The 56,953-nt window shown below is 68.9% G+C and carries 51 protein-coding genes, 1 tRNA gene and 2 pseudogenes (2 of these 54 running past the window's edge); 29 read left to right on the forward strand and 25 right to left on the reverse strand.

The genetic code is table 11. From position 1 onward, the window contains the following. The 4 genes in view from ACQHIV_RS24785 to ACQHIV_RS24800 are tightly spaced (at most 6 nt apart) and all read right to left on the reverse strand, a layout consistent with a single transcriptional unit that may run on beyond the window. Positions 1-417, reverse strand: the beginning of a protein-coding gene (locus tag ACQHIV_RS24785) for an ABC transporter permease (protein WP_427885568.1). The gene continues 456 nt to the left of window position 1, outside the view; the window shows 417 of its 873 coding nt (coding positions 1-417); the start codon lies at positions 415-417; the stop codon falls past the left edge of the window. After that, positions 414-1,385: an ABC transporter permease gene (locus ACQHIV_RS24790; protein ID WP_427885570.1), complete on the reverse strand. Its 972-nt coding sequence runs from the start codon at positions 1,383-1,385 to the stop codon at positions 414-416. The genes ACQHIV_RS24785 and ACQHIV_RS24790 overlap by 4 nt, the downstream gene beginning before the upstream one ends. 6 nt (positions 1,386-1,391) lie before the next feature. Further along, entirely contained in the window at positions 1,392-3,017 is a 1,626-nt protein-coding gene (locus ACQHIV_RS24795) for an ABC transporter substrate-binding protein (protein WP_427885572.1), read from the reverse strand. Then, positions 3,014-4,222: a dipeptidase gene (locus ACQHIV_RS24800; RefSeq protein WP_427885574.1), complete on the reverse strand. Its 1,209-nt coding sequence runs from the start codon at positions 4,220-4,222 to the stop codon at positions 3,014-3,016. The genes ACQHIV_RS24795 and ACQHIV_RS24800 overlap by 4 nt, the downstream gene beginning before the upstream one ends. Positions 4,223-4,361: 139 nt before the next feature. Between ACQHIV_RS24800 and ACQHIV_RS24805 the strand changes: the two genes are divergently transcribed. After that, positions 4,362-5,351 carry an ABC transporter ATP-binding protein gene (locus ACQHIV_RS24805; RefSeq protein WP_427885575.1) on the forward strand — a complete coding sequence of 330 codons (990 nt, stop codon included), beginning with the start codon at positions 4,362-4,364 and terminating at the stop codon, positions 5,349-5,351. Then, a complete protein-coding gene (locus ACQHIV_RS24810) occupies positions 5,338-6,315 on the forward strand; it encodes an ABC transporter ATP-binding protein (protein ID WP_427885576.1) in 978 nt (325 codons plus the stop codon). The genes ACQHIV_RS24805 and ACQHIV_RS24810 overlap by 14 nt, the downstream gene beginning before the upstream one ends. Here ACQHIV_RS24810 and ACQHIV_RS24815 read toward each other — a convergent pair. Beyond that, entirely contained in the window at positions 6,312-6,965 is a 654-nt protein-coding gene (locus ACQHIV_RS24815; RefSeq protein WP_427885577.1) for a response regulator, read from the reverse strand. The genes ACQHIV_RS24810 and ACQHIV_RS24815 overlap by 4 nt on opposite strands. Next, positions 6,962-8,029: a sensor histidine kinase gene (locus tag ACQHIV_RS24820; RefSeq protein WP_427885579.1), complete on the reverse strand. Its 1,068-nt coding sequence runs from the start codon at positions 8,027-8,029 to the stop codon at positions 6,962-6,964. Before ACQHIV_RS24820 ends, ACQHIV_RS24815 begins: the two co-directional genes overlap by 4 nt. A gap of 132 nt (positions 8,030-8,161) precedes the next feature. Between ACQHIV_RS24820 and ACQHIV_RS24825 the strand changes: the two genes are divergently transcribed. The 4 genes from ACQHIV_RS24825 (at position 8,162) to ACQHIV_RS24840 (ending at position 11,568) form a co-directional block, all read left to right on the forward strand. Continuing rightward, complete coding sequence (locus ACQHIV_RS24825; RefSeq protein WP_427885580.1) at positions 8,162-8,872, forward strand: ABC transporter ATP-binding protein; 711 nt, start codon at positions 8,162-8,164, stop codon at positions 8,870-8,872. Next, positions 8,872-9,639, forward strand: coding sequence for an ABC transporter permease (locus ACQHIV_RS24830; RefSeq protein WP_427885581.1), 768 nt, complete (start codon positions 8,872-8,874; stop codon positions 9,637-9,639). The genes ACQHIV_RS24825 and ACQHIV_RS24830 overlap by 1 nt, the downstream gene beginning before the upstream one ends. Before the next feature lie 83 nt (positions 9,640-9,722). Further along, positions 9,723-10,001 (forward strand): hypothetical protein, encoded by a 279-nt coding sequence (locus tag ACQHIV_RS24835; RefSeq protein ID WP_427885582.1) that lies wholly within the window; start codon positions 9,723-9,725, stop codon positions 9,999-10,001. Positions 10,002-10,416: 415 nt separating this feature from the next. Then, positions 10,417-11,568 carry an MFS transporter gene (locus ACQHIV_RS24840; RefSeq protein ID WP_427885584.1) on the forward strand — a complete coding sequence of 384 codons (1,152 nt, stop codon included), beginning with the start codon at positions 10,417-10,419 and terminating at the stop codon, positions 11,566-11,568. A 133-nt stretch (positions 11,569-11,701) separates the two neighbouring features. On the opposite strand, the gene ACQHIV_RS24845 is transcribed toward ACQHIV_RS24840, so the two are convergent. The 5 genes from ACQHIV_RS24845 to ACQHIV_RS24865 form a co-directional block, all read right to left on the reverse strand. Then, positions 11,702-12,151 (reverse strand): DUF305 domain-containing protein, encoded by a 450-nt coding sequence (locus tag ACQHIV_RS24845; RefSeq protein WP_427885585.1) that lies wholly within the window; start codon positions 12,149-12,151, stop codon positions 11,702-11,704. 441 nt (positions 12,152-12,592) lie between these two features. After that, a complete protein-coding gene (locus tag ACQHIV_RS24850) occupies positions 12,593-13,633 on the reverse strand; it encodes a Wadjet anti-phage system protein JetD domain-containing protein (RefSeq protein WP_427896544.1) in 1,041 nt (346 codons plus the stop codon). A gap of 2 nt (positions 13,634-13,635) precedes the next feature. Beyond that, positions 13,636-18,003, reverse strand: a complete 4,368-nt coding sequence (locus ACQHIV_RS24855; protein ID WP_427885587.1) for a hypothetical protein — start codon at positions 18,001-18,003, stop codon at positions 13,636-13,638. Beyond that, the gene (locus ACQHIV_RS24860) at positions 18,000-18,722 is read right to left on the reverse strand and encodes a hypothetical protein (protein WP_427885588.1); all 723 of its coding nucleotides are present in this window, start codon (positions 18,720-18,722) and stop codon (positions 18,000-18,002) included. The genes ACQHIV_RS24855 and ACQHIV_RS24860 overlap by 4 nt, the downstream gene beginning before the upstream one ends. After that, positions 18,719-20,224 (reverse strand): hypothetical protein, encoded by a 1,506-nt coding sequence (locus ACQHIV_RS24865; protein ID WP_427885590.1) that lies wholly within the window; start codon positions 20,222-20,224, stop codon positions 18,719-18,721. The genes ACQHIV_RS24860 and ACQHIV_RS24865 overlap by 4 nt, the downstream gene beginning before the upstream one ends. Before the next feature lie 326 nt (positions 20,225-20,550). Here ACQHIV_RS24865 and ACQHIV_RS24870 point away from each other — a divergent pair, with 326 nt between their 5' ends. After that, complete coding sequence (locus ACQHIV_RS24870; RefSeq protein WP_427885592.1) at positions 20,551-21,246, forward strand: DDE-type integrase/transposase/recombinase; 696 nt, start codon at positions 20,551-20,553, stop codon at positions 21,244-21,246. Between the two features lie 15 nt (positions 21,247-21,261). Continuing rightward, positions 21,262-21,786 (forward strand): annotated as a pseudogene (locus tag ACQHIV_RS24875) (integrase core domain-containing protein); the annotation flags it as partial. A 12-nt stretch (positions 21,787-21,798) separates the two neighbouring features. Here ACQHIV_RS24875 and ACQHIV_RS24880 read toward each other — a convergent pair. Further along, positions 21,799-21,871, reverse strand: a tRNA-Thr gene (locus ACQHIV_RS24880). A gap of 32 nt (positions 21,872-21,903) precedes the next feature. Next, the gene (locus tag ACQHIV_RS24885; RefSeq protein ID WP_427885594.1) at positions 21,904-23,223 is read right to left on the reverse strand and encodes an MFS transporter; all 1,320 of its coding nucleotides are present in this window, start codon (positions 23,221-23,223) and stop codon (positions 21,904-21,906) included. A 48-nt stretch (positions 23,224-23,271) separates the two neighbouring features. On the opposite strand from ACQHIV_RS24885, the pseudogene ACQHIV_RS24890 reads away from it, so the two are divergent. From ACQHIV_RS24890 to ACQHIV_RS24900, 3 genes and pseudogenes are all read left to right on the forward strand, one after another. Beyond that, positions 23,272-24,662, forward strand: a pseudogene (locus tag ACQHIV_RS24890) (pyridoxal phosphate-dependent decarboxylase family protein). 68 nt (positions 24,663-24,730) lie between these two features. Then, the gene (locus tag ACQHIV_RS24895) at positions 24,731-25,027 is read left to right on the forward strand and encodes a DUF4287 domain-containing protein (RefSeq protein ID WP_427885595.1); all 297 of its coding nucleotides are present in this window, start codon (positions 24,731-24,733) and stop codon (positions 25,025-25,027) included. A 4-nt stretch (positions 25,028-25,031) separates the two neighbouring features. Then, positions 25,032-25,769: a TrmH family RNA methyltransferase gene (locus tag ACQHIV_RS24900; RefSeq protein WP_427885596.1), complete on the forward strand. Its 738-nt coding sequence runs from the start codon at positions 25,032-25,034 to the stop codon at positions 25,767-25,769. Here the strand turns inward: ACQHIV_RS24900 and ACQHIV_RS24905 are convergent. After that, the gene (locus tag ACQHIV_RS24905; protein ID WP_427885597.1) at positions 25,759-26,394 is read right to left on the reverse strand and encodes a SecDF P1 head subdomain-containing protein; all 636 of its coding nucleotides are present in this window, start codon (positions 26,392-26,394) and stop codon (positions 25,759-25,761) included. The two genes, ACQHIV_RS24900 and ACQHIV_RS24905, sit on opposite strands and share 11 nt — an antisense overlap. Positions 26,395-26,419: 25 nt before the next feature. Beyond that, on the reverse strand, positions 26,420-27,310 hold the full coding sequence (locus ACQHIV_RS24910) for a GIY-YIG nuclease family protein (protein ID WP_427885599.1): 891 nt from the start codon (positions 27,308-27,310) through the stop codon (positions 26,420-26,422). Between the two features lie 24 nt (positions 27,311-27,334). Here ACQHIV_RS24910 and ACQHIV_RS24915 point away from each other — a divergent pair, with 24 nt between their 5' ends. From ACQHIV_RS24915 to ACQHIV_RS24945, 7 genes are all read left to right on the forward strand, one after another. After that, positions 27,335-30,160: a BTAD domain-containing putative transcriptional regulator gene (locus tag ACQHIV_RS24915; protein ID WP_427885601.1), complete on the forward strand. Its 2,826-nt coding sequence runs from the start codon at positions 27,335-27,337 to the stop codon at positions 30,158-30,160. Between the two features lie 51 nt (positions 30,161-30,211). Beyond that, the gene (locus tag ACQHIV_RS24920) at positions 30,212-31,042 is read left to right on the forward strand and encodes a class I SAM-dependent methyltransferase (RefSeq protein WP_427885603.1); all 831 of its coding nucleotides are present in this window, start codon (positions 30,212-30,214) and stop codon (positions 31,040-31,042) included. Positions 31,043-31,179: 137 nt separating this feature from the next. Continuing rightward, entirely contained in the window at positions 31,180-34,200 is a 3,021-nt protein-coding gene (locus tag ACQHIV_RS24925; protein ID WP_427885604.1) for a PQQ-dependent sugar dehydrogenase, read from the forward strand. Between the two features lie 42 nt (positions 34,201-34,242). Further along, positions 34,243-35,373, forward strand: a complete 1,131-nt coding sequence (locus ACQHIV_RS24930; protein ID WP_427885605.1) for a serine hydrolase domain-containing protein — start codon at positions 34,243-34,245, stop codon at positions 35,371-35,373. A gap of 94 nt (positions 35,374-35,467) precedes the next feature. Further along, positions 35,468-36,787, forward strand: coding sequence for an FAD-binding oxidoreductase (locus ACQHIV_RS24935; protein ID WP_427885606.1), 1,320 nt, complete (start codon positions 35,468-35,470; stop codon positions 36,785-36,787). Continuing rightward, positions 36,784-37,587 (forward strand): SDR family NAD(P)-dependent oxidoreductase, encoded by an 804-nt coding sequence (locus tag ACQHIV_RS24940; RefSeq protein WP_427885607.1) that lies wholly within the window; start codon positions 36,784-36,786, stop codon positions 37,585-37,587. Before ACQHIV_RS24935 ends, ACQHIV_RS24940 begins: the two co-directional genes overlap by 4 nt. A gap of 12 nt (positions 37,588-37,599) precedes the next feature. Next, positions 37,600-38,319, forward strand: coding sequence for an endonuclease/exonuclease/phosphatase family protein (locus tag ACQHIV_RS24945; protein WP_427885608.1), 720 nt, complete (start codon positions 37,600-37,602; stop codon positions 38,317-38,319). Here the strand turns inward: ACQHIV_RS24945 and ACQHIV_RS24950 are convergent. Both ACQHIV_RS24950 and ACQHIV_RS24955 read right to left on the reverse strand, forming a co-directional pair. Next, positions 38,304-38,771, reverse strand: a complete 468-nt coding sequence (locus tag ACQHIV_RS24950; RefSeq protein WP_427885610.1) for an N-acetyltransferase family protein — start codon at positions 38,769-38,771, stop codon at positions 38,304-38,306. The genes ACQHIV_RS24945 and ACQHIV_RS24950 overlap by 16 nt on opposite strands. Next, the gene (locus tag ACQHIV_RS24955) at positions 38,761-40,146 is read right to left on the reverse strand and encodes an MFS transporter (RefSeq protein ID WP_427885612.1); all 1,386 of its coding nucleotides are present in this window, start codon (positions 40,144-40,146) and stop codon (positions 38,761-38,763) included. Before ACQHIV_RS24955 ends, ACQHIV_RS24950 begins: the two co-directional genes overlap by 11 nt. 108 nt (positions 40,147-40,254) lie before the next feature. Here ACQHIV_RS24955 and ACQHIV_RS24960 point away from each other — a divergent pair, with 108 nt between their 5' ends. Continuing rightward, complete coding sequence (locus ACQHIV_RS24960; RefSeq protein WP_427885614.1) at positions 40,255-40,842, forward strand: TetR/AcrR family transcriptional regulator; 588 nt, start codon at positions 40,255-40,257, stop codon at positions 40,840-40,842. Here the strand turns inward: ACQHIV_RS24960 and ACQHIV_RS24965 are convergent, their stop codons facing one another. Continuing rightward, positions 40,843-41,205, reverse strand: a complete 363-nt coding sequence (locus ACQHIV_RS24965; RefSeq protein ID WP_427885616.1) for a cupin domain-containing protein — start codon at positions 41,203-41,205, stop codon at positions 40,843-40,845. A 95-nt stretch (positions 41,206-41,300) separates the two neighbouring features. On the opposite strand from ACQHIV_RS24965, the gene ACQHIV_RS24970 reads away from it, so the two are divergent. Beyond that, complete coding sequence (locus ACQHIV_RS24970) at positions 41,301-41,825, forward strand: gamma carbonic anhydrase family protein (RefSeq protein WP_427885618.1); 525 nt, start codon at positions 41,301-41,303, stop codon at positions 41,823-41,825. A 153-nt stretch (positions 41,826-41,978) separates the two neighbouring features. Then, positions 41,979-42,377 carry a DUF664 domain-containing protein gene (locus ACQHIV_RS24975; RefSeq protein WP_427896546.1) on the forward strand — a complete coding sequence of 133 codons (399 nt, stop codon included), beginning with the start codon at positions 41,979-41,981 and terminating at the stop codon, positions 42,375-42,377. A gap of 768 nt (positions 42,378-43,145) precedes the next feature. Here the strand turns inward: ACQHIV_RS24975 and ACQHIV_RS24980 are convergent. Beyond that, positions 43,146-43,811: a response regulator gene (locus ACQHIV_RS24980; RefSeq protein WP_427885620.1), complete on the reverse strand. Its 666-nt coding sequence runs from the start codon at positions 43,809-43,811 to the stop codon at positions 43,146-43,148. Next, entirely contained in the window at positions 43,808-45,460 is a 1,653-nt protein-coding gene (locus ACQHIV_RS24985) for an ATP-binding protein (RefSeq protein WP_427885621.1), read from the reverse strand. The genes ACQHIV_RS24980 and ACQHIV_RS24985 overlap by 4 nt, the downstream gene beginning before the upstream one ends. A gap of 182 nt (positions 45,461-45,642) precedes the next feature. Between ACQHIV_RS24985 and ACQHIV_RS24990 the strand changes: the two genes are divergently transcribed. Genes ACQHIV_RS24990 through ACQHIV_RS25025 form a run of 8 tightly spaced genes read left to right on the forward strand, consistent with a single transcriptional unit; the run spans position 45,643 to position 51,921 of the window. Further along, a complete protein-coding gene (locus ACQHIV_RS24990) occupies positions 45,643-46,641 on the forward strand; it encodes a Bug family tripartite tricarboxylate transporter substrate binding protein (protein ID WP_427885622.1) in 999 nt (332 codons plus the stop codon). Continuing rightward, the gene (locus ACQHIV_RS24995; protein WP_427885624.1) at positions 46,638-47,141 is read left to right on the forward strand and encodes a tripartite tricarboxylate transporter TctB family protein; all 504 of its coding nucleotides are present in this window, start codon (positions 46,638-46,640) and stop codon (positions 47,139-47,141) included. The genes ACQHIV_RS24990 and ACQHIV_RS24995 overlap by 4 nt, the downstream gene beginning before the upstream one ends. Further along, positions 47,141-48,649 carry a tripartite tricarboxylate transporter permease gene (locus ACQHIV_RS25000; protein ID WP_427885626.1) on the forward strand — a complete coding sequence of 503 codons (1,509 nt, stop codon included), beginning with the start codon at positions 47,141-47,143 and terminating at the stop codon, positions 48,647-48,649. Before ACQHIV_RS24995 ends, ACQHIV_RS25000 begins: the two co-directional genes overlap by 1 nt. Before the next feature lie 10 nt (positions 48,650-48,659). Further along, the gene (locus tag ACQHIV_RS25005; RefSeq protein ID WP_427885628.1) at positions 48,660-49,088 is read left to right on the forward strand and encodes an EVE domain-containing protein; all 429 of its coding nucleotides are present in this window, start codon (positions 48,660-48,662) and stop codon (positions 49,086-49,088) included. A gap of 30 nt (positions 49,089-49,118) precedes the next feature. Further along, entirely contained in the window at positions 49,119-49,472 is a 354-nt protein-coding gene (locus ACQHIV_RS25010) for an ArsR/SmtB family transcription factor (protein ID WP_427885629.1), read from the forward strand. Continuing rightward, positions 49,465-49,941, forward strand: coding sequence for an SRPBCC family protein (locus ACQHIV_RS25015; RefSeq protein WP_427885630.1), 477 nt, complete (start codon positions 49,465-49,467; stop codon positions 49,939-49,941). The genes ACQHIV_RS25010 and ACQHIV_RS25015 overlap by 8 nt, the downstream gene beginning before the upstream one ends. After that, positions 49,942-50,610 carry a dihydrofolate reductase family protein gene (locus tag ACQHIV_RS25020; protein WP_427885632.1) on the forward strand — a complete coding sequence of 223 codons (669 nt, stop codon included), beginning with the start codon at positions 49,942-49,944 and terminating at the stop codon, positions 50,608-50,610. Positions 50,611-50,637: 27 nt separating this feature from the next. Continuing rightward, positions 50,638-51,921, forward strand: a complete 1,284-nt coding sequence (locus ACQHIV_RS25025) for a winged helix-turn-helix domain-containing protein (RefSeq protein ID WP_427885634.1) — start codon at positions 50,638-50,640, stop codon at positions 51,919-51,921. On the opposite strand, the gene ACQHIV_RS25030 is transcribed toward ACQHIV_RS25025, so the two are convergent. The 5 genes in view from ACQHIV_RS25030 to ACQHIV_RS25050 are tightly spaced (at most 33 nt apart) and all read right to left on the reverse strand, a layout consistent with a single transcriptional unit that may run on beyond the window. Beyond that, the gene (locus ACQHIV_RS25030; protein WP_427885635.1) at positions 51,896-53,179 is read right to left on the reverse strand and encodes an MFS transporter; all 1,284 of its coding nucleotides are present in this window, start codon (positions 53,177-53,179) and stop codon (positions 51,896-51,898) included. The genes ACQHIV_RS25025 and ACQHIV_RS25030 overlap by 26 nt on opposite strands. Continuing rightward, complete coding sequence (locus ACQHIV_RS25035) at positions 53,176-54,525, reverse strand: GH1 family beta-glucosidase (RefSeq protein ID WP_427885637.1); 1,350 nt, start codon at positions 54,523-54,525, stop codon at positions 53,176-53,178. The genes ACQHIV_RS25030 and ACQHIV_RS25035 overlap by 4 nt, the downstream gene beginning before the upstream one ends. Beyond that, positions 54,515-55,084 carry a YbjQ family protein gene (locus ACQHIV_RS25040; RefSeq protein ID WP_427885639.1) on the reverse strand — a complete coding sequence of 190 codons (570 nt, stop codon included), beginning with the start codon at positions 55,082-55,084 and terminating at the stop codon, positions 54,515-54,517. The genes ACQHIV_RS25035 and ACQHIV_RS25040 overlap by 11 nt, the downstream gene beginning before the upstream one ends. 15 nt (positions 55,085-55,099) lie before the next feature. Then, entirely contained in the window at positions 55,100-55,798 is a 699-nt protein-coding gene (locus ACQHIV_RS25045) for a discoidin domain-containing protein (protein WP_427885640.1), read from the reverse strand. Positions 55,799-55,831: 33 nt separating this feature from the next. Beyond that, on the reverse strand, positions 55,832-56,953 hold the 3' portion of the coding sequence (locus ACQHIV_RS25050) for a penicillin acylase family protein (protein WP_427885641.1). The gene runs 1,299 nt beyond the window's last position; the window shows 1,122 of its 2,421 coding nt (coding positions 1,300-2,421); its start codon lies beyond the right edge, outside the window; it ends in the stop codon at positions 55,832-55,834.

The raw sequence follows: 56,953 nt of genomic DNA on the forward strand, positions 1-56,953 counted from the left end.
CATCAGGGGCAGCACCGGCAGCGACAGGGTCAGGTCGACGACCACGCTGATCACGGTGTCGAGGGTGCGGAAGTAGGCGCCGAGTACGGCGAGCAACGTGCCGAAGACGATCGCGATCAGCGAGGCCGAGGCGGCGACCAGCAGGCTTTGCCGAGCGCCCCAGACGACCTCCGCGAGCACGTCGAGCCCGAGGCTGTCGGTGCCGAACCAGTGCGCGCCGGAGGGTGGTGCGAGCACCGCGTCACCGTACCCGGACGGACGACCGGCCAGCAGGGGCGCGGCGACTGCCGTCAGGACGAGCAGTACAAGGACGACCAGCGCCGCCAGGCCGAGTGGCTCGCGACGGAACCGCCGCCAGGTCTGCCGGCCCGCCCGCGGTGCAGGTTCCACAGTCGCCACCTCAGCGGTTGCTGTCATGAGCTGCCTGCTTTCACGCGTGGGTCGAGGACGCCGTACACGATGTCGGTGATCATGTTGACCACCACGACCACGGCAGCCAGCAGCAGGAACGCCCCCTGGAGCAGCGGGAAGTCCAGGCGGACGACCGCGTCGTAGATACCGCGCCCGATTCCGGGGTAGGCGTAGACGGTCTCGATCAGGATCACCCCACCGACCAGATAGAGGCAGATCTGCAGGCCGATCAACGTTGTGGTCGGCAACAATGCGTTGCGGAGCGCGTGCTTCCACAGCACCCGCCGGTACGGCAGCCCGTTCGCGCGGGCGAGGACCACGTAGTCCTCACCGAGTGCTTCGATCAACGTGGAGCGCACGGTCAGCACATATGCTCCGAGCTGTACGAGCACCAGCGATACCGCGGGCAGGGCCAGGTGGGTGAGCACCGACAAGTACCACCCACCGCCGTACGTTCCGTCGGTGTAGGCGCCACCGATCGGGAACCAGCCGAGCCGCAGGCCGAAGACGTAGAGCAACAGGATGCCGACACTGGGGACGAACAAGGACTGGCCGGTCACCGCGACGACCTGCACGATGCGGTCCACGGCGCCGCCGGCCCGCGATGCGGCCACGACGCCCAGCGGAATGCCGAGCATGATTGTCAGCAGCAACGAAACCCCGACCAGCAGTACGGTCCAGGGCAGCATCTCCAGCAGCGAGTCCGTCACGCTGATGTTCTGGCTGAAGGAGATCCCGAGGTTGCCTTCCAGCAGCCGGCCAAGGTACTTCACGTACTGCACCGGCAGCGACTGGTCGAGCCCGTACTGGCTGAGCAGTCGCGCGCGGATCTCGGGCGTCATGTTCGTGCTCGCGATCGCCAGCGCGGGGTCGCCCGGGAGCAGCCGGAGCATCAGGAACGTGACCGTCACCGCGAACCACAGGGTGAGCACACCGCGGCCCACCCTGCGGAGCACGAACGAGAACAGAGACATCCGGACCTACTTCGACCCGGACTTGGTGGCCGACGCGAGCGAGATCGGGTTGACGATGGACAGCAGCTCGCTCGGCTTGACCGCGAAACCGCTCCACTCGCTGCGGTGTGCGACGTAGAGGTTCTGGGTGTACATGACGTTGTCGTACACGTTGTCGTGAACCAGCTTCGCCGCCTGCTGCAGGATCGGCACCTGTTCCTTCTGGTCGAACGTGACCCGGGCCTTATCGATCAGCGCGTTCAGCTGCGGGTCGTCGACGTACGAGTAGTTGATCGCGCCCTTCGGCAGGTAGGTCAGCGCCATGTTCGTGGCCGGGTCGTCCATGATCGCGAAGTTGCCGGCGTAGATGTCGAAGTCGCCCGCGTTCGTCTTGGCCAGGTAGGTGTTGCGCTCCAGGCCCTGCAGCTGGATCGTCACGCCTGCTTTCGCGGCACCGTCCTTGACAAGGTTCGCCCATTGGGTGGTGACCGGGTCCTGCAGTGAGTAGATCAGCCGGAACGTGAGCGGGAACTTCCCGCTGCCGTCCGCGGCGTATCCGGCCTGTTCCAGCAGCTTCCGCGCCGCGTCTGGGTTGTAGACGTATTCCGTCAGCGAATCGTCGTAGAACGTCTTCAGTACCGGCATGATCGGGCTCGACCCGGTCGACACGGCCTGGTCCTGCAGCACGACCTTCCGGATCGCGTTGTAGTCGACCGTCTGCGCGAGCGCCTGCCGGACTTCCTTCTTCGCCAGCGCCGGCTTGGTCATGTTGTAGGTCAGGTGGGCGTACCCGAGGCCGGCCACTTCCTCGACCGTGATCCCCGCCGTACTCTTCAGGTTCTTCACCTGCGCCGGTGGCAGCGTGTTCGCGATCGCGTCCACATCGCCGTTCTTGAGGCTCAGGATCTCGGCGTTCACGTCCGGGTAGACGCGGTAGATCACCTTGGCCGCCTTCGGCTTGCCGCCCGCGACCAGCGGATAGTTGTCGACCCGCTCCATCGTGTAGCTCTGTCCGCGCTGGACGGTCTTCAGCACGTACGGTCCCGCGCTCACCCAGCCGCCGTTCTTGCCGTCGTTGGCGAACTTGGCGACCGAACCGGCCGGCTCGAAGACGTGCTGCGGTACGACGTTCCCCCAGAACCCGATCTCCGGGATCAGCGACGCGTCCGGCTTGGACAGCTTGATCTCGACCCGGGTGTCGGACACCGCCTTCGCTGAGGCGAAGTTCGTCAGCTGGCCGTACAGCGTTCCGGCGGGCGCGTCCTTCTTCACCGCGTTCAACGTGTACGCCACGTCCTTCGCGGTCAACGGCTTCCCGTCGGACCACGTCATTCCGGGCTTGAGCTCGAAGAAGCCGGTCGTGTCGTCGACGTACCCCCACTTCTCCGCCAGCTCCGGCGCCTTCTGACCGTCCGGGCCGATCGACAGCAGATGCGGGTACATCAGGTTGGTGATCCAGTAGTCGCTGCGGCTGTTGCCGACCAGCGGGTTGAAGTTCACCACGTCGGTGGTGGTCGCGATCGTCAGCGTGGGATCGGCGACCTCCTGGCCGGCCGCGCCTTCGGTGCCGGGAGCCTTCGGGGCACACGCGGCCAGTACGGCAGTTGCCGCGAGTACTCCGAGTACTGTGACCACCCGCAACCGAGGTGTCATACCCAGACCTCCTTCAGAACTCGTAGCGTGTTGCCCCCGACAACCTTCCGGATTTCGTCGTCGCTGTAGTCGTGCTGCACCAGCCAGCCGATGATGTTGAAGAACCCTTCGGCCGGGTTCTCCAGGCCGTCGACGTACGCGACCTTCTCGAACTCGACCCCGCCGTGCGCCTGTCCGAGCGACAGGTTCGACGCGAACGCGTCGTGCAGGCCGACGTGGTCGCCGAACAGCGTGTCCGGCCCGAAGCTGACGTGATCGATGCCCACCAGGTCGACGCAGAAGGTGAAGTGATCCATCACCGACTCCAACGAGTGCAGCGGATGCTCCGGCGACAACGTCGTGTGCGGAGCCGCCTCGATGCCGATCACGCCGCCGCGCTCCGCGCAGGCCTTGATCGTCTCGTCGTCCTTCATCCGGTTCGTCGGCCAGACGGTCCGGGAGCCGGCGTGCGTGATGAACACCGGCAGCGTGGACTTCTTGATCACGTCCAGCCCGGTGCGGTCGCCCGAGTGCGAGATGTCGATCGCGATGCCGAGCTTGTTCATCCGCTCGACAGCGCGGTCGCCGAGGTACGTCAGGCCACCGTCGCCACGTTCCTTCAGGCCCCCGCCGAGCAGGTTCGCCTCGGAGTACGCGATGCCCATCTGCCGTACGCCGAACCCGTACAGCACGTCCAGCCGGTCGATCTCGTTCTCGATCGGCGTCGCGGCCTCGAGTGCGAAGATGTGCGCGATCCGCCCGGTCTCGGCGGCGTACTCGATGTCCTTGATCGACTCGGCCTTGATCACGAAGTCCTGGTGCGCGAGGTCGGCCATCCGTACGCCGAGGTCGAACAGCACGTCCTGGTACTTCCAGCCCGCGTCGGAGCTGATGCAGCAGGTACCGTCCATGCCGTTGTCGAACACGGCGGTCAGGCCCGAACGCGACAACCCTTCGTAGCCGGTTGGTTCGCGGCCGTTCCGGATGTGCTCGCGCAGGTCGGACATGTCATCGGGGAACACCTGCACGTGTTCGTGCAGCGAGATGACCGTTTCCTCGGCGAGCAGCCGGCGGGCGCGCTCTCCCTGCTCGGTGGAAAGGTCGAGGCCCTGGTACGCCGGCACCCGGCCGAGCTGCCGGGCGTAGTTGAACTCGCGGTAGTCCTTGCCCGCCTCTAGGTAGTCGTAGGCGGTGTAGCCGGTGTAGCGGGAAGCGGGCTCCAGCACGCTGGGCCTCCTTGTCTTGACGTCTCCGGTGGAATGCCTCAGAGTTTCATCACTATTCGGCGTACATGTCAACGCTTGCATGAAAATTCGGCACCTCGGCAACTTCTGTGAAACTTCCCGGCAACACGGTGGTGTGAGGATGGACTCTGTGAACCCACGTCCCGACGCTCTGTGCGTGCGCGGCCTGTCCGTCTCGTTCCGGATCGGCGGCGCGCAGGTGGACGCCGTACGGCAGGTCGACCTCGACGTGCCGCGCGGCAGTCTGGTCGCCCTGCTCGGCGAGTCCGGTTCGGGGAAGTCGGTCACGGCGCGGGCCGTGATGGGCCTCAGCGGCGACGCGGCGACCGTCGTCGCCGACGAGATCAGCGTGGCCGGCACGGACCTGCTGACGGTCGACCCTCAGGAGCTGCGCGGGCGGAGGATGAGTCTGGTGCTGCAGGACGCACTCTCGGCGCTCAACCCCGTGCTGACGATCGGCGACCAGGTCGGCGAGCTCTTCCGCGTTCACCAAGGAGCGTCGAAACAGGCCGCGCGACAGCGCGCCGCCGAACTACTCGGCCTGGTCGGGATCCCGGCACCGGACCGGCGACTCGCCGACTACCCACACCAGTTCTCCGGGGGTATGCGGCAGCGCATCCTGATCGCGATGGCGATCGCACTCGAACCCGACCTGCTGATCGCGGACGAGCCGACGACAGCGCTCGACGTCACCGTCCAGGCGCAGATCCTGGACCTGCTCGCCGACCTGCGCTCCCAACTGGACATGGGCGTCCTGCTGATCACGCACGACCTCGCCGTGGTCAGCGAGGTCGCGGATCACCTCGCCGTCATGTACGCCGGCCGCGTGGTCGAGACCGGCGACGCCGACACCGTGCTCGCGCATCCGGCGCATCCGTACACCGAGGCGCTGCTGCGATCGGTACCCCGGCTGGAGCAGTACGGCGGTGATCTGTTCACCATTCCGGGCTCACCACCGAACCCGGCCCGGGTGCCGTCCGGGTGTGCGTTCCACCCGCGCTGCCACCGCGCCGTCGGCCAGTGCTCGACGGTGCGCCCGGAACTCGAGTCCGTCGGCGGCCGGAGCGTCGCCTGTCACCAGTCGGAGGTGCTGCTCGGTGAGCAAGTCTGAGATCGTCCTGCAGGCGGACAACCTGGTCCGCACCTATACGGTCGGTTCGGCGTTGCACCGCGGTCAGGTGTCCGCGGTCGACGACGTCAGCCTGACTCTGCAGCGCGGCGAAGTCCTCGGAATCGTCGGCGAATCGGGCTGCGGGAAGTCGACGCTGGCCCGGATGCTCGTCGGGCTCGAGCGCCCTGACGGCGGCAAGCTGTCGTACCGCGGACAGGACGTCACAGCCGGCGGCCGGCGCGAACGCAAGCTGCTGCGGGACGGCGTACAGATGATCTTCCAGGACCCCTACGCGTCGCTCGATCCGCGGATGACGGTGGTCGACATCGTGGCCGAACCGCTGGCCGCCAACGGGACCGGCACCCGTGCGTCCCGCCGCGACAAGGTCGCCTCGCTGCTGGACGTCGTGGGGCTCGCTCCCGATCTGATGGCCCGCTACCCGCACCAGTTCTCCGGCGGCCAACGGCAGCGGATCGGTATCGCTCGCGCGCTCGCCCTCGACCCGTCGGTCCTGATCGCGGACGAGCCGGTGTCCGCACTCGACGTCTCGGTCCAGGCACAGGTCATCAATCTGTTGGCAGACCTGCGCAAACGCCTCGACGTCGCGATCGTCTTCATCGCCCACGACCTCTCGGTGGTACGGCACCTGGCCGACCGGGTCGCCGTGATGTACCTCGGCCGGATCGCCGAGCTCGGCCCAACCGCCGCGATCTACGACTCCCCCACCAACCCGTACACCCAGGCGCTGCTCTCCGCCGTACCGTCGCCCGACCGCACCGCCCGCGGGACCCTGACCCGCCGACGTAAGCTCTCCGGCGAGCCCCCATCACCCCTCGATCCGCCGCCCGGCTGCCGGTTCAACCCCCGTTGCTGGCTGGCCGAGGACCGCTGCCGCACCGATACCCCAGCGCTACGCCTGCTCTCGGACCGCCTGACCGCCTGCCACTTCGCCGAGCGGACCTAGGACGTCCGCGCGAGGCCCGAACGGAAGGCGAGGATCACCAGCTGCACGCGGTCGCGGGCGTCGAGCTTGGTGAGCAGGTGGGCGATGTGGGTTTTGACGGTGCCGATCTCGATGTGCAAGGCCGCGGCGATTTCCGCGTTGGACGAGCCCTCCGAGACCTGCAGCAGGACCTCACGTTCGCGGTCGGTGATGGCGGCCAGGCGTACGCCGGTCCGCGGTGTGGGCTCGGCACGCTGCGCGAACTCGTCGATCAGTCGCCGGGTGATCGACGGTCCGAGCAGCGCCTCACCGGCCGCGATCACCCGGATCCCGGCCAGCAACTCAGGCAGCGGGGTGTCCTTCAGCAGGAACCCGCTCGCGCCACTTCGCAAAGCGGTGTATACGTATTCATCCAAGTCGAAGGTCGTCAGGATCAGCACCCGAGCGGACGAAGCTCGCGTGATCACCTCGGTAGCCTGCAGGCCATCCATGCCCGGCATCCGGATGTCCATCAGGACCACGTCGGGTTTCGTCAGCACCACTTGTTCGATCGCAGCCGATCCGTTGCCGGCCTCACCGACCACGGTCAGGTCCGGCGCTGTCTCGACGATCCCCTTCAGGCCCGCACGCACCAACGGTTGGTCCTCGGCGATCAGTACCCGAATGGTCACCGCGACTCCGACGCCAGCGGGAGGCGGGCGAGCACCCGGAATCCCTTGTCCGGCAGCGGTCCCGCCTGCAGTGTCCCGCCGTACAGCGCGACCCTTTCCCGCAACCCGGCCAGACCGTGGCCTGTGCGTGGTAGGTCGGCGCAACCGGCGCCGTGGTCGACCACCTCGACCGCCAGCTCGCCCGCGCGGCAGATGATCGTCGCCGAGGCGAACGGGACCGAGGCGTGCTTCACCACATTGGTCAACGCCTCCTGCACAATCCGGTACGCCGAGAGCTGGACGCCGGCCGGAAGCTCATCAGGGATACCGCTGACGTTCAGGTCGACGCGCACGCCCGCCTTCCCGGTCTGCGCGACCAGTTCCTCGAGCTGCGCGAGACCAGGCGCCGGGGCAAGCGCGGCCTGCTCGTCGGAACGAAGTACTCCGAGGAGACTCCGAAGCTCGGCCAGCGTTCGCCGTCCCGTCTGCTCGATCGTCGCCAGCGACTCACGTGCTACGTCCGGCTGAGTGTCGATCACCGCGTGGCCGTAGCTCGCCTGCACCGTGATCACCCCCATGCTGTGGGCAACGATGTCGTGCAGCTCGCGTGCGATCCGCATCCGCTCCTGCTGCACCACGAGCTCCTCCGACTGCCGCCGGTACTGCGCCGCGAAGCTCCCCACGATCCAGGATGCCGCCACGACGAGCCCGAACGGCACCAGCGCACCGCGATGCCGGAAGTCGGGCAGCGCCGTCGCGAGAACACCGATCTCGACGGCCGCCGCCGCGAGCAATGATCGCCGCCAGTCCGCCAATCTGAAGACCGCCAGGCAGGCCACCGGCATGGCCACGAATCCGAGCGACGGCGCCACCGGCGACAACAGCAACGCCACCAGACAGCAGATCACCGACCAGACCGGCCGCAACCGCACCAGTGCGAGCCCCGCAGCGACCGCGACGGTTCCTGCCAAGGACACGGCTGTCGGGTCTTTGTGGGTGAGCAGCGCCCAGGCCAGGAAGCCGTACAGACCGGCGCCGGCCGACTCCGCGACGAGAAGCTGAAGCCGAGTCAGCTGAACACCCATGGCAATGACGGTAAGTCGCCACGACCGAGCGGTCATCATCCTCCAGACAGATATCTCCAGACGGAAGTAGCAGGCGAAGGATCTGCCCAGGGCCAGATGCCCGGACCGCCCGACGGGCCGGACGCTGAAGCCATGATCGAACTGACCAACCTCAAGAAACGCTACCGATCCGTGCAGGCGGTCGACGACCTCACGGTGACCGTGCGGCCAGGCCGCGTAACCGCCTTCCTCGGCCCCAACGGCGCCGGCAAGTCCACAACGTTCAGGCTGCTGCTGGGTCTCGATCGGGCCGACTCCGGTACGGCGCTCATCAACGGCTCGACGTACGCCGAGACCCGCGACCCGTCGCGCGAGGTCGGCGCCCTGCTCGACGCCAACGGCGTACACGGCGGCCGCTCGGCGTACCACCACCTGCTCTGCGTCGCCCAGGGCGGCCGCATCCCGCGCAGCCGTATCGCCGAAGTACTCGATCGAACCGGCCTCACCGATGTCGCCCGGCGGCGGGTCGGCGGGTTCTCGCTCGGCATGCGACAGCGCCTCGGCATCGCGGCCGCGCTCCTCGGCGATCCCGCCGTACTGCTCCTCGACGAACCCATGAACGGGCTCGACCCGGAAGGCATCCGCTGGATCCGCGGCCTGCTGCGCGGACTGGCCGACGAGGGCCGGACCGTGTTCGTGTCCAGCCACCTGATGGGCGAGATGGCGCTCGTCGCCGACCAGCTCGTCGTCATCGGCCGCGGCCGGCTGATCGCCGACAGCCCGCTCGCCGACCTCACCCGCGACGGCCGCTCCCTCGAAGACGCCTACCTCGACCTCGCCGACGCAGAATTCCGGAGCCACTGATGATCAACGTCCTCGCCTCCGAATGGACCAAACTCCGCTCGGTCCGATCCACCCCGTTGAGCCTGCTCGCCGCAGCCGCGGTCTCCATCGCGGGCGCCTACGTGTCGTCGACCGGCCGGGCAGCCGACTACGCGAAGCTCTCCGCCGCCGACAAACTCTCCTTCGACCCGGTCAACCTCAGCTTCGACGGTCTCGCCTTCGCGCAGCTCGCCTTCGGAGTCCTCGGGGTGCTCGCGATCAGCTCCGAATACAGCACAGGCCAGATCCGTACGACGTTCACCGTCGTCCCCCGCCGACCGGTCGTCCTCGCCGCCAAAGCCGCGGTCACCACCGCGATCGCGATCCTCGTCGGCGGCGTCCTGGCACTGACCTGCTTCTTCGTGGCACAGGCCGGCCTCCACAGCGCCCACCTCGGCGTCTCCCTCAACTCGCCAGGAGCACTCCGAGCCGTTCTCGGCGCCGGCTTCTACCTCCTCACGCTCACCTTGCTCGGCCTCGGCCTCGGCGCCCTGATCCGCCACACCGCCGGCGCGATCAGTACCCTCTTCGCCCTCGTCTTCATCCTCCCCGTCGTCGCGGCCAACCTCTCCAGCTGGACCACCTGGCCCACCAAATGGAACCTCTGGTCAGCCGGCAACGCCCTCATCACCACTCAACCCACGGCCGTCAACGCGCCGACGCCCGCCCAAGGTCTGCTGATCTGTACGGCGTACGCACTCGTCCCCCTCGTCCTGGCCTTCGCCTTCACTCTGCGCCGCGACGCCTGAGCGATACAGAGGCCAGCTCCACGGATCCATCAGTCGACCGATCCGTCGACCGCGAAGATCTTGCCGGTCGCGGCATCACGTACGTGAACCACACCTTCACGTCACACCTGGCCCTCTCGGCCTCCCTCCAGCCGTACGCCGGCCTGACCGGCCACCCCTGGTGCGAATACCCGACCGCCCCGAGCCCGCTGGCCCGAGCGATCGCGCCAAGTCCCCTGACCCTCGACGGCAACGGCCAACTCCGCGCTCCTGACCAGCCCGGCCTCGGCGTCACCCCCGACCTCGCGGCGATCCGCCCGTACCTGCGCGACGTCGAGATCCGGATCGACGGCGACTGGATCTTCGCCAGCAGCACCTCCTGAGGGGAGCCTGCCCGGCGCGGTCTCCCTGCCGACCGGCCAGCGGCTTCGCGAGACAACCTCGGAACTCGTCGAGCTGCTGGCCGACGATACCGCTCGGTCGCAACACCCCGAACGGCACCCTGGCCGCGTCCGGCGGACAGACCCTCGTCCGCCTAGAGCGCCTCCGCGCGCCATCGTCGAAGCGGTGGTCCCCGCCCTGATCGCGCTCGCTCCACTGCTGGTCGGCATACCTCTCTTCCTCGCGGAGCTCTCCCGCCGACGTACTACTCTGTACGGACTGTGAACGGGGACAGGAAGCACATGACGACGTCGATGGGTCGTACGCCGGGTGCCGTCCAGCAGCTCCGGCTCCGGGCCGTCCACGGTCTCCGCTCACTGGTCGCGGATGTATAAGGCCGCGCGTACGACCCGCCGAGTGGCGGTCGTAGTGGCTCTGATGCTGGCGGCCTTCACCTTCAACACAGCGGAGAACCTGCCGGTCGGCCTTCTCGAACTCATGTCCGGAAGCCTCCAGGTATCGCTGTCAGTCGTCGGCCTCCTGGTCACCGGGTACGGCGCGACAGTGGCCGTCGTCTCGGTGCCACTCGCCCGCCTTGGTCTGTCCGTGCCCCGGCGCCACCTACTTACCGGTGTTCTCGCCGCACTCATCCTGTCGAGTGTTGCGGCAGCCGTCGCAACGTCGTACTGGCTCTTGCTGGCGGCCCGGCTGGTGACCGCGCTCGCCCAGGCATTGTTCTGGGCCGTGATGGGTCCGGTCGCGGTCGGGCTCTTCGCGCCGGAGGTTCGCGGACGGGTCATCGGGGCGTTGTCCGTCGCCGGCTCGATGGCACTGGTACTCGGCGTACCGGGTGGGACCTGGTTGGGACGCCACACCAACTGGCGGCTGCCCATCGGAACGCTCGCCGTGCTGGGCCTCGTCTCGTTGCTCATCATCGCCGTACTCCTGCCGACATCGCGCCCGGACCAACAGCCTGCGGCGTACGGAACCACCCCCGACCGCCGACGCTTCAGAATCGTCCTCGTCGCGGGCACCTTGTCAGCCACCGGTGCGTTCGCGGGCTTCGCCTACATCGTGAGGTTCCTCAGCGCTGTCAGCGGATTCAGCCCAAGTACTGTCAATACCCTGCTCGTCTTCGTCGGACTCGCATGCATGGCCGGGGTGACCCTCACCGGGGCCGTCCTCGACCGCTTCCCACGCGCCGCGCTGACCACCGCCGTGGCGACTCAGGCGCTCGGAATGCTCGGCCTGTACGCGGCAGGCTCCAGTCCGGCCGCAGCCGTCCTGTTCCTGATGTTGATGGGCGCGGCTCTCGGCCCGGTCTTCATGGCCACCCAGAACGAGATGCTGTACTGTGCCCCAGGCCGTACGGACATCGCACTCGCCGCGAACTCCGGCGCCTACAACGCCGGCATCGCCGCCGGCGCCGCCCTCGGCGGCCTGCTCCTCCCCCTCGCCGGCGTCCGCCACGCCTTCCTCGCCGGAGGCCTGATAACCGCCGCCGCCAGTGCCGTCCTCGTCAGCAACCGCCGACTACCAAGTGGCCGGCTCAGCGCCTGCCTGTTGTAGAAGTTGTTGCTGTCGGCCCCCTTCTGCTCAGCAGCGAACGGGGCATCGCACTGGCAAGTCGTTGGCCGACAGACGCCGTGGAGTACGTCGCGCTCGGGTCGACGGCAACAGCGCGCATGTCGATCGGATCTGCTCATCCAGGGAGACGCTTGAGGAGGCTCTGCATTGCCGTCATCTCTGCGGACTGAGTGGTCTGGCTCGTTGCGAATGCCTTCACCCGGGCATCTTTGCCGGTCGACCGCTCGATCTTGGCCATCGCGATCGCGCCCTGGTGATGCTTGATCATCAGCTGGATCCACAGCCGGTCGAACTTGGCACCCTCGGCGTTGCCGAGCTTGGACCAGTCGTCCTCGGTCATCATGCCGGGAATCTCGTCGGCATGGTCTTCACCATGGCTCGGGCTCGGCACGGCCACGCCCCAGCCGACGAGCCACGCCGTCAACTGCTTGAGTTCTCGTTCGTTCGCAGCCTTCACCTGGGCGGCGATCGTCTTCACGGCAGGATTCGTCGCCTGGAAGTCCGCCGTACTGACCATCCGCACGGCGAGCTGATGATGCAGGACCATCTGGGTGGCAAACGTCACGTCGACGTCATTGTGGACGCCCGCCGACACAGCAGGAGACCGACCGGCGTGAACCGCCCTGCGGGCAACGGTGCCTTCACACCCAACCAGCCCCACGGCCAAACTCACAGCCCCGAAGACAGCCGCAGTTCGACTCAGGTGCGCCATGTCCATCCCTCATAACTGTGCCAGTCGCCGAGTCACAGTATCGGTGGTTCAGAACTCCCGATACCCCAGGCGTTGCCGGTCGCCGCCGAGCTTTCCTGGCAGCCCGAACTGTAGGACGACCGGGTCGATGGTGAGATCCGGCGAGTACTTTCGGCCTGTTCGGGAACCAGCCGCGCGACGTACCCGGTGATCGCAGCCGCCAGCCGGCCCTCTACTCGAACGCTGGTCTCGCTCGAGGGCTTCAGTAAAGTCTCGAGAGACAGACCGCAGGCCGACAGCTCATGATCGGCTCGTTCAGATGGCGTCGAGTATGTGCCGACGAGATGTCAGTAGCTCGTACCCGACGGCTTCCTGTGGGATGCGGTGGCCGCTGGTCAGCACCTCGCAGGCGCGGTCGGCGAGGGGGCCTAGCCATCCGGCGACCTCGACGGCGAGGCTCGCCGGGATCCGCGTCGACGGCCGGCGGTACGGCGCTGCGAAGAGTAGCTCGTACAACGGCAAGGCCGGGACGACCGCGGGGAGCCCGGCACGCTGCGCACTGATCTGTGCGGCGGCCGGAATCTGCAATCCTTGCAGATCAATGTCACCGAAGTACACGATGCGCTCCGGAGCTGGCTCAAGGAGCGGAACGGACAAGACAGCTGAGGGAAACTGATTTCCGGTCCCGTAACCGATGTGTCTGCCCGGCCCGCCACCCTCACGAGTGACTCTGAGCAGTGACACGTACGTGTGGTGGTTCTCCGCGATCAGCAACGCCGTGCCGCGCGGATCGGCCGGACCCGGCACCCACTGCGACACAAACGGAATCGGTACCGCTTGGCACCGCAGCAGGGCCAGCGACAACGCGCCCGACGTGAACAAGCGAGTCGAGACGAGGCTGTCGAGCCGCTTCTCGTCGCCGAACAGTTCCAGTGATCGTTCCCGCACCGGCACGCTGGGCCGCCGTTCGCCGCCGTCTCGCAAGAACGCCGCCACGATCTCAAGTACGGCGAGCTGGCCATCACGCGTCGCGATCAACCCGGCGGTCTCCAGCGCCGGCGGCCACACCCGCACACGCGGCTGCTCACGCGGGCGGGACGGACGCGGAGGCCGCCGTACCCAGGCAGGCAACGGCGGCGAATCCCGCCGGTCGTAGTGCGTCGGCGATTTCGGAAGCGTCACCAGACCCTCAGCCACCAGCTCGTCGAGCGCGCTCCCGAGGTCGGACCGTGCCATCGGCGCTGTCGCGAGGCTGCGGTCGAAAGCCACCGCGGCGGTGTATAACACGTCGATCGCGATCTGCTGGGCCGGCGCCGCGGCAACCTGTTCGGCAAGGTGCCGCGCCAGCGCACTCATCGTCACGGCGCGCCCTCCTCCTCCCGATTCAGTCGCGCACTCGTGATGCCGTCGTCGAGTACGACGTACCGCCGGGTTCGCAATACTCCTGGCGCATTCCGCAACCGCAGGACGTTCGGGAATTGCCCGACCGCACCAAGATCCTCGACGCCGGTCGTGTACACGAGCTGTACGCCGTGCGCCGCCGCCACGTCCCGCTGCAACCGCAGCAGTGCCACGTGGCTCGCCGTACCCAACGGGTTGTCGAGCACCAACGTACCGCCGAGCGCGCCCTTGCCCCGACCGCGATTGACCGCCCGCAATCGAGCCAACGTGCAGTAGAGCGCCACGCATACGGTGAGTTTCTCGCCGCCGGAGAACTTCCCGAGCTGAGTCACCTCGACCGGCTCCACGGCGAGATCGCTGTTCGGCTTCAGCACCTTGACCGCGAACCCGCGCGGCGCGACTGCCTCATGCACACAGCGTTTGAGCAGCGTCAGCCCCTCCGGTTTCGAGTTCTCGGCCACGATACGGTCGACGACGTTGTCGATCCGCGCATGAAGCTCCTCTTCACTGCTGAGACGGTTGAACCTGATCCGCAGGAAGTGTTCGTTGCCCCAGCCACCCAACGTTCCGGGAAGCTTCGAATGTCGCTGCGCCGCGTCCAGCGTCGACAACACGTCGCGAACCATCGCCGCGACCTCGACGACCACCAGGCGCTGATCCCGCCCGATGTCGTCGAGTTGCCCCTGGATCGTCGTACGGCGCAACCGCAACTCGGCCGAGCGCGCTGCCGCGAGCGCGGCGAGTACGTCGGACTCGTCGGCTGTGAACCGGTCCCGGAACGCATCGGGGATCTTCGCGAACCGGGCCTCCGAGGCCAGGCGGCGTACTCCGCCAACCGCGCTGTCCACCGCACGGGCCGTTACGGTTGCCTGTTCGACGGCCGTCTTCAACTCGTTCAGCCGTTGCTCCAGCTGGGCTTCCGCATCGTCGTCCGTGTACGCCGGCACGTCGTCGGGTACGACGGCCGGCAGAGCAGCGTCACGCAGCCGGTTCGCTTGCTGCTCGAACACCTGAGCCGCAGTGCTCGCTTCAGCCGCAGCTGTGCCTGCCTCTTCAGCATCCCCGCGGAGGGCGGTGACCTGGCCGCTCACCTCAGTGGCCCGGCCAGCCTCGGCGTTGCCCAGCCGCCGCGCATCGTCCTCGGTCGCCGGTTCGACCTCCAGCTGCGCATGACGCGGCCGGTCCTTCGGCGTCCGTTGCTTGAGTTCGTCGGTGGCTTGCCGCAGTTCGTTCTCGGTGGTGCTCAGTCGCCGTTGTGCGACGTCGGCCGCCTCTCTCGACCGTGAACGGGCGTGGTCACGCCGTTCGGCATCCTGTCCGTCAGCCGTCTCGAGCAGTTCCGCGGCCCGGGCCTGGACCGCGGCCTCGTAGGCACTCAGCGCACGCTTCGCCCGTCCCACACGATCCGTCAGACCATTGAGTCGTTCAGCAAGCACCGACTGTGACGCGACGGCGTGCCATCGCGCATCGAGATCCTTGAACCGGTCCCGCAGCACCGACAGCAGTTCGCGAGAGTCCACGGCCTGACGGCCGGCGTCGAGCAGGACGATCTCCCTGGCGCTGCTGAGATATCGCTGCCGGTTGGCCTTGTGCCCGGACGCCCGGTCGCGCGCTCCTTGCGCGGTCGCCCGCAATTCGCGTGCACGGCCCGAAGCTTCGTCAGCGGCCGCGCGGTGCTCCACCGCGTCCTTGTCAAACTGCTCGATCGCCTTCTGCAGCGATGGCAGCTCGGAGACTTGCCCGGCCAGCGAATCGAGACGCTCGATCTTCCCAGCCAAGAGTTCGATCTGACGAGCTAGCTCTTTCTCACGGGCCGCATCCGCCGTGTCGTCCCGATCGAGCTGCTCGACCTGTCCGTCGAGTGAACGCTTTGTCGCCTCGAGCTCCTCGATCGCCGCATCGTAGGCTTCGATAAGTTTCTCGAGCGCGTCAAGGTGATCGGCCGGGCAGTCCTGCAGAAGGGACTCCAGCATCGCCAGCAGAGCGCGATCCGCGGTCGCCTGCTCGTGAAGTACGTCGATGCGCTGATCCTGCTCTTGCCGGCGAGCCTCGCGCTCCACCCGGCCGCTGTCCGCTGCCGCCGGATCGAACAGCGCCGGATCGTTCGGGAAGACGCACCAGTCCGGAGCAGCCGAATTCAACGCCGCCTGCAACTGCGACGCCGTACTCAACGTGACGTGCGCAACCGGACGCCATCCGCCACCTTCGACGAGACCCCAGGCAACGTCGGCGTCGGCATCGGCGACGACGACACCCGCGGCGAGTTCAGCAACCTGAGCCTTCTCCAGCACCGCGGCGCGTTCCGACTCCGTCACAAGGTCGCGCAGGAGATGCCAGCCGGGTCGCGCCGACACTCCGGCCGCGACCAGGTACTCCGCGGCACGCTGCGCATCGCGCGTACTCGGCAAGAAGTCGTCCGTACGAAGCCCTTCCAAGGCGCGGTTGTCGTCGGCCGCATCGACCCGGGTATCGACGATGGCAGACTCAGCCGTCGACGCCGCGTGGGTCAGCGCAGCGCGGAGATCAGCGGCCTCTGCCCACAGGTTCAGGCGTCCACCGTCTTCGAGTTGCGTGAGCTCGGCGAGTCTGGCATCAGTCGCCAGCGCATCGACGCGCGCCGCCAGCTTCGTCTTCTCCGTGGTGATCTGATCGCGCTCGCCGACCTTGGTAGCTCGGTCGGACACCGCCCGGATCGCCCTCTCTGCCAGAGACTTCCGCAACTCGGGTCGCTCCGCCCGGCGGGTCCGAACGGCACCCAGTTCCTCGTCGGTCGTACGCCGCTCCGCCCGTGCCTGGGCCACCGCGGCTGTAGGGCTCACGCCGGCGTCCGCGAGATCTCCCCGGCTGACCGCGACCTCGATCGCTTCCTCGATCTGGATCACCTGACCGCGAACCGCCGTCGCGTTGACAGTGGCTTCGGTAGCCTTCTCTCGACGGTTGTCAGCGATGACCGTCTCCTGCTCGGCGCTCGAGTCGGCTTCCTCGGCAGCCTCGACCGCTTCGGCCTCGTCGCCGCTCTCCACATCTGCCAGCGACTCGTAGCGCCCCTTCAAGGCCGCCGCGGCCTCGTCCCGCTGTTCGCGTAGCGGCGCGGTCTTCTGCTCCTCCTCAGCGAGCTGCGCCCGTACGGCGGACGCTGCTCGCTCCGCCTCCACCTGCTCCGCCAGCGACTGAACCGCCTCCCACGCGAGACTCTCGTCCTTCGCCGTGCCCGCTTCGCCTTTTGCTTCGGTCCACGCCGCTTCCGCTGCTGTCCGTCGATGACCGGCCGCGACCCTGAAGAACTCGTTCGCCACATCGTTCATCCGGTTCCGGTCGCTGTCGAGCCGCGTGGCATCCTTGCGCAACCGCTCCCGCTCTTCCGCGAACCAATCAGCATCCTTTTGCTGAGCCGCTGCGGCGCTGCGAAGCGCCCCGGCCAATCGCGCCGCGGCCAGTCGCGCGCCGGAGGCTTCACGTTCCGCCTCCATGGCCAGACGGTGCTGCTCCGCCAGCACGTCGAGCTTCTCCGCCATCTCGCCGCAGAAGTCGCGGTCCACCAGCAGATCCGGCTTGCGGCCGAGTACGTCGATGATCTTTCGGAGGTTGGCCGCTACCAGGTCGGGCTGCGCACTGTCCACCGTCAGATCGATCAGGAAATCCACGAACCTGCCGGTCGTCGGGAAGTTGAACAGCTCGGCCACGCCACCTTCGGAGTGGTTCATCTCCTTCTGATAGCCGAACAGCGCCGGATCGAGACCACGGCTGGTGAGCGTCTCCATCCATGCACCGCGCTGCTCGGTGATCGTGAACAGGAACTCCTGCGGCCGCGATGCCGCGATCTCGCGCAGCTGCTCAATGAACTCCGCACGCGGCCTGCGTCGCCCGGTGTCGTCGGTGACCGGCAACTGCTCCAGCTCGAGTACACCGGGTACGGCGAAGAAGCTGTAGTACCAGGCTTTGAGCTTGTCGCGGTCGCGATCCGGGTCGACCGGTTTCCTCCGGTCGACCCATTCGTAGACAGCCCCGGTGATCAGCCGCTGCGCCGGTAGCAGAGCATTCTCTGACCGAGCCACCCACTCGCCCACCGTATGACTGGTGTCCCCCGAGGCGACGTAGTCTTCCAGTTGGCGCTTGACCGCGCGGCCCATGAAGTCCTTCCGCAGCGGCAGCAGCAACGCGAAGAACAGTGACAGTAGGCTCGACTTACCACCGCCGTTACGCAGCCAGAGGATCGAGTCGGTCGGCTCGCCGTCCGCCGAGGTCAGATCGGTCACCAGATCGTTGAACCGCGCCGCCCGATCCCCGATGCTCGCCAATCGGAACCGCGATAGCTGGTACGTCACGACTCATCACCCCGAACAGCCGCAAGGACGGCGTACGTGGCGTTCCCGGCGAGCTCCCGGGCCTGGATCCGGAAGCGCTCGAGCAACTGAAACGCCTCAGGACCCCGCGAGGCGTCCGGACGAGCGAGTCCTTGATCGACCATCCAGCCGAGCACGCTGGCCACCCAGTACGTCGACGATGCCGGCGATCGGCGCGCCTTCCCGCGGCCCTTGTCCGCCTTGTAGCCGGGTGACAACCGATCGAACGTCCGCCAGGCTTCCTCGAACGACTCTTCCTGCCTCGACGCCAGATCCGGGTTTCGTTTCACCTGCTCACACACGTCGCGAACGAAGCGTTCGATCTCGTCCACCGAAACCCACCGCACGCGATCGTCGTCGAAGTCCGCCGGAGTGGGAAACGCGAACGCCGCCACAGCAACGCTGACCAGTCCGACCAGCAGGCGATCGCTGACACCGGTGACGTTCGGCAGGTCCGTCAGGCGGAACGCGAACACCGACTCCCGCCGTACGCCGAGCACCAGGCCGAGGTCCGATTCGGACAGAACCTGCACTTCGAGACCTTCGAGCACGCTGTCGACGGCGCCGCGGAACTCGGTGTCCGTGCGGTACCGGCCGAGCAGCGTCCGGTAGTCCGAATCCGCGGCCGGCCGCCACTTCGGACGCAGGCCACACCCGATCAGGACACCTACATCGGCCAGATCACGTTGGCTGAGCGTCACGACCGCTCCCCTCCGGCGTACGTCGCGAGCATTTCCTCGTCCGCTCCGACGATGAGGTCATCCCCGGACCAACCAGACACAGCGATCGGAGTGTCGTCGGCGTCAACCGCGGCGGTCGGTCCGAGGACGCGGGCCGCCGCGTCCACCGCCAGCGAGAAGTCCTCGACCGATTCAGGCGCGTAGCTCCACAGCACCGAAAGCGCGATGACCCGTTCCACCGCGTCCCGATCGACCTCGCCCGGCAGGTCCGCGACCCTTGCCGCCAGCAACAGTTCGGACAGCCGTGCGGGGAGTTCGACGATATCGACCACGTCGGCGGCGGCCATGAGGACCTCCGGTGGAACCGCCGGCGGCTCCGGATCACCGATTTCCTCATCGGTATCCGGCGGATCCTCGATCACGGTTCCGCGACGCGGGGCGAGCAGATCGTCGACGAGGTCGGCGAGCCGGACCATGCGTGGTACGCGCGTACCGGCGATCGACATCGCGAACGTCTCGGCCGGTTCGACGGCGAGGTCGGCTCGCAAGCCCAGCAACGGCAGGAAGATGTCGTCGGTGAGGTCCGGATTGCGCAGCCCCCCGACCGGGCGGAACGACTGGCGGGTCTGCTCGTCGAGGAACGTCGTGCGTGCACTGACCAGTCGCCCGTGAAGCTCGGTGTGTCGCCGCCGGCACTCCTCCAGCAGAGCAGCGATCCGCGCAGCCGCGATGGAGACGGCCAGCTCAGAATCCGGCGCGTCCAGCGCGCCGCGAACGTGCTCGAGCAGCTTCGCCTCGGCAGCAAGGCGTTCCTCGAGATGTGTGCGGTTCCGCTCGAGCTGCACCGGCACCTGTTCAGCCCATTGGTCCAGCACCGTCCGGATGTCGCGGGTGGTGTCGGCCAGGAGCGTTCGCAGTTCGTCGGCGTACCGCACGGACAGCAACCTCGACCGTTCCGCGGCCTTCTCGGCCTGCCCGAACGCTCCACGTTCGAGCTGCCTCGCAAGCATCAGCTCGATCGCGGCCTGCTCGTCCTCGACGTCGAACTCCAACCCGCCCACCAACGCATTGATCGCGTCGGCCGACGCACGCAGTACGTTGACGCCACGCGCGTGGTCCTCGTACTCGGTCAGCAACCGGAACTCGGCCGGAACGTCCCGGTGCCGTACGACGCCGTCGTCGCGGCTGTAGATCGAGATCTGGTAGCGGTACGGCGTCTCACGCTCCCGCCGGTTGAGCAACGAGTCGACGACATACCTCGCCACCTGTTCGTGTTCCTCGACCGGGTACTCGGGATGTGCGGCGGCAGCGAGCGCGGACAGCCCGGCCACCACTTCGTCGTACGTGACCTCGTCGTCGAACCCCTGCCGGGCGATCACCGAGTCGATCGCGGCCAGCGCCAACGTCACCACGTCGTACGAATGAGCGCCCCAGGTCTGCCGTCCGGCATTGTCCGCCGCCTCAGCGAGCGGCCGATGCCGCAGCAGCGCCCGCACCCGCCCACCGAAAGAACTGTCGAACACAGCCCACCCAACGGACGGAAGCTCACTCACTCCGCGCAACCCCCTCCCCAGGAAGACTGTCCGCAACCCAACCTTAACAAAACGTCACTCAGGCCGCCTGGGAGCTCCGGCCTCCGCGTCGCACAGGACTCAGACGTCCGGGACGCAGCCGCGCAAAGTGATGAGTAAACGATGACTTGGGGGCCGCGAGGTCATCACGCCCGACTTATATTCGCAGGTCAGAGAGCCGGTGAGGGTGTTCTCCGTCAGGACATACCGGACGGATCTCTCAGGACATACCGGACTGGGTCTGAGGGCTTCGGCGGAATGGTGTTGATGCTGCGGGTGTGTCCAAAGCCCGGCTGGTTGTCACCGCGATCGAGATCGAAGGACGCAGCGCCGCCGAGGTCGTGGCGGCCTACGACGTGTCCCGCTCATGGGTCTACGAACTCCTGGCCCGGTACCGCGCCGAGAGCGAAGCGGCGTTCGAGCCACGCTCACGCCGCCCCAAGACCAGCCCGACCACAACGCCACAGTCGACGGTCGACCTGATCATCACGGTCCGCAAGCAACTGGCCGAGGCCGGTCTGGACGCGGGCCCCGACACGATCGTGTGGCACCTGCGCCACCATCACCAGATCACCGTCTCGGCCAGCACCGTGGCCCGCGTTCTGGTGCGCCAAGGCCTAGTCGTCGCGCAGCCGAACAAACGGCCGAAGAGCTCCTACATCAGGTTTCAGGCCGAGCAGCCCAACGAAACCTGGCAGTCCGACTTCACCCACTACCGGCTCGCCGACGGCAGCGACACCGAGACCATCACCTGGCTCGACGACCACTCCCGCTACGCCCTGCACGTCTCGGCCTACCGGCGCATCACCGGCCAGATCGTGTCGGCCACGTTCGCTCGAACCGCAGCCCAGCATGGCTATCCAGCCTCGGTACTGACCGACAACGGACTCGTCTACACCACCCGCTTCGCCGGCGGCCGCGGCGGCCGCAACAGCCTGGAAACCGAACTACGCCGCCTCCACATCGTCCAGTAAAACTCCCGCCCCCACCACCCCACCACCTGCGGGAAGGTCGAACGGTTCCAGCAGACGATGAAGAACTGGCTGGCCGCGCAACCCGACCAGCCCACCAATCTCGACCAACTCCAGGCACTGCTCGACACCTTCGTGCAGATCTACAACCACGCCCGCCCGCACCGGTCGCTGCCCCACCGCGCTACCCCGGCCACCGCCTACCAAGCCCGCCCCAAAACCGGCCCAGGCGCCGACCGTTCCACCGATACCCACTACCGCGTCCTGCACGACATCACCGACCACGCCGGCAAACTCACCCTGCGCCGCGCCGGCCGCCTCCACCACATCGGCCTCGGCACCGAACACGCCCGAACCCCCGTCCTCAAGCTCGTCGACGACCTCCACATCCGCATCGTCAACGCCGCCACCGGAGAACTACTCCGCGAGCTCACCCTCGACCCCACCCGCGACTACCAACCCCTCGGCCGACCCCCAGGCCCACCACCCAAAAACAGAAAACCGGACCCCAAACAGGGGTCCGGTCCGTCCGGGATCTCTTGAGAGATCACAGAGAGCCGGTGAGGGGACTTGAACCCCTAACCCCCGCTTTACAAGAGCGGTGCGCTGCCAGTTGCGCCACACCGGCCGGTGTGCGGGTACATAGTAAAGGATCGGGGGCTAGGGGCGGAGTTCGGTTATCGGGCGGTGGAGGGCTCGGGCGCCGGGGACTGCGGTCAGGGCTATGGCGGCCATCAGGAGGAAGGCTGCGGTGGGGTGGTGGACCAGGAGGCCTACGGCTACGGCTACTACCAGGCCGCCCAGGTTGCCGGCCATCCAGATCAGGCCGGCGGCTGTGCCTTCGGCTTCGCCTGTTCGGCGTTCTACCAGTTCCAGGACGATGGGGAGGGCTGGGAGGAGGAGTAGGCCGATCACGGTGATGGAGAGGAAGCCGGTGGCGGTGCTGGGGGCGAGGGCCAGGAGGGCGCAGGCGGCCGCGGTGGTGGTGAGGCTGATGACCAGGAGCAGGGATTCGGCTCGGCGGCGTACGACGAGGATGGGGATGGTCGCGCTGCCGATGACGCCGGCTACTACCTGGAGGAGGAGGATCGTGCTCGCGGTGCCGCCGGTGACGCCGGCGGGTTCGAGGAGGGCCTGGGCGAAGGTGCTCATGGCAACGAATACGCCGAACGGGAAGATCGCGAGGATGCACAACCGGCGGATCAGCGGATCGCCCCAGGCGGCTGCCAGCGCGCCCTTGTCGTGGCGGCCGGCGGCGGCCGCGAGAGGTACGGCGGGCTCGGGCGGGAGGCCGGGCTGGTGGGGTGGCACGGGTTCGTTGGCGCGGGAGACGGCGGGTTCGCGCGTGGTTGCGGCGGCGGGTCCGGGGACGGTGGGTCCGGAGACGGTGGATCCGGGGACCGCGGGTTCGGGGGCCAGGGTGGGGCGGGTGTAGAGGACTACCAGTAGTACGGCGGCTGCCGCGACGCAGAAGGCGGCGGTTGTCACGAGCATCGTCGGGAGGGACGCGGCGGTGGTGAAGAGGGCGGAGAGGAGGAAGGCGAACACCATGCCGGCGAAGATGCTGGCGGTGCCGACGGCGATGCCGGTGGGGCGGTGTTTTTCGTGCAGGTACCGGCCGGTGATGCCGGTGACGGCGTTCAGGACGAGGGGCTGGGCGATCGAGGCGAGGATCTGGCCGGCGAGGAGCCAGCCGAAGTTGTCGCCGAGGAGGCGGACGACCGCGCCGAGGGCGGTCAGTACGGCGCCCGCGACCAGGCCGGCGCGGAACCAGCGGTCCAGGATCAGGCCGCACGGGATCGCCAGGACGACGTACAGCAGCGGGAAGACCTGGGCGAGCCAGCCGATCGCGCTTTCGGACACGCCGTACCGTGCCGCGGCGACGGTCGTGACGCCGGCGAAGTTCAGCCAGACGAGCTGGGTCGCGGCGCCGACCAGGGAGTAGCCGACGATCGCCGACCACCGACTCCGGATTTGCATGCGCGAACTGTACGCGCCCTGGCCGGGAATGGGGCGTACAAAGGAGGCATGGTCGATTGGGAGGGGCCGCTGACCGAGGCGTACGAGCGCGCGACGACGTATCTCGCCAGGCTTCCGGAGCGGCGGGTCGGCCCGCGGGCGAGCGCCGCGGAGCTGCATGCGACGCTCGGCGGGCCGCTGCCGGCCGGGCCGTCGGATCCGCGCGAGGTGGTCGCCCGGCTCGCCGCGGGGGTCGAGGACGGACTGTTGCCGAGTGGGAGCGGACGGTTCTTCGGGTTCGTGTTCGGCGGTGCGACGCCGGCGTCGCTCGCCGCCGACTGGCTGACGACGGCCTGGGACCAGAACGCGGGGCTGTACGCCGCCTCGCCCGCGGCCGCTGTGATCGAGGACGTCACCGCGGGGTGGCTGACCGAGCTGTTCGGGCTGCCGACGGGTACCTCGGTCGGGTTCGTCACCGGCGCGCAGATGGCGAACTTCACCGGGCTCGCCGCCGCGCGGCACGAGGTACTGCGGCGCGCCGGGTGGGACGTGGAGCGCCAAGGGTTGATCGGGGCGCCGGCGGTCCGGGTGCTGGCGGGCGCCGAGCGGCACGACACGGTCGACCGAGCACTCAGGTTCCTGGGCCTCGGTACGGACTGCATCGTGCCGATCGCGGTCGACGACCAGGGCCGGATGCGTCCCGACGCACTGATCGCCGCGCTCCAGGACCACGCCGCCAGCGGGATCGTTCCGACTGTGGTGTGTGCGCAGGTCGGCAACGTCAACACCGGGGCGTTCGACCCGCTGCGGGAGATCTGTGAGGTGGCGCACGCGAACGGGGCGTGGGTGCATGTCGACGGTGCGTTCGGGCTCTGGGCCGCGGTCAGTTCACGGCTCGCACCGCTCCTCGACGGGTCGAGCTGGCCGACTCCTGGGCGACCGACGCGCACAAGTGGCTGAACGTGCCGTACGACTCCGGTCTGGTGCTCTGCGCGTACCCGGAGGCGCACCGGGCCGCGATGTCGATCCGCGCGTCGTACCTGATCCAGGACGAGAACGGCGAACGCGACCCGCTCGACTACAACCCCGAGTTCTCCCGGCGGGCCCGCGGGATCCCGGTGTACGCCGCGATTCGGACGCTCGGCCGAACCGGGATCGCAGAGATCGTCGATCGCTGTCACGCGATGGCCGCCCGGTTCGCGGACGCGCTCCGCGACGGCGGCGCCGACGTACTCAACGACGTCGTACTGAACCAGGTGCTGGTGCGCTTCGGGGACGACGACGCGGTCACCCGCCGGGTGGTCGGCGCGGTCCAGGACGAAGGAACGTGCTGGATGTCCGGCACCACCTGGCAGGGGCGGGCCGCGATGCGGATCTCGGTCACCAACTGGACCACCGGGCGCGCCGACATCGACCGCTCGGCGGAAGCCGTGCTCAAAACGTTCCGCAGAGTTTCCTGAGCGGTCGTGTCGATTTCCGCCCGGGCCGCTCGACGCAGGGATGTACGACGACCGATCAGGAGGAAACGATGTCGTTCCAGGCGTACTTGGACAAGATCGAGGAGAAGACCGGCAAGACCCCGCGGGAGCTGGTCGACGAGGGCATCAGCCGGGGGTACGGCGCCGCGGACGTCAAGGCCGGGACGATCCTGGACTGGCTCAAGGCGGACTACGAGCTCGGCCGCGGGCACGGGATGGCGCTGGTGCACGTGATCAAGAACGGCGCGCGGATCAGCGACAAGCATGTCGGCAGCAACGGCACGCACGCGGACCCGAGCAACATGCTGTGGCTGGACGGGAAGGCAACCAACCCGGCGCTACGGTAGGCGGGTGGAAAAGAAATCGCCGCGCGACAAGTGGATCACCGTCTACGGCCGCAAGCCGGTGCTGGAGGCGCTGCAGGATCCGAAGCTGTCGGTGGCGAAGGTCGTGCTCGCGGACAACGCGACCGGAGGCTCCATGCAGGAGATCCTCCGGGCCGCGGAGAAGTACGGGACGCCGGTCGAGCGGGCGACGGCGAGCCGGGTGAAGTGGCTGGCCGGCAACGGCAAGCACGACCAGGGTGTGGTCGCGGACGTGAACGCGCCGCGGATGACGCCGCTGGAGGAGTTCGTCCGGGCCCGCGGAAAGCGTCCGACGAACGTCTTCCTGCTCGACGGCGTGACCAATCCGGGGAACGTCGGGATGATCCTGCGGACCGCGACCGGTGCCGGGTTCGACGGCGTGATCCTGCCCCGGGCCGGTACGCCGCACGTCGGGCCGCTGGTCATCAAGGCGTCGGCCGGCATCGCGTTCCAGGCGCCGATCGTGAACACGTCGACCGCGAAGGCCGCGGTCGACCTGCTGCGGACCGCCGGGTACCACGTGTACGGGTTGGCGGCGCGGTCGAAGGACTCGCTGTTCCGGGCCGAGCTGGCGCCGCGGGCGGTCTACGTGCTCGGCGGGGAGACGAACGGGATCACGGTGTCCACCGATTCCGACCTGCGGATCCCGCTGCATGCCGGCGTCGAGTCGCTGAACGTCGCGGTCGCCGCGGCGATCGTCGCGTTCGAGGTCACTAACCGGTGATCTTCTTCGCGAGGGCCTCGACGTCGTCGCGGGTGAAGTTGCCGGTGATCTGGACCTGGCCGCCGGAGATCTCGGACTGGACCGCTGGGGCCGAGACGACCTGGCCGTGGACGACGATGGCGAGCAGGTTCGCCGGCGGGTCCTGCTTGGCGAGACCGGCGGTCAACTGGCCGAACAGCTTCGCGCCGTCGGGGTCCAGCGTGATGTTCACGGCCCAGTAGTTGTTCGTGGAGTTGTAGCTCGGCTTGACCTCGGTGACATTGCTGCCGTCCAGTTCGACCTTGCCAACCGTGTAGACGGTGCCCTTGTCGTCGCACGCCGTACCGTCGCGCGCCGGAGTCGGACAGGTCCCGGGCTTGCTGGTGAGTACGCGTCGGAACTCGACGGCCTTCGGGTCGGACGGCTTGGTGCTGGCGGCCGGGGATTCCTTCGCAGCCGGCTTCTCATCGCTCTTGCTGGTCAGGAACACGAACGCGCCGAGGCCGACCAGCAGGACGAGCACCAGCACCAGACCGCCGACGATGATCAACGGCAACCGCGACCGCTTCGGCGGCGGACCCTGGTAGCCCTGCCAAGGCTGCTGGTACGGCGGCGGCTCGTTGGGCGGTCCCGGCGGCTGCGTCATACGCACATGCTAGGTAACCAGGAAGTCAACGCAGCCGAGCCGCGAGCTCCGCGTTGCGCTGCGCGAACGTCCGCCACAGCTCCGGCGTACCCGCCACCCGCTCCCGGGCGGCCGCCGCACCACAGGCCCGCAACGTCCACGTACACATCCGGCCGCCGCGCAGCTCGAACCGCACCAGCACGCCGTCGGCCCACCCGTACACATCCGCGTCCCGCGGCTCCAGCCACGCCACCTTCTGCTCGGCGACGATCCAGTCGAGCGCCTCGATCTCCCCCTGCACCTTGGCCGCGAACTCGTACCGCAGCTCCCCCGCCGCCCGGTCCCGCCGCCGCACCAGCTCGCCACGCAACGCGTCCACGGCCACCGGATCCCGCTCCAGTACGGCGACCGCCGTACGGGCCAGCGCCTCCCGGTCGCCCGGCCCGATCCCGAACAGCCGCCCGAACTCCTCGGCCGACCCGTCGCCCTCGACGGTGTACTGCAACGGCAGTACGCGGTGCAGGCCGGAGATCGCCTGCCGGATCCGCAGGCCACCGAGGTACGGCCCGAAGTGTGCGGCCGTACCACTCACCGTGTGCTCGAACCGCAGCCCGGGCCGCGCGCCGTCGCCGAGCCGGATGTACCCGACCACCTCGGCGCCGCCCTCGGTCCGGTTCCACCGCGGCTTCGAGTGCTCGAGCAGGTTCCGCTCGAGCCAGGCCGCTTCGTGCTCCGAGTCGCACCAGACCCCTTCGACCCGGGCGATCCGCCGGACCATCCGGGCGAGGTGCGGCCGGTCGCCGAGATGTGTCCAGTACGACTGCACCCGGCGCCGCAGGTTCCACGCCCGGCCGATGTACAGCACCTTGCCCGCGTCGTCGCGGAACCGGTACACCCCCGGCCCCGTCGGCAACGCGCGTACCCCGAGGTCTGACACCCGCTCACGCTACGCTCCCGATGGATGCCACCCAAGATGGAGTTCGGGATTCTCGGGCCGGTCCAGGCCCGGGGTACGGACGTCGTGCCGTTGCCGGGTCGCCTGCAGCGCGTGCTCCTGGCGGTCCTGCTGACCCGCGCGAACCAGACCGTCCCGGCGGACGGCCTGGCGGAGGCGCTCTGGGGAGAGCAGGGCGTCAGCAAGCTCTACATCCAGGTGCATCGGCTGCGGCGGGCGCTCGGCGACCCCGCGCGGCTGGCCTCGGTGGCCGGCGGCTACCGGCTTCGGGTCGAGACCGGTGAGCTGGACGCCCAGCGTTTCGAGCAGCTGATCGACGACGGGATCGGTGCCGTCAGCAACGATCCGGGGCAGGCCGTGGAATTGCTGCGAGCGGCCCGGAGACTCTGGCGCGACGTCCCGTTCAGCGACGCGGATTCGCCCGCGCTGGCAGGTGAAACCCAGCGGCTCACCGATCTCGCACTCACCGGTCTGGAGGAGCTGTACGCCGCCGAGCTGGCGATCGGCCGACATACGGCAATCGTCGGCGAGCTGGCCGAGCACGCCCAGGCGCACCCGCTGCGGGAACGCCTGCAAGGCCTGCTGATGCTGGCGCTGTACCGCGCCGGCCGGCAGGACCGTGCTCTCGAGATCTACCGCGACATCCGCCGCATCCTCGTCGAGGAACTGGGCCAGGAACCCGGTCCGTACCTCAGCGAGATCCACCACCACATCCTCACCGGCGAACCGGCACCGGACATCCTGCCCGCGCAGTTGCCGCACGACGTGAACGGCTTCACCGGCCGCGAGGCCGAACTGGCCGAGCTCGACGGAATCGCCCGCCCGGTACTGATCTCCGGCACCGGCGGCGTCGGGAAGACCGCCCTCGCGGTCCACTGGGCGCACCGCGTCCGCGACCGGTTCCCCGATGGCCAGCTGTACGTCGACCTGTGCGGCTACGGCCCCGATCCACCGATGACGCCCGAGGACGTCCTCGCCGGCTTCCTGCGCGCGCTCGGCGTCGACGGGACGGACATCCCGACCGACCGCGAAGAGCGCGCCGCCCGGTTCCGCTCGCTGCTCGCCGGCCGCCGCATCCTCGTCGTCCTGGACAACGCCCGTACGACGGAACAGGTGCGGCCCCTGCTTCCGGGCGGACCGTCCGCGCAGGTGCTGGTCACCAGCCGGGACACCCTCGCCGGGCTGGTCGCCCGCGACGGTGCGCACCGCATCCTCCTCGACCGGCTGAGCGAACCGGACTCGGCGGATCTCCTCCGCGCCCTGGCCGGCGACCGGATCGACGACCCGGCGGCCACCCGCGCCCTGGTCGATCACTGTGCCCGCCTCCCGCTCGCCCTGCGCATCGTCGCCGAGCTGATCAACGAACGTCTCCCCGGCAGCCTCGCGCCGCTCGCCGAGGAGCTCGCCGACACCCAACGGGCGCTCGACGTCCTGGACGCGGGCGGCGATCCGCACACCGCCGTACGCGCGGTCTTCTCGTGGTCGTACCACCAGCTGCCGTCCGAGGCGGCGCGGCTGTTCCGGCGGCTCGGTCTGCATCCCGGGCACGACGCGGACCTGACAGCGATGACCGCGCTGCTCGACGCCGACGCCCGTACGGCGGTCACCGCCCTGCGCCGCGCTCACCTGCTCGACGAGATCGCGCCTGGACGGTACCGCGCGCACGATCTGCTGCGCGCGTACGCCGCGGAACTCGCCGCGAGTACCGACTCGGAGACGACGCGTACGGCCGCCCGGATGCGGCTGTACCGCCACTACCTCCAGATCGCCGCAACCGCCGAGGATCTCGACGCCGAACGCACGAACCTGGTCACGGTCGCCGAGCATGCGCACCGCCACGGGATGCCCACCGCCACGATCCAGCTGGCGACGGCGCTGCGCCGCTACTTCAGCCTCGGCGGCTACCACGACGACGCGCTCGCGGTGTTCCGCAGCAGCCTGACCGCCGCGCGTGAACTCGGGGACCTGAAGGCAGAAGGCGACGCGTACCGCTACATCGGCTCGGTGCACCGGCGATTCGGACAGTTGCATCAGGCAAAGGATCGGATGCGGCAGGCGCTGACCTGCTACGAGCGACTGGGTTCGGCGAGTACGCGACAACTGCAGCTGGTCAACCTCGGCACCGTCGAGATCTGGCTCGGGCAGTACGCCGACGGCCGGCAGCACCTGCAGGATGCGCTCGACCTACCGGACGGCAGCCGCCTCGGCCGGCTCGGGGCGCTGACGTATCTCGGCTGGCTGAGCCGGCTGCTCGGCGACTATCCGGCCGCGGCCGACCACTTCCGGGCAGCCCTCGGGTACGCCGACCCGGCGCGGCCGCGGGACCGGATCGACGCCGAGATGCTGCTCGGAGCGATGTACGAACGCGCGGGAGACTACCGGCAGGCGCAGGAACACCTCGAGCAGGCCCGGGCGATCGCGTTCCAGACCGGGAACAAACTCATCCAGGCCTTCATCGCGCCGCTGGCCGTCGTGTACTGGCGGCTCGGACGCCGCGACGCCGCGTTCGCCTGCATCGAGCACAGCCTGGCCGTCGCCACCCGCGCGAACGAGCGGCTGGTCGGCATGACCGTCCACAACTCCGCGGGCGAGCTGTACCGGCTGGACGGCAACCTGGAGCAGGCCCTCGCCCAGCACCGGACCGCGCTCGACATCGCGGTCGCCAGCAGTTCGCCGTACGACGAAGCCGTTGCCCTGCAGGGGATCGGCGACGTCCAGCAGCAGCTCGGCGGCGACGGGCCGGCGTACTGGCGGCGGGCGCTCGCCGTCTTCCGGCGACTCGGGTGCGCGGATGCCGGCGTACTGGAGGACAGGCTCGCGAAAGGTCCGTGAAAGCCCGGCGCGGCAGCATCTCCGGTACCGCACGAAGGGGGAGGAGACGAGATGGACCGCGAATACGCGTTGAACTCGGCCACGGACCTCGGCCGCCGGCAGCTGGACTATCTGGAAGCACTGCTGGATCCGCACACGAAGCGTTCCCTGGACCACCTTGGGCTCAGGCCCGGGATGCGCTGCCTGGACGTCGGCGCCGGGGGCGGCTCGATCACCCGCTGGCTCGCCGACCAGGTCGCCCCGGACGGCACGGTCGTTGCCGTCGACATCGACACGAAGTGGATGGCGGGGCTGGATGACTACCCGGGTGTCGAGGTGTACCGGCACGACATCAACACCGGGCCGCCGGTACCGGGCCGGTTCGACGTCATCCACGTCCGGCTGGTGCTGATGCATCTCGCCCGTCGCCGCGACGTCCTGCGGCGGCTCGTCGCGGCGCTGGCGCCGGGCGGAGCGCTCGTGGTCGGCGACTTCACCGGTCCGCGTCAGCGGGTCCTGACGGCGCCGAGCGCGGCCGACCAGCGGCTGTACCTGCGTGTCCAGGAGGTCGCGCACGCGTACGTCGCCCGTGAGTACCCCATCTCGTACACGTGGGCGCACGAGATCGACGAAAGCCTCGCCGGCGCCGGGCTCGTCGACGTACAGGGCACCGAGTACTCGTTCACCGCGACCGGTGGCGAGGTCGCGTGCCTGCTGCACCGCAACTACGTCCAGCAGCTCGAGGACCAGTTGATCGCGAAGTCCGAACTGACTCGCGCCGACCTCGACCGGTACGGCGATCTGATGCTGGATCCCCGGTTCCGCGGCTGGTTCTACACGTTCGTCAGCGGCTCCGGACGGCGTCCGTGGTACGGAGAGCGAAGGCGGTCTGACAGCGCGTAGAACGATGACAGCGGGTTGGCCACGAATGCCTGCCGGGTCTTGCGCGGCGTCGTACCGAAGGTTCATCCTGACGGGCGATCCGAGTGCTTGCAGGGGGCTGTGGGGACAGGCGCCGGAGTTCGGGCCTGGGGGGCTTCGTGAGGAAATCTTCCCGGTGGCTGCGCCGTGCGCTGCCCACATTGTGTGTCGTACTGCTGCTGCCGCTCGCCGTGATCGCGCCGGCACGCGCCGCGGTCACGCCGTCCGGTTTCAGTGAGCAGGTCGTGTTCAGCGGGCTCAACAGCCCTACGAACGTGGCGTTCTCGCCGGACGGCCGCGTCTTCGTGGCCGAGAAGAGCGGGCTGATCAAGGTCTTCGACTCACTCGACGACCCGAACCCGAAGGTGTTCGCCGACCTGCGCACCGAGGTCTACAACTACTGGGACCGCGGGCTGCTCGGGATCGCGCTGCATCCCAACTTCCCTACGGATCCACGCATTTACGTGCTGTACACGCACGACGGGCTGATCGGCGGCCCGACGCCGAAGTGGGGTACGCCGGACACCGACGCGGACCCGTGTCCGTCGCCGCCCGGGCCGACGGCTCGCGGCTGCCTGGCCAGTGCGCGACTCTCGGTGCTGAACGCGAACGGCGCGGAGCAGGTGCTGGTCGAGGACTGGTGCCAGGTGTTCCCGAGCCATTCGATCGGCTCGATCGAGTTCGGACCGGACGGCATGCTGTACGCGGGTGCTGGTGACGGCGGGAGCTTCAGTTACATCGACTACGGGCAGAACAGCAACCCGCCGTCCGACCTCTCGCCGGACAACCCGTGCGGCGACGGCCCGGCGCCGGTCGGCGCGACGCTCACGGCGCCGACCGCGGAAGGTGGTGCGCTCCGCGCGCAGGACCTTCGGACGCCGAACGACCCGACCACGCTGGACGGCTCGATCATCCGCATCGACCCGGACACCGGGCAGGCCGCGCCCGGCAACCCGCTGAGCAGCAGCGCCGACCTGAACGCGCGCCGGATCGTCGCGGAAGGCCTGCGGAACCCGTTCCGCTTCACGTTCCGTCCCGGCACGAACGAGCTGTGGATCGGCGACGTCGGGTACTCGACCTGGGAGGAGATCGACCGCCTCGTCGACCCGAAGGCGGGCGTCACCAATTTCGGCTGGCCCTGCTACGAAGGCCCCGCGCAGCAGCCCGGGTACGCCGCCGCGAAACTGAACATCTGCCAGAACCTGTATGCCGCCGGCCCGTCGGCGGTCGCGGCGCCGTACTACGCGTACAACCACGCCGACAAGGTCGGTGGAACCTGCTCGACCGGGAGCTCGTCGATCTCCGGAATGACCTTCTACAAGGGCGGAAACTACCCCACGCAGTACGACAAGGCCTTGTTCTTCACCGACTACAGCCGCAAGTGCACGTGGGCGATGATGGCCGGCAGCAACGGCCTCCCGGATCCCGCGAACATTCAGCTGTTCGCGTCGGGGTACGGCGCGACGCGGCTGCAGACCGGGCCTGGCGGCGACCTGTTCGCGGTGGACTACGACAACGGCCGGATCCTGCGGTACGTGTACAACGGGACCAACAACCCGCCGACCGCGATCATCCACGCCACGCCGGCGAGCGGGCCGACGCCGCTGACCGTGACCTTCGACGGGACCGCGTCGAACGACGCCGACGGCGATCCGCTCACGTACGCGTGGGACGTGGACGGCGACGGCTTGTTCGACGACTCGACGGCGGCGACCGTGCAGCACACGTACACGACCAGCGGGACGGTGACCGCACGCTTGCGGGTGTCGGACGGGAAGGCGTCGACGACGACGTCGATGCAGATCGACGTGGCGAACACGGCGCCGACGGCAACGATCACCGCGCCTGGTCCCGCAACGACCTGGAAGGTTGGCGACACCATCAACTTCTCCGGATCCGCGACGGATCCCGAGCAGGGCACGCTGCCGGCGTCGGCGCTGACCTGGACGTTGATCATGCACCACTGCCCGAGCGACTGCCACACGCACACGATCACGTCACTCGCCGGGGCCGGCGGATCGTTCGTCGCGCCCGACCACGAGTATCCGTCGTACCTCGAACTGAGGCTGACGGCCACGGACAACGGCGGGTTGACCGACACCAAGAGCGTGCTGCTGTACCCGCGCACGACGCAGCTGACGGTCAACTCGTGGCCGCCGGGGATGCCGCTCGCGCTGGGGAACACGAGCGGGAAGAGTCCGTTGACCGCGACAACGATCGTCGGGTCGAGCGTGTCGGTGTCGGCGGATCCGGGGCAGCCGACGGCGAACGAGCTGTACCGGTTCGGGCTGTGGAGTGACGGCGGGACTCGCGATCACAACCTCGTGGCTCCGGACCGGGTGGCGACGACGTACTCGGCGTCGTACGGGCTGAAGCACAATCTGGCCCGCGGGCGTCCGGCGTTTGCCTCGAGCACCTATCTTGTGGGCCGCGAACCGGCGAAGGCCGTCGACGGTTCGATGAAGACGGCGTGGTCGAGCGCGCGGACCGATGCGCAGTGGTACCAGGTCGATCTCGGTTCCGTGCAGGTGGTCAACCGGGTGCTGATGAACTGGTTGTCGTCGGCGTACGCGAAGGCGTACCAGATTCAGGTGTCCGGCAGCGGGCGTACGTGGAAGACGGTTTCGGCGACAGTCTCCGGGGACGGCGGGACCGACAACGTGACGTTCTCGCCGATCTACGCGCGGTACGTCCGGCTGGTCGCGACGAAGCGGGCCGTTGCCGGGAGCTACTACTCGCTCTGGGAGTTCGGGGTGTTCGGCGACACCGGGTCCGCCGTCGGGATCGGCGGCCAGTGCGTCGACGTGTACCAGGCGCTGACCACGGACGGCACGCCGACGACGCTCTACACCTGCAAGGGCTCCGTCAACCAGCAGTGGACCCCGTCGACCGACGACGGCACCATCCGCACGATGGGCAAGTGCCTGGCGGCGCGCGGTACGACGTCGAAGACGCCGGTGGTGCTGTGGACCTGCGACGGCTCGGCCGGCCAACGATGGCGACCGTCGTCCGACGGCACCTTGCAGAACGCCGCCTCCGGATACTGCCTGGACGCCTCCGGCGCCTCGTCCGCGAACGGCACGAAACTGATCCTCTACCAGTGCACCGCTGCCGTGAACCAGCGCTGGGCAGTGCCGTAATTCGATCGTGCTGACGGGGTGCGTCGGCCTATCGTTCGGCGCATGAGTGAGGGATGGGTGGAGGACGGGTTCGGAGCCGTTGCGGACACGTTCGCGGAGAACTTCTCGTTGTTCCCGGAGCTCGGGGCGGCAGTCACCGTGTACGCCGGTGGCCGCAAGGTGGTCGAGCTCTGGGACGGCGAGGCGGCGCCGGGGCGGGCGTGGTCGGCGGAGACCGTGGTGCCGGTGTTCTCGTGTGCGAAAGGGATCGTGAGTGTCGTCGTACATCTCCTGGCGCAGGAGGGGCGGCTGGACCTGGATGCTCCGATCGGGACGTACTGGCCGTCGTTCGTTGCTCACGGCAAGGAGAGCGTCAGCTGCCGGATGGTGCTCGGGCACCGGGCCGGGATCCCGGTGCTGGACAAGACGCTGACGTTCGACGAGATCGCGGCGTGGGAGCCGGTGATCGCGGCGATCGAGGAGCAGCAGCCGTTGTGGGAGCCGGGGTCGACGTACGAATACCACGGACACGTGTTCGGGTTCGTGCTCGGTGAGGTGGTACGGCGGATCACCGGGCAGTTGCCGGGCGCGTACTTCCGGACCGTGATCGGGGACCCGCTCGGCCTGCGGGCGTGGATCGGGCTGCCGGCGGCTGAGCTGCCCGCGCTGGCGCGGCTGGCGGAGGCGGACAGCCGGCCGGCGGGGCTCGACCCGGAGCACCTGCTGATGCGGATCGTGACGATGAACGGGGCGCTGGAGTTTCCCGGTCTCGACGTACCGCACGGGTGGAACGACCCGGCGCTGCTGGGGATGGAGCTGCCGGGGGCCGGAGCGGTCGCGTCGGCGACCGGGCTGGCCGGGGTGTACGCGGCGTCGATCACCGGGCTCGACGGTGCGCCGCCGCTGCTGTCGACCGCGACCGTCGACGATGCGTTGGGTGAGGTGTCATCCGGCGTCGGGTTCCTGGGCTTCGACGGCGGCGCGCGGTGGGGCTCCGGCTTCCTGCTCGACTCGTCGTTCCGCCCTACGCTCGGGCCTCGGAGCCTTGCGAACGACGGCGCGGGTGGCCAGTTCGCGTTCGCGGACGACGAGCACGGCATCGCGTTCGCCTACACCGCCAACCGGATGATCGGCCACGGCGACCCACGCGCGAGCCGTCTGGTCGCGGCGCTCCCCCGGACCGGGACGAAATAGCCCCTCGTTGTGTGATGTGGGGTTGTTCACGTCACATGTGGTGAGTGGCGGTCGTCAGGTGTTTGTTCGATGAGGGCAAACGCGAAGGAACGTCATGACTGCAGTGGTCGAAGGATTTGGTGGGCAGGTCTTCGGGCCGCAGGACGAGGGGTACGACGCGGCGAGCCGGACCGTGCTGGTCGCCGGCAGCCCGGCGTACGTACTCCGGCCGGCGAGCGTCGACGACGTACGGAAGGCTGTCCGGTACGCCGTGGACAGCGGGCTGCCGCTCGCGGTGCGGGGCGGTGGGCACGCGTTCGCGGGGTTCGGGACGAACGACGGCGGCGTGGTGATCGACCTGTCCGGCCAGGCCGGGGTCGAGGTCGTCGACAAGGACAAGCACACGGTGCGGATCGGTGGCGGCGCGACCTGGGGGCAGGTCGCGGCCGCGCTGGCGCCGCACAACCTGGCGATCTCGTCGGGTGACACGAAGAGCGTCGGCGTCGGCGGGCTGACGCTGAGCGGCGGGATCGGGTGGAAGGTCCGCAAGTACGGTCTCGCGCTGGACAGCCTGGTCGCGGTCGAGCTCGTGACCGCCGCGGGCGAGGTCGTCCGGGCGTCGGCGGACGAGAACGCCGACCTGTTCTGGGCGGTCCGCGGCGGCGGCGGGAACTTCGGGGTCGTGACGGCGTTCGAGTTCGCGGCGCACCCGACCAGCGACCTCCACTTCGGGAAACTGACCTTTCCGGCGGCCGAGATCGCCGAGGTGCTGCCGCGCTGGGCGGAGTACCTGCGGACCGCGCCGGCCGAGCTGACGTCGATCGCCGCGTTCGCGAACCCGTTCCTCGGCGGCCCCGAGGCGCCACTGGAGATCCAGGTCGCGTACGACGGTGACGACCCGGAGCTCGCCGCGCAGGCGATCGACCCGATCCGCAACCTCGGCACGCTGCTGTCCGACAGCGTCGTATTGACGCCGTACGCCGAGGTGCTGGAGGAGGGCATGGTGCCGCCGCCGGGGATCCAGCTGGTGACCCGAAGTGCCTTTGTCGACAAGGATTCGGTGCCCGAGGTACTGCGGATCCTCGCCGCGGCCGGTACGTCGCAAGGCGCGCCGATCATCGCGGTCCGCAGCGTCGGCGGCGCGGTCGCGCGGGTGGCGGACGACGCGACGGCGTACGCGCACCGGCAGGCGGAGCTGATGTTCGCCACCACGACGATCGGCCCGCCGCCGGTGATCGAGGCGACCCGGCCGGGTCGCGAGCAGCTGTGGGAGACGCTGCGTCCGCACGTGAACGGCGCGTACGCGAACTTCCTGTCCGACGAGGATCCCACCGACGTGTACCCGGCCGCGACGTACGAACGGCTGGCCGGAATCAAGCGGAAATACGATTCCGGCAACGCCTTCTCGGGCAACCACAACGTGCGGCCGGCATGAGCAAGGTCTGGTTCGTCACCGGCTCGTCCCGCGGCCTCGGCCGGGCGTTCGTCGAGGCCGCGCTGGCCCGCGGCGACAAGGTGGCCGCGACCGCGCGGACAGACCTGAAGGAGTTGAGCGCGAAGTACGGCGACGCAGTACTTCCGCTGGTCCTGGACGTCACCGACAAGAGCAGCGTTTTCGCGGCCGTCGAACAGGCGCAGGCGCACTTCGGCCGGCTGGACGTGATCGTCAACAACGCTGGGTACGGGCTATCCGGCGCGGTCGAGGAGCTCGACGAGTCGCAGCTCCGGGACCAGCTCGAGACGAACTTCTTCGGTCCGCTCTGGGTCGTCCAGGCGACCCTGCCGTACCTGCGGGACCAGGGCGACGGCCGCATCATCCAGGTGTCGTCCGTCGCCGGCCTGCTCGGGCTTCCGCTCGGTGGGGCGTACTGCGCGTCGAAGTGGGCGCTCGAAGGGCTGAGCGAAGTGCTGGCCCAGGAGGTCGCGGGATTCGGCGTCAAGGTCACGATCCTCGAACCGGGCGGGTACGCGACCGAGGGCGTCACCGGCGGCGTGCAGTCCGCCGGGATCCCGCTGTACGACAACCTCCGCGCGGCGCTCACGGCGTACGTCGCGGCCGCCGACTTCGGCGACCCGGACGCCGCCGGACGTGCGATCCTCGAACTCGCGGACACACCCAACCCGCCGCTCCGGATCTTCTTCGGCACTCAGGGTTACCCGATGGCACAGCAGGCGTATGCGGACCGTTTGAAGACCTGGGCAGACTGGCAGGACCTGTCGGTGAGAGCCATGTGAAAGGCTTGAGGTATGCGGACCTTGACGTTCAACATCCACCACGGCGTGGGTTTGGGCGGCAAGCTGGACCTCGAACGGGTCGCGCAGACGATCGAAGCCTCCGGTGCCGACGTGGCCGGCCTGCAAGAGGTCGACAAGTACTTCGCTGAGCGCAGCAACTGGGAGGACCAGCCGTCCTGGTTGGCGGCGCGACTGAAGATGCACCACGTCTTCGCCGCCAACCTCGACTGGGATCCCGCGGAGCCGGGCAAGCCGCGCCGGCAGTACGGGACGCTCGTGCTCTCGAAGTACCCGATCGTCGACTCACGCAACACCCTGCTCCCGCTGCACGCCGGCAGCGAGCAGCGCGGCCTGCTGGAGACCCTGATCGACGTGGACGGTACGCCGCTGCGCTTCGCCGACACGCATCTCAGCACGGTCGACAGCGGCGAGCGCCTCGAGCAGGCGAACGCCGTCGTCGGGCTCCTGAAAAGCGCTCCCGAAGCGACGCTGCTCGTCGGCGACCTGAACGCCGTACCGACGTCGGCCGAGGTCAAGACGCTGACGGCGCTGTGGGCCGACACCTGGCGGGAGAAGGGGTTCGGTCCCGGCTTCACCAGCCCGGTTCCGCTGCCGGCCCGGCGGATCGACTACCAGCTGCACAGTTCGCAGCTGGTGCCGACAGCCGCCTCGGTCCTGCTCAGGTTCGCCTCCGACCATTACCCGGTCGCGGCCACCTATTCCTTCAGCTGACGCTCGTACGCGTCCGCCGGCCAACTGGCCGCCGTCTTCGTGACCAGGCGCGCGCCGAGGCGTTCGTAGAAGCGGTAGCCGGCCGTGTTCACCAGGCGCAGACCCCAGCTGATCGGGAGCCGTTCCGGGAGGGCGATCCGGGCCAGCGCCAGCATCAGCCGACGACCGACGCCGGCGTCGCGGAACGGCTTGCGGACATAGAGATCGTCCAGGGCCAGCTGGTCGCCGCCGACCCACAGGTACGGGCGCCGCAGCGCGGACACGTACCCCGCGACCGCGCCGTCCACCGACGCGACCAGCACGATCACGTCCGGCCGGTCCAGGAACTCCTCCCAGTCGGCGACCTCCGCCGTCACGTCCGCGCGCTGATCCTGGTAGGCGGCCAGCTCCCCCAGCATCGTCAGCACGGTCTCCGCGTCCGCGCTCTCCGCGCGGCGAATCTCAATGGACATGAGCCGTCTCCCCTGAAGGCTCGAACGACGGTACGACGATCAGCGTCAGCGCGGCAGCCACCGCGGCCGTGACCGCTGCGAATGTGAAGCCCCGGGTGAACCCGGTGGTCACCGTACCGGCAAGACTCGCCGCCGCGACGCTCGAGACCACCGCGACACCGAGCGACGCCCCGAACTCGTGGAACGTACTCAGGATGCCCGACGCCAGCCCCGCCTCGTGGTGGGCGACCTGCGCGAACGTCGTGGTCGACGACGCCACGAACGCCGCGCCGAGCCCGATCGTCCCGACCGCCATCCCGGTCACCACCACCGCCGCGCCGTCCCACAGCGCGGGCGCCGCGACACCGATCGCGGTGAGCAGGAATCCGGCGATCGCGATCGCGATCGGCCGGGCGCCGGCCTTGCCGACGAACTGACCGGCCAGATGGGCGCCGACGATCGCCGCGATCGCGACGGGCAGGAACAGCAGCCCGGTGCGCAGCGCGCCGTACTGCTTGAAGTGCTGGAGGTAGAACGAGCCGAGGAAGAACATCGAGATCATCAGCGCGGTCGCGATCAGCAGCATCAAGGTGCCGGAGGCAACGGATCGGCGGGCGAGGATCCGGAGGTCCATCAGCGGCGACCGGACGGTGCGCTGCACCCACGCGAACACGCCGTACAGGACAAGCGCGCCGGCCAGGGTGCCGAGCGTCGCGACGGACAACCAGCCGCGGTCGCCGGCGTTGATCAGCGCGTAGATCGCGGTACCGGTGCCGGCGGTCACCAGCAGCGCACCCGGTACGTCGAGGCGTCCCTGCCGCTCGCCCGGCGTGCCGGCCGGGAGCATCCGGAACAGCACGACGAACACGACCAGGCCGATCGGCAGGTTGATGTAGAACACCCACTGCCAGCCGGGTCCCGCGGTCAGCAGGCCGCCGAGCAGTACGCCGATCGCGGAACCGCCGCCGCCCATCGCGGACCAGATCCCGAGCGCCTTGTTCCGTTCCTCGCCGTCGAACGTCTTCGTCACGACGGAAAGCGCTGCCGGGGACAGCATCGCGGCGCCGATCCCCTGCGCGACCCGGCCGCCCAGCAGGACCTCCGGGCCGTTCGCGAGGCCGGTGACCAGCGAGGCGAGCGTGAAGACGGCGAGGCCGACCAGTACGACGCGGCGGGAGCCGAACAGGTCGGCGGCGCGACCGCCGAGCAGCATCAGGCCGCCGAACATCAGCGTGTACGCACTGACCACCCAGGTCAGCGTCTCGCGCTGCAGGTGCAGGTCCGTCTCGATGTTGGGCAGCGCGATCGCGACCACGGTCACGTCGAGGATCAGCATGAACTGCGCGACGGCGAGCAACCCCAGCAGCCGCCACCGCCGCGGGTCCGGTTGATTCATGATCTCGTCCTTAAGTTGAACAGGTATGTACGAGTTGAAGGTAACTCGTACACTGCTGTTCGACAAGAGGAAGTCGTACAATGGTGTTCGAGATCAGGGAGGTCCCGGATGGCGACCAGCACCAAGCGGGCCGACGCCCAGCGCAACATCGACGCGATCCTGTCCGCCGCCGCGGACTGCCTGAGCCGCAACCCGGCGGCCAGTACGTCGGAGATCGCGAAGGCGGCCGGCGTCGGCCGGGTGACGCTGTACGGGCACTTCCCGTCCCGCGCCGAACTCCTCGACGCGGTGTTCGTCCGGGCGATCGCGACCGGCGAGGAGTCGCTCGGGCAGGTCGACCTGACCGGCGATCCGCGCGCGGCGCTGATCCGGCTGATCGAGACGAGCTGGGAACTCGTCGACGGGTTCCGGACGCTGCTGATCGCGGCTCAGGAAGTGCTGCCGCCGTCGCGCGTACGGGAACTCCACGCCGACCCGATGGCGCGGGTGGAGCGGCTGCTGGAACGCGGGCGTACGGAGGGCGCGTTCCGGACCGACCTGCCGACGACCTGGCTGGTCAGCGTCATGCACAACGTGATGCACGGCGCCGCGAACGAGATCCAGGCCGGGCGGATCACCTCGGCCGAGGCAGCGCCGTACATCACCGCGACGCTGCTGGCGGCGTACACACCGCCGGGCGAACGCGTCGCGGTCTGACTACTCGAGCCAGATCGTCTCGAACGTCGGGTTCGCGTGGATGTGGACGGCCTCGTAGCCGCCCGGCCCGGTACGGAACTTGTGCGGGGTGTCCGCCGGTACCACCAGGATCTGCCCCGCCGTACCGACGATCTCCTCGCCGTCGACGGTGAACGTCGCCGAACCACGCCGGATGATGAAGGTCTCGGCGTACGGATGCTTGTGCAGCCGCGGGCCGGTGCCCTCCTTGGTCGTCGACTCCAGAATCAGCGAGACGCCGGCACCACCCGGCAACTCGGTGTAGTTCTCGGTCCATTCCTCACCGTCGGCGCGCCCGTCGGCCCGGCTGATCACCGCGGCCCCGGACTTCGCGATCTCGGTCATGCCACCCTCCTCGGTCGATCCAGCCCACCGTAACCGCGGACCGGCTCGCACACATCAGGGTTTCGGCCAACTCGGTGCCGTTTAGGGTGTTGGGCATGCCGCTGTATTCGTTCGAAGGTAAGCGCCCGACCGTGCACCCCGACGCGTGGATCGCCCCCACCGCGACCCTCGTCGGCGACGTGGTCGTCGAGGCCGGGGTCTCGATCTGGTACGGCGCCGTGATCCGCGCCGACCTCGGCACGATCACGATCCGCGCCGGCGCGAACATCCAGGACAACACCGTCATCCACGTCGGCCACAACGGCTGCGAGATCGGCCCCAACGCCACCGTCGGCCACCAGTGCCTCGTCCACGACTGCACCATCGGCGAACAAGCCCTCGTCGGCAACGGCGCCATCGTCCTCGACGGCGCCGTCATCGGCCCCCGCTCGCTCGTCGCCGCCGGCTCCACCGTCACCCCTGGCGCCGTCGTACCGCCGGAATCGGTCGCGATGGGCAGCCCCGCCAAGAAGATCGTCCCGCTCGACGGCACCGCCAAACTCTTCGTCGACCACAACGCCTCCGTCTACCACGCCCTCGCCGAACGCCACGCCGCCACCGTCGAACAGGTCGACCCGTGATCGACGACTTCGCGAAGACCTACCTGCACGATGCACTCCGCTACGTCCGCGGCTCGCTGGTCGGGAAGGTCGAGGGGCTGTCGGAGTACGACGTAACGCCGCCCGCTCACGCACACCGGCACGAATCTGCTCGGGCTGATCAAACACCTCACGCTGACCGAGGCCCGCTACCTCGGCAACATCTTCGACCGCCCGTACCCCGAGCCGCTCCCCAACTTCACCGACCCCGGCTATGCGAACCGGCATCACCTGTGGGTCCCCGAGCACGAGACGCGGGCACAGATCCTCACCAACTACAACCGCGCCTGCGCCCACGCCGACAGCACCATCCAGTCCCTCCCGATCGACACCCGCGCCACCGTCCCCTGGTGGCCGAGCCCCGACGTAATGCTCTTCAACGTCCTGACCCACGTCCTCACCGAAACCAACCGCCACGCAGGCCACGCCGACATCCTCCGCGAACAACTCACCACCACGGACGCCGACCCGACGGTGGACTGGCCATCCCACCGATCCCAAATAGAAGCCGCCGCCCGCGCCGCCGAACAGTAGCCCCAACCCACACATGTTGCGTGAGGCGGACGTGGTGAGGGGTGGATTTGGTGAGGGGCGGACGTGGTGAGGGGCGGACGTGGTGAGGGGCGGACGTGGTGAGGGGCGGACGTGGTTAGCCCCCCGCGTGCTCCGCAGGTGCTCCGGTCGCGTCGCTCCCTCCCGCACCTGCTCCGCGCGCTCCCACCCACCCGCCGGCTGGCGCCGGCATTTTGCGAGCTGCCGCTCGCGGGTGACTGCTAGGCCGGCGTGCTTCGTGGGGCGTGACGTGTGAGTGGCGCGTGCACCGGCCCACTGCGCGCGGCGTAGACCGAACCGGCCGACTCCTGCGAACTTGCGATACCCCGTGGGGACTGGGAACAGGCTATTGCTTGTCGTCAGTCCCCATAGGTTGTGTCCACTGTCCCGCAGCCCGGCCATCTGCGAGCGCCTGGATGGCCGATCACGATGGCCTTGCCAGGTGGGGCGCACGCCCTGAGCACCAGCAGCGCCCATGGCCGACCACATCTACGCGTCACCGCCTCCCCTCACCACTTCCGCCATCTACAACCCGCGCCACTCACCACCAGCGACCTCACGGAGTGCATCCACCTAGCAGTCACCCGCGAGCGGCAGCTCGCAACTCGCCCGCGGCAGCGGGCATCAAGCCGGCGCTAGCCGGTGGGCGGGTGGGAGCGCGCGGAGTAGGTGCGGGAGGGAGCGCAGCGACCGGAGCACCTGCGGAGCACGCGGGGGCTGACCACACCCACCCGTGATCACATCACCCGTTCAGCTCTTCCACGTGTAGCGGCGTTCGGGGCGGCCGGTGGTGCCGTAGCGGAGGGTTACTTCGGCTTGGCCTTGGGTGGTGAGGAATTCGAGGTAGCGGCGGGCGCTGACGCGGGAGATGCCGATGTGTTCGGCGCATTCGGCGGCGGAGAGGTTTTCTGGGGCGTTGCGGAGGGCGGCTGTGACGAGGTCGGTGGTTTCCTGGGAGAGGCCTTTGGGGAGGCGGTTGGTGAGCGGGCGGGCGGGGGCGAGGACCCGGTCGACGTCCGCCTGTGACGTGACCTGCAGAGGAATGCTGGCCCGTCGTCGCGCGTACTCCTGCAGCCGCACCCGCAGATCCTCGAAACCGAAGGGTTTCAGCAGGTAGTTCACGACCCCCTGCCGCACCGCGCCCCGCACAGCCTCCGCCTCACGGGCGGCGGTGATGACGAGGATGTCGACGGACGGCTGTACGGCGCGGAGCCGGGCGATCAGGTCCAGTCCGAAGACGTCGGGCAGGTACAGGTCCAGCAGGACGAGGTCCGGCGTCAGCGACTCCAGCGCGGACACCGCGGCGTCGCCGGAGTTCGCCGTACCGACGACTTCGAAGCCGTCGACGCGGTCGACGAAGCCGCGGTGGATGCGGGCCACCATGAAGTCGTCGTCGACGACCAGGACGGTGATCATCGGGCTCCTTCCGGTGTGCGTTGGGTGGACATCCGGGCGATGAACGCGGCGCCGCCGTCGGTCGGGTTGGTGACGGCGACCTCGCCGCCGCGGCGGCGGCAGATCATCCGGGTCATCGCGAGCCCGATGCCGCGTTCGCCCTCGGCGGCGGCCTTGGTGGTGAACCCGTGCGCGAACACCTCCTGTGCCAGCTCCGGTGCGACGCCGGGGCCGGAGTCCCGTACGACGATCTCGACCGAGGTCGCGTCCTGCCGGAGTTCGACCTCGACCCAGGCGGGCGACAACGGCGTACCGGACTGGGCGGCGGCGTCGACGGCGTTGTCGACGAGGTTGCCGAGGACAGTCGCGATGTCGGCGGACAATGCCGGGTCGAGGCGGAGCAGGGTGGTGCGTTCGGACACCCGGAGCTCGACGCGGCGTTCGGCAGCGAGCGAGGACTTCGCCATCAGCAGGGCGGCGACCGTGGTGTCGTGGACCCGCCGGGTCACGGTCAGGTCGAGCGATTCACGATAGCGGTTCAGCGCGCCGACGTAGGTGACCACCTCGTCGTACTCCCCGATCTGGATCAGACCGGAGATCGTGTGCAGCTGGTTCGCGAACTCGTGGGTCTGCGCCCGGAGCAGCTCCGCGGACGAGCGGAACGACCCGAGCTCCCGCTCCAGCTGCGCCAGCTCGGTCCGGTCGCGGAGCGTGGTGACGGAGCCGAGCGACCGCCCGTCCTTCACCACACTCATCCGGTTCATCACGAGCACCCGGCCACGCCGTACGACGACCGCGTCACGCGCCTCGTCGTCGCCGGACAGCACCTCGCGCAGGCGGCCCTCGATGCCCAGGTCCTTCAAGGACTTCCCGACCGCGTCCGACGGCAGGTCGAGCAGCCGGCGGCCGACGTCGTTCACCAGCGTCACGCGCAAATGGGGGTCGAGGGCAACGACTCCCTCGGCGAGCCCGTACAGCATGGCTTCCCGGTGTTCGGCCAGCCCGGCGATCTCGCGCGGTTCGAGGCCGAGTGTCTGCCGCTTGATCCGCCGGGCCAGCAGCCACGACCCGAGCAGCCCGAGCACGCAGGCGATGCCGAGATAGATCGCCAGGTACGACGACGCGCCGCGCAGCCGCTGCAGTACGGAAGGTGACCGCTCGCCCACCATGACGGTGCCGATCTGGTCGCCGAGGGACCCGTCCGTCCGTCCGAACCCGTCCCGGCCGTCGCTGAGCACTGGAACTTGTGCGACGAGCTCCCGGGAGCTGTCGACCCGCAGCTCACCTGACCAGCCGCGACGCTTGTCACCCGCCGGATCACCGTACGTGAGGTCTGTGCCGATCAGCGTCGGATTCGTTGCCGCGATCACCTTTCCGTGCGCGTTCGCGACCGTGATCGAGGTGACGCCGGACTGCGCGAGGCTGGTCTGCAGCGTGGGCGCCAGCATCTCCGCGGGCGCCGGGTTCCGGATGTTGAACCGCAGCGCGGGACTCCCGGACAGCTGCTCGGCCAGCAAGGTCACGCGGCGCCCTTCGACCCGGTTGAAGGTGGCGGCGGACTGCGCGAGCGAGACCGCGGCGACCGCGACCAGCACGATCACCACGATCGCGAGCTGCAGCACCAGCAGCTGCCCGGCCAGCGTCGGCCGTCTACCGAGTCGTACCGCCATCTTCACCTCCCTACCTTGTCCTGCCGCATGATCACCGTTGTGGCGCCCGAGTGCCACAGTTCACCCTGATTCGGCCTATGACCACAATGAACTCAACCACCGCTGCGGCCACAACGCAGACTCCGACGGCTCCGGAGGTCCACGATCGTCGCCACCTGAACACCTCCTGAAAGGATCCGCCGATGAGGTCCAGGCCACTGCTGATCGCGGCCGTCGCGCTGCTCGGCATCACCGCCTGCGGGGCGACCGCGAACAAGACCGACGCCGCGAACGAGGACAGCGGGAAGCCGGCCACCGGGCTGCGGCTGATGGTGCCGAACACGGCCGGTGGCGGGTACGACACCACCGCGCGGGTCGCCGCGAAGGCGATGGACGACGCGAAGATCGCCACCGGCGTGCAGGTGTTCAACCTGCCCGGCGCCGGCGGTACGGTCGGCCTGCAGCGGGTCGTGAACGAGAAGGGCAACGGCAAGCTCGCGATGCAGATGGGCCTCGGCGTCGTCGGCGCGACGTACACGTCGAAGTCCAAGGCGACGCTCACCCAGACCACTCCGATCGCGAAGCTGATCGAGGAGGCCGGCGCGATCGTCGTCCCGAAGAACTCGCCGTACAAGACGATCCAGGATCTGGTCACCGCCTGGAAGGCGAACCCGAAGGGGATGGCGGTCGGCGGCGGTTCGTCGCCGGGCGGCCCGGACCACCTGCTGCCGATGCAGCTCGCGCAGGCGGTCGGCATCGAGCCGAAGGACGTCAACTTCGTCTCGTACGACGGCGGCGGCGAACTGCTGCCCGCGCTGCTGGGGAGCAAGATCGCCTTCGGCACCAGCGGCTTCGGCGAGTTCCTCGACCAGGTGGAGAGCGGCCAGGTCCGGGTCCTCGCGGTGAGCAGCGAGCAGCCGATCGAGGCGCTGAAGGACGTACCGACGCTGAAGGGCTCCGGGATCGACCTGGTCTTCACCAACTGGCGCGGGATCGTGGCGCCGCCAGGCATCAGCGACGCGGACAAGAAGGTCTGGATCGACGCACTGACCAAGATGCACGACTCCGCCGAGTGGAAGGCCGAGGAGAAGAAGCACGGCTGGACCGACGCGTTCGTCACCGGTGACGAGTTCGGCAAGTTCCTCACCGACCAGGACAAGGCCGTCGCGGACATCCTGACCAAGCTGGGCCTGGCGTCGTGACCGAGGCCGCGACCCGGCGGCCGGATCGTGCGCAGTACGGAGTGTGCGGGGTGCTGGCGGTGGTCGGCGTCCTGGTGATCGCCGACGCCGCCCGGCTCCCGCACATTGCCACCAGCAACGACCCGATCGGCCCGAAGCCGGTGCCGATCGTGCTCGGCGTACTCCTGCTGGTGGTCGCCGCGCTGTACGCCGTGGACGTGGCCCGCGGCGGCACCGGCGCGGCCGAGGAGGGTGAGGACGTCGACGTGACGTCCCCGGTCGACTGGCGCACCGTACTGCTGCTGATCGCCGCGTTCGTGGTCAACCTGGCGACCATCGAGCCGCTCGGCTGGGTGATCAGCGGGACCCTGCTGTTCTGGGGTTCGGCGTTCGCGCTCGGCAGCCGGCACCACGTCCGCAACGTGTTCATCGCGGTCGCACTGTCGCTGGCCACGTTCTACGGGTTCGCGATCGGGCTCGGGGTCGGCCTGCCGGCCGGCGTACTGCAAGGGATTCTCTGATGGACAACCTGATGAACCTGGTGAACGGGTTCGGCGACGTGCTCACCCCGGTCAACCTGCTGCTCGCGCTGCTCGGCGTCACCGTCGGTACGGCGGTCGGCGTCCTGCCCGGGATCGGTCCGGCGATGACGGTCGCGCTGCTGCTGCCGATCACGTACGGGCTGGAGCCGGTGCAGGCGTTCATCCTGTTCGCCGGCATCTTCTACGGCGGCATGTACGGCGGCTCCACCACGTCGATCCTGCTGAACACGCCGGGCGAGTCGTCGTCGGTGGTGACGGCGATCGAGGGCAACAAGATGGCTCGTGCCGGACGGGCCGCGCAGGCGCTCGCGACGGCGGCGATCGGCTCGTTCGTCGCGGGCACGATCGGGACGATGCTGCTGGTACTGGTCGCGCCGCAGGTGGTGAAGTTCGCGATCAGCCTGGGGGCGCCGGACTACCTGGCGATCATGCTGCTCGCGTTCGCGGGTGCCACCTCGGTGCTCGGGTCGTCGCGGATCCGCGGCTTCGCGGCGCTGCTGCTCGGTCTGGTGATCGGCCTGGTCGGGATCGACAAGGTGACCGGACAGCAGCGGCTGACGATGGGCGTCCCGCAGCTTGCCGACGGCATCGATGTCGTGGTGGTCGCCGTCGGCATCTTCGCGGTCGGTGAGGCGCTCTGGGTCGCGGCGCACCTGCGGCGCAACCCGGGCACGGTGATCCCGGTCGGCCGGCCGTGGATGGGCAAGTCGGACTGGCGGCGATCGTGGAAACCGTGGTTGCGCGGCACGGCCTTCGGGTTCCCGATCGGCGCGTTGCCGGCCGGCGGCGCGGAGATCCCGACGTTCCTGTCGTACGCGACCGAGAAGAAGCTGTCGAAGCACCCGGAGGAGTTCGGGAACGGCGCGATCGAGGGCGTCGCGGGGCCGGAGGCGGCGAACAACGCGTCCGCGGCCGGGACGCTCGTACCGATGCTGGCGTTGGGTCTGCCCACGAACGCGACGGCGGCGGTGATGCTGGCCGCGTTCACGTCGTACGGCATCCAGCCCGGGCCGCTGCTGTTCCAGCGCGAGCCAAAGCTGGTGTGGGCGCTGATCGCGAGCCTGTTCGTCGGCAACCTGTTCCTGCTGCTGCTCAACCTGCCGCTGGCGCCCGCGTGGGCGAAGCTGCTGCAGATCCCGCGCCCGTACCTGTACGCCGGGATCATCTTCTTCGCCTCGATGGGTGCGTACGCCGTGAACGCGCAGCCGCTCGACCTGCTGCTGCTCCTGGTGCTCGGGCTGCTCGGGTTCGGGATGCGCCGGTTCGGGCTGCCGGTGCTGCCGCTGATCATCGGCGTGATCCTCGGCCCGATCGCGGAACGGCAGGCCCGGATGGCGTTGCAGCTGTCCAACGGCGAGGTCTCCGGCCTGGTCGGCGGGCCGGTCGCGTACGTGATCTACGGGGCGATCCTGCTGATGATCGCCTGGCCGCTGATCGCGAAACTGCGCCGGAAAATCATGACGAAAGATGTCGTAATTTCCGCCTGACACTGAATGCATGAACGATATGCAGAGGGCTTGGCTGGGTGTGGTCTCCGCGGACCACACCCAGCGGGCCGTTCAGGGCGGTTTCATCCAGCTGAACCACGGCAAGCGGTACGGCGTCGCCCGGCTGCGGCGCGGCGACGGGTTCGCTATCTACTCCCCGACCGAGCAGTACCGCGAGAAGCAGCCGCTGCGGGCGTTCACGGCGCTCGGCGTGGTCGCCGACGACGCGCCGTACCAGGCCGAACCGATGTCGATGGGCGAGCGCGGCACGATCCAGCCGTGGCGCCGCCGGATCGAGTTCCTGCCGGTCCACCGGGCGATGCTCCGCGACGTCGACCTCGAGCTGACCCGCCGACCCAACTGGGGCTACCAGCTCCGCCGCGGCCTGGTCCCCCTCGAGGTGGCCGACTTCGAGGCGCTGCTGTCGACCATGGCTTGACGTATGCCGATATAGGCATATGATCGTCACATGGCACGGGCGGCGACGACCTCGGATGCGTTCAACGCGATCGCGGAGCCGCAGCGCAGGGACATCCTGGTGTTGCTGCGCGGCGGCGAGCGGCCCGTCACCGAGGTGGCCCGGGATCTGGGCATGAGCCAGCCGCAGGCGTCCAAGCACCTGCGGGTGTTGCGGGAGGTCGGTCTGGTGCGGGTTCGCGGCGCGGGCAAGCAGCGGCTGTACGACCTGGACGCGCGCGGCCTGCGGCCGGTGCACGAGTGGGTGGGTGGGTTCGAGGAGTTCTGGAACGAGACCTTCGGGCGGCTGGACGAGTACGTGCAGGAGCTCAAGCAGGAATGGCGAAAGGGACCACAGGATGAGTAGCGCCGAGGCGGACCGGGAGATCGTCATCTCCCGGCTGATCAACGCCCCGCGGGAGCTGGTGTTCGAGGCCTTCACCGAGGTCCGGCACCTGTCCCAGTGGTGGGGTCCGGCGGGCTTCAGCACCAAGACGCGGTCGTTCGAGTTCCGCGTCGGCGGCGACTGGGACTTCGTGATGCACGGGCCGGACGGGACCGAGTACCAGGAGTGGATCACCTGGTCCGAGATCGACCCGCCGGCCCGGATCGCCCTCGCCCACGGCGAGTCCCGCGACGACCCGAACGCCTTCTCGTCCGTACTCACGTTCGAGCCGGCCGGCGAGCGGACCCGGATCGTCATGCACACGCTGTTCCCCACCAAGGAACTGCGCGACGAGGCCGTGCAGAAGTACCACGCGATCGAGGGCGGCGAGCAGACGCTGCACAACCTGGCGACGTACGTCGCCGAACTGACCGGAAGGGACGTGGACTGAATGACCGGAAAAGTCTTCTTCGGCGTGACGATGTCGCTCGACGGCTTCGTCGCGCCGGTCGCGGACGTGACTGTCGCGGAGGTGTTCTCGCCCGAGGGCAAGGACAATCCCCGGGTCCAGACCTGGCTGCGGAAGTGGGGCGAGCTGCAGGCGTGGCTGTTCCCGCAGCGCTCGTTCCGGGAGAACCTGAAGCTCGGTGAGGGCGGCGAGGAAGGTCTCGACGACGACATCTCCCGGGAGACGATGGAGCGGATCGGCGCGAACGTGATGGGCAAGCGGATGTTCGACGGCGGCGAGCTGGCCTGGCCGGAGGAGGCGCCGTTCCACACCCCGGTGTACGTCGTCACGCACACGGAACGCGAACCGTGGGTACGCCCGGGCGGGACCACGTTCCACTTCGTCAACGACGGCATCGAGAGTGCGCTGTTCCAGGCCCGCGAGGCGGCCGGCGACCAGGACGTACGGGTCTCCGGCGGCGCCGACACGATCCAGCAGTACCTGAACGCCGGCCAGATCGACGAGTTCTCGATCTCGCTGGCGCCCGTACTGCTCGGCAGCGGCATCCGGCTGTTCGACCACGTGGACGCCGACCGGATCGCGCTGGAGCAGATCCGTACGGACGCGTCGTCGCAGGTCACCCACCTGACCTACAAGGTTTCCAAGCGGTGACCCTGTGCCGCGCTATACGTTCGAGTCATGGTGGCCGTGGGCGACGAGGTCTCGACGGAAGTGGCGCGGCGGATCGCGCTGAGCAGCCAGGGGTTCGGCGCGCCGCATCAGCGCGGTGATGTGCGCTGGGCGATCCGGCAGGCCGCCGTACTGCAGCTGGATTCGGTGAATGTGCTGTGCCGGTCGCACTACCTGCCGGTGTTCGCGCGGGTCGGCAACTATCCGCGGGCGGCGCTGGACGAGCTGAGCTGGGGCGCGGAGCGGGAGCTGTTCGAGTACTTCTGGGGCCACAAGGCCGCGCTGATCCCGCTCGGCAACTACCCGCTGATGCGCTGGCGGATGCGGGCCGCCGAGCGGCAGGTGTGGGACGAGGAGCTGAGCCCGGACGTGACCGCGCCGTGGTCGGTGGTCGCGGGGATGCGCCGGCTGACCGCGGAGCGGCCGGGGTACGTCGACCAGGTCCTCCAACTGGTCACCGAACAGGGCCCGCTGACCGCGGGCGACGCGAGCCCGGACGGCGTACGGCGCAAACGCGGCGACCCGGACCCGGATCCGACCACCGGCAAGATGTGGAACTGGCAGGACGCGAAGATCGCGATCGAGTACCTGTTCTGCACCGGGCAGGTGACGATCGCCGGGCGGCGGCACTTCGAGCGGATCTACGACCTGACCGAGCGGGTGCTGCCGGCCGACGTACTCGCCGCGCCGGAGCCGACCGCGGCCGAGGCGCGGCGGGAACTGGTCCGGATCGCGGCCCGCGGGCTCGGGATCGGAACCTTGCGAGAGCTCTGCGGCGGGACCGGGCAGGCGCACTTTCCGTTGCCCGCAGCAACTGGTCGCGAGGTGATCGGGGAGCTGGTGGACGCCGGTGAACTGGTGCCGGTACGGGTCGAGGGTGTGAAGCAGCAGTCGTACCGCTGGCACGAGGCACAGGACCGGCCGGTGGACGCCTGCGCGCTGCTCTCGCCATTCGACCCGCTGATCTGGAACCGCGACCGCGCGCACCGGCTGTTCGACTTCTTCTACCGGATCAGCATCTACACGCCGGCGCCGCAGCGCGTGCACGGCTACTACGTACTGCCGTTCCTGCTCGGCGATCGACTGGTGGCGCGCGTCGACCTCAAGGCCGATCGCCAGACCTCGTCGTTGGTCGTACCCACGCTTACGCCGGAGCCGGACTCCCCCGGCTTCGTGGACCAACTCGCCGGTGAGCTGCGTCAAGTGGCGGCGTGGCTCGACCTCACCACGATCCAGGTCACCGCGTCGTCGGCCGCGGGTAAGGCGCTCAAGCGACTGATCGGACGCGGGTGACCAGGACGCCGGCCAGGACCGTGACGGCGGAGGCCAGCAGGTAGAGGACCGGGTAGCCGCCCAGGTGTTTGACGATCGGGGCGGCGATCACCGGCGCGAGGACCTGCGGCAGCGAGTTCGCGATGTTGATCACGCCGAGGTCCTTGGCGCGGTCGCGGGCGTTCGGGAGGACCTCGGTGAGCAGGGCGAAGTCGACCGACAGGTACACGCCGAAGCCCGCGCCGAGCACGATCGCGCCGGTGATCGCGCCCGGCCAGGTCGGCAGGACGGCGAGGATCACGCCGGCCACCGCCATCACCCAGCCGGAGATGTTGACGAAGATCTTCCGGCGGGCGGAGCGGTCCGACCAGCGGCCGAAGGTGATCGCGGTGGTCAGCACGCAGACGCTGTAGATCGCGGTCAGGATCAGTACGCCGGTGTCCGGGTCGGTGACCCCGACCTCGTCCTGGAGGTAGTAGAAGAGGTACAGCGTGCCGAGCGCGTTGCCCACGTTGAACAGGAACCGGGTCAGCCAGGCCCAGCCGAAGTCCGGGTAGCGGCGCGGGCTGATCCAGAAGCTCTTCAGGAACTCGGGGAGTACGAACGCGGGCCGCTCCGTGAGCCGCTGGTCGTGACTGCGCAACAGGTACGGAACGACGGACAACAGCAGGAACACGGCGCAGGCGACGTACCCGAGGGTGTAGTTGTCGAAGGACGCCGCGAGGGCCGTTCCGACCAGTGCGCCGAGGACCTGCGAGATGGCGACCCAGCCGCCGACCACGCCGCGTTGGGTGACCGGGACGCGGTCCGGGACGACGGCGGTGGCGGCCGCGAGCAGCGCGTTGCCGAAGAGCTGCATCAGGCACCAGCCGATGATCATCAGCACGACCACCCGGGCGCCGGACAGGATCCCCAGCCCGACGGCACCACCGACAGCCCCCGAGATCACCCATGGCACCCGCCGCCCGAACCGGGACGTCGTCCGGTCCGAGATCGCCCCGAACGCCGGATTGGCGACCACCGAGACGGCCGCGCCGACGCCGGTCACCAGCCCGAACACGAACTCCTTGTTGCCCGGAGCAACCGCCTCGGACTGCTTCGCCAGCAGCACCTGGATCGGCCCGAGCCAGGCCGCGAACACCCCAACGTTGGCCAGTACGACGGCGGCCGTCCACCCACCCCGCACCCGCACGGTAGGTTCCGCCAACGCACCCCCAGCGCCCCGCGCAGCCGCGGTGGGGTGCACACCGGCGAGCGGCTCGTCCCCCTCGGGAATCATCTGCGGTTCTGGGCGATCAGGGCCTGCAGCCAGAAGTACGACTCCTTCGGCGTCCGCTTCTGCGTCTCGAAGTCGACGTCCACCAGCCCGAACCGCTGCGAGTACCCGGCCGCCCACTCGAAGTTGTCCAGCAACGACCACTGGAAGTACCCGCGCACGTCGATCCCGTCGTCGATCGCCGCCTTCAGCGCCCGCAGATACCCGTCCAGGTAGTCGATCCGCCGCCGGTCCGACACCCCGTCATTGATCGCGCACCCGTTCTCGGTGATGTAGATCGGCGGCAGCTTCTCGCCGTACCGCTGCTTGAAGGTCCGCAGGATCTCGCCGAACGCGTCCGGCACGATCGGCCAGCCGAAGTCCGTGGCCGGGTATCCGGGCAGTGTCCGCGGTTCGAACGGCAGACCGGGCGGGAGCTGTACGCCGTCGGTCGCGGCAGTGTCGGCCTGTCCGGTGGCCGCGCCGACCGACACCGGCGCGTAGTGGTTGATGCCGAAGAAGTCGAGCGGCGTCGAGATCACCGCGAGGTCGTCCGCGACCGGTCCCGGCATCCCGTCGCCGATCCCGGACGGGTACTCCCCGAGGATGATCGGATCGGCGAACATCCAGTTGATCAGGTTGTCGTACAGCCCCGCCGCTTCGACGTCCTCCGCGCTGTCGCTGGCCGGCCAGGTCGGCGCGTGGTTGGAGGCGATCCCGACAGAAGCGGCTCCAGCAGCCCGCAAAGCCTGCACCGCGCGCCCGTGCGCGAGCAGCTGATGATGCGCGACCGGGAGCGCATCGAAGAGCAGTTGCTTGCCAGGGGCATGGGCACCCAGGGAGTACCCCATCAGCGTCAGCACCATCGGCTCGTTGATCGTGATCCACAACGGCACCCGGTCCGCGAACCGCGCGCCGAGGATCCCGGCGTACTCCGCGAACCGCTCGGTGATGTCGCGGTTCAGCCAGCCGCCCGCGTCCTCGAGCGGTTGCGGCGTGTCCCAGTGGAACAGCGTCGGCGCCGGCTGGATCCCGGCGCCGAGCAGCGTGTCGACGAGCCGGTCGTAGAAGTCCAGCCCGGCCGCGTTCGCCGGCCCGCTCCCGGTCGGCTGGATCCGCGGCCACGCGAACGAGAACCGGTACGTGTCCACGCCCAGCTCCCGCATCAGCGCGACGTCCTCGGCGTACCGGTGGTAGTGGTCGCACGCGACCGCCCCGGTGTCGCCGTTCAGGATCGTGCCCGGCGTTGCACAGAAGGTGTCCCAGGTGGAGGTGCCGCGACCGCCTTCGGCCACAGCACCCTCGATCTGGTACGCCGACGCCGAAACGCCCCACCTGAATCCGGGCGGAAAGATCAGGTCAGCTGTCATTCGCATCATCCTCGTCAGGTTTGCTGTCCTGGACCCGCGGTGCCTCGACCTTCTGCACCACGACCGCCGTACCGTAGGCGGCCACCTCGCTCATCGTGTTCGCGATCTCGTTGCAGTCGAACCGCATCGCGAGGATCGCGTTCGCGCCCATCTGCTGCGCCATCTGGCACATCCGCAGCACGGCGACGTGCCGGGACTCGGCCAGCATCTGGGTGTACTCCGGCACCTCGCCGCCGCCGAGCGACCGGAAGCTCGCGGTGAAGTTCGACCCGAAGTCGCGACTCCGCACGGTCAGCCCGAACACCTCGCCGAACACCTTCTCCGCGGTGTACCCGGGCAGGTCGTTCATCGTCGACACCAGCACCGGGTACGGCGAACCCTGCGGCGCCACATGCGGCACGTTGGACGGCGCCTGCTGCTGGTACCCGCCCTGCTGGTACCCGGGTGGCGGGCCTTGCTGGTACCCGGGCGGCGGGCCTTGGTACCCCGGAGGCGGACCCTGCTGGTAGCCAGGCTGCTGCGGCGGATACGGCTGGTTCGGAGGAAAGTTCTGTGTCATGCACTCATCCTGGCATCACCATCTGAACACCTGGAACTCATACAGCGAATAGCCGTACGACGTCGCCCGCTGCGTCCCGGTGACGCGGACGTACCGAGCCGGTGTCGCCGCGAACCGGACCACGTCCTCCCCGCCGTTCCCGGCCGTCGTCGCGTACACCTGTTGCCACGTCGCCCCGTCCCGCGACACCTCGACCCGGTACCCCTTCGCGTACGCCGCCTCCCAGTCCAGCACCACCCGGCTGACGGTCTGCTCGTTGCCGAGGTCAACCTTCAGCCACTGCGGATCCGACCAGTCGCTCGCCCACCGGGTGTCGAGCTTCCCGTCCACCGCCTGCGCCGGCGGCGAGTTGTACCAGCCCTTCTCGTAACTGCTCGCGGTCGCGGTCTTCCCGGCCGCCAGGTTGCTCACGTCGTCGCCCCGCTTCGCCGGGAACTCGACCACCTGCTGGTACGTCGGCCGGTTCACCCACGCGATCCGGTCCTGGGTGATGCCGCCCATCGGGTTGTGCGCGATCTGGTCGGCGCAGAACTGGTCCCCGGCGGCGCAGTCGGCGGTCGCGGGGTACGTCGTACTCGCCGGGACCTTGGTTGCCGCGAGCAAGGTGTCCGTCAACACCGCCCGGCAGTCCGCCAGCGATCCGCCGCCGCAGTACGTCACCGGCTGGGACGCCTTCACCGGATCGCCAAGCACCTTCCGCAGGTCACGCTGCACGAACCCCCACCAGCCACTCTGGAACGAGGACCCCTACGCGCTCGGCCGCTCGTCGATCTTCAGGTTGGCGGTCAGCGAGTTGTAGAGGTCCGGCCCGAGGTCCTTGAACTCGGCCGGGACCAGCAGGGGCCACCAGGCGTCGAGCAGTTGGATCGCGTCGGCGTTGGTGTAGGTACGGGACGCGGCGTTGGGAGTCCGGCGGTGTGCGCCGGACTGTTGCCAGGCGGTCAGCTTGTTGACCGCGTCGGCAACGGCCGGATCGGTGATCGGGGCGGACTTGAGGACGCGCAGCAGGTACGGCAGGACCTGGTCGCCGCGGAGGTCGACGGTGGCAGCGTCCTCCATCGCCTCGACCAGCTTGCCGCGGGTGAACTTCTGCCCGCTGTCGATGACGGCCTTGATCCGGTCGTCGAGCGGCTGGCTGCGGTAGACCGCGTTGTACCCCCACTGCCCGTCCGAGGCGGAGTACCCGGGGGCCTGCTTGTTGTTCCAGCTGGTCAGGTAGTCCTGGTTCACGACCTGCGGATGCTGCGCGGGCGGCGTGTAGGTGGCGCGGTTCGTGTCCGGGTTCCAGCCCTTCCACTCGTACGTGCTCCAGGTCGGCAGGTTCGGGTCGGCGCCGTCGGCCCGGACCGGGTTGTCACCGGAGTTGAAGTACGCGATCGAGTTCTTGTCCGTGTAGAACCAGTTGAAGGTGTACCCGATGTTCGCCGCGGCCTTCTGGAAGTCGGCGGCCGAGTGGATCCTGTCCGGGTCGTTGAACTGCATGAACCCGAGCGCCGACCCCGCCTCGTTGCCGTACGTCGACCGGTCCTTGGTGAAGAGAACCGGCTTTCCGCCGACCGTTCCGCGATGTGTCACGATGCCGTACTTGGTGCGCAGGGCAACCAACGTGTACGACCCGGCGGGTTCGGAGGACCCGAGGCTGGAGTACCACGAGTTGTGCCGTTCGAGCCGCTCGATCGGCACGCACTGGCCCCGGAAGACGTAGTACTGCGAGGCTTTCGTCGGCGTTCCGCCGTCGGGTTCGCACAGCGGTACGGCGAACGTGTCGGTGATGTCCTGGCCGGCGGACGTCGCGCTCCACGAGTAGTCCGGGCCGCGGCCGATCAACGTGTAGAAGTTCAGGCCGGCGAACGCGATCCCCCGGGAGCT

Source organism: Kribbella polygonati, from assembly GCF_050320105.1.
In the GTDB taxonomy this organism is placed as follows: Bacteria; Actinomycetota; Actinomycetes; order Propionibacteriales; family Kribbellaceae; genus Kribbella.

Coding starts and splice junctions, on each gene's coding strand:
- ACQHIV_RS24790 (WP_427885570.1), bottom strand. CDS start 1,385: ATGTCTCTGTTCTCGTTCGTGCTCCGCAGGGTGGGCCGCGGTGTGCTC.
- ACQHIV_RS24830 (WP_427885581.1), top strand. CDS start 8,872: ATGATCAACGTCCTCGCCTCCGAATGGACCAAACTCCGCTCGGTCCGA.
- ACQHIV_RS24945 (WP_427885608.1), top strand. CDS start 37,600: ATGCGGACCTTGACGTTCAACATCCACCACGGCGTGGGTTTGGGCGGC.
- ACQHIV_RS24930 (WP_427885605.1), top strand. CDS start 34,243: ATGAGTGAGGGATGGGTGGAGGACGGGTTCGGAGCCGTTGCGGACACG.
- ACQHIV_RS24795 (WP_427885572.1), bottom strand. CDS start 3,017: ATGACACCTCGGTTGCGGGTGGTCACAGTACTCGGAGTACTCGCGGCA.
- ACQHIV_RS24955 (WP_427885612.1), bottom strand. CDS start 40,146: ATGAATCAACCGGACCCGCGGCGGTGGCGGCTGCTGGGGTTGCTCGCC.
- ACQHIV_RS24915 (WP_427885601.1), top strand. CDS start 27,335: ATGCCACCCAAGATGGAGTTCGGGATTCTCGGGCCGGTCCAGGCCCGG.
- ACQHIV_RS24895 (WP_427885595.1), top strand. CDS start 24,731: ATGTCGTTCCAGGCGTACTTGGACAAGATCGAGGAGAAGACCGGCAAG.
- ACQHIV_RS24980 (WP_427885620.1), bottom strand. CDS start 43,811: ATGATCACCGTCCTGGTCGTCGACGACGACTTCATGGTGGCCCGCATC.
- ACQHIV_RS25035 (WP_427885637.1), bottom strand. CDS start 54,525: ATGACAGCTGACCTGATCTTTCCGCCCGGATTCAGGTGGGGCGTTTCG.
- ACQHIV_RS25005 (WP_427885628.1), top strand. CDS start 48,660: ATGAACGATATGCAGAGGGCTTGGCTGGGTGTGGTCTCCGCGGACCAC.
- ACQHIV_RS24805 (WP_427885575.1), top strand. CDS start 4,362: ATGGACTCTGTGAACCCACGTCCCGACGCTCTGTGCGTGCGCGGCCTG.
- ACQHIV_RS25025 (WP_427885634.1), top strand. CDS start 50,638: ATGGTGGCCGTGGGCGACGAGGTCTCGACGGAAGTGGCGCGGCGGATC.
- ACQHIV_RS25040 (WP_427885639.1), bottom strand. CDS start 55,084: ATGACACAGAACTTTCCTCCGAACCAGCCGTATCCGCCGCAGCAGCCT.
- ACQHIV_RS24950 (WP_427885610.1), bottom strand. CDS start 38,771: ATGTCCATTGAGATTCGCCGCGCGGAGAGCGCGGACGCGGAGACCGTG.
- ACQHIV_RS25000 (WP_427885626.1), top strand. CDS start 47,141: ATGGACAACCTGATGAACCTGGTGAACGGGTTCGGCGACGTGCTCACC.
- ACQHIV_RS24935 (WP_427885606.1), top strand. CDS start 35,468: ATGACTGCAGTGGTCGAAGGATTTGGTGGGCAGGTCTTCGGGCCGCAG.
- ACQHIV_RS24960 (WP_427885614.1), top strand. CDS start 40,255: ATGGCGACCAGCACCAAGCGGGCCGACGCCCAGCGCAACATCGACGCG.
- ACQHIV_RS24825 (WP_427885580.1), top strand. CDS start 8,162: ATGATCGAACTGACCAACCTCAAGAAACGCTACCGATCCGTGCAGGCG.
- ACQHIV_RS24970 (WP_427885618.1), top strand. CDS start 41,301: ATGCCGCTGTATTCGTTCGAAGGTAAGCGCCCGACCGTGCACCCCGAC.
- ACQHIV_RS24965 (WP_427885616.1), bottom strand. CDS start 41,205: ATGACCGAGATCGCGAAGTCCGGGGCCGCGGTGATCAGCCGGGCCGAC.
- ACQHIV_RS24885 (WP_427885594.1), bottom strand. CDS start 23,223: ATGCAAATCCGGAGTCGGTGGTCGGCGATCGTCGGCTACTCCCTGGTC.
- ACQHIV_RS25020 (WP_427885632.1), top strand. CDS start 49,942: ATGACCGGAAAAGTCTTCTTCGGCGTGACGATGTCGCTCGACGGCTTC.
- ACQHIV_RS24940 (WP_427885607.1), top strand. CDS start 36,784: ATGAGCAAGGTCTGGTTCGTCACCGGCTCGTCCCGCGGCCTCGGCCGG.
- ACQHIV_RS24850 (WP_427896544.1), bottom strand. CDS start 13,633: ATGAGTGCGCTGGCGCGGCACCTTGCCGAACAGGTTGCCGCGGCGCCG.
- ACQHIV_RS25015 (WP_427885630.1), top strand. CDS start 49,465: ATGAGTAGCGCCGAGGCGGACCGGGAGATCGTCATCTCCCGGCTGATC.
- ACQHIV_RS24920 (WP_427885603.1), top strand. CDS start 30,212: ATGGACCGCGAATACGCGTTGAACTCGGCCACGGACCTCGGCCGCCGG.
- ACQHIV_RS25010 (WP_427885629.1), top strand. CDS start 49,119: ATGGCACGGGCGGCGACGACCTCGGATGCGTTCAACGCGATCGCGGAG.
- ACQHIV_RS24990 (WP_427885622.1), top strand. CDS start 45,643: ATGAGGTCCAGGCCACTGCTGATCGCGGCCGTCGCGCTGCTCGGCATC.
- ACQHIV_RS24820 (WP_427885579.1), bottom strand. CDS start 8,029: ATGGGTGTTCAGCTGACTCGGCTTCAGCTTCTCGTCGCGGAGTCGGCC.
- ACQHIV_RS24905 (WP_427885597.1), bottom strand. CDS start 26,394: ATGACGCAGCCGCCGGGACCGCCCAACGAGCCGCCGCCGTACCAGCAG.
- ACQHIV_RS25030 (WP_427885635.1), bottom strand. CDS start 53,179: ATGATTCCCGAGGGGGACGAGCCGCTCGCCGGTGTGCACCCCACCGCG.
- ACQHIV_RS24985 (WP_427885621.1), bottom strand. CDS start 45,460: ATGGCGGTACGACTCGGTAGACGGCCGACGCTGGCCGGGCAGCTGCTG.